Source organism: Rhizobium sp. A37_96, from assembly GCF_053521765.1.
The window spans coordinates 1-57,671 of sequence record NZ_JBNWDS010000017.1 but is presented as its reverse complement, the minus strand read 5'-3'; the positions used below and the strand labels follow the sequence as shown (position 1 = coordinate 57,671).

General features: G+C 60.8%; 46 protein-coding genes and 1 pseudogene (1 of these 47 running past the window's edge). 22 read left to right on the top strand and 25 right to left on the bottom strand.

What is annotated here, in order from left to right; genetic code table 11:
• On the top strand, positions 1 to 1,890 hold the 3' portion of the coding sequence (locus ACQZ6J_RS28930; protein ID WP_449086536.1) for a molybdopterin cofactor-binding domain-containing protein. It extends 396 nt beyond the left edge of the window; 1,890 of the gene's 2,286 nt are visible here — the last part of the coding sequence; the start codon falls outside the window, past its left edge; its stop codon occupies positions 1,888 to 1,890.
• A 42-nt stretch (positions 1,891 to 1,932) separates the two neighbouring features.
• Here the strand turns inward: ACQZ6J_RS28930 and ACQZ6J_RS28925 are convergent, their stop codons facing one another.
• The gene (locus ACQZ6J_RS28925; protein WP_449086535.1) at positions 1,933 to 3,144 is read right to left on the bottom strand and encodes an MFS transporter; all 1,212 of its coding nucleotides are present in this window, start codon (positions 3,142 to 3,144) and stop codon (positions 1,933 to 1,935) included.
• 730 nt (positions 3,145 to 3,874) lie between these two features.
• Here ACQZ6J_RS28925 and ACQZ6J_RS28920 point away from each other — a divergent pair.
• Positions 3,875 to 4,507, top strand: a complete 633-nt coding sequence (locus ACQZ6J_RS28920) for a glutathione S-transferase family protein (protein ID WP_449086534.1) — start codon at positions 3,875 to 3,877, stop codon at positions 4,505 to 4,507.
• 364 nt (positions 4,508 to 4,871) lie between these two features.
• On the opposite strand, the gene ACQZ6J_RS28915 is transcribed toward ACQZ6J_RS28920, so the two are convergent.
• Positions 4,872 to 5,300 carry a nuclear transport factor 2 family protein gene (locus ACQZ6J_RS28915; RefSeq protein WP_449086533.1) on the bottom strand — a complete coding sequence of 143 codons (429 nt, stop codon included), beginning with the start codon at positions 5,298 to 5,300 and terminating at the stop codon, positions 4,872 to 4,874.
• Between the two features lie 278 nt (positions 5,301 to 5,578).
• Positions 5,579 to 5,878: a putative quinol monooxygenase gene (locus ACQZ6J_RS28910; RefSeq protein ID WP_163993134.1), complete on the bottom strand. Its 300-nt coding sequence runs from the start codon at positions 5,876 to 5,878 to the stop codon at positions 5,579 to 5,581.
• Positions 5,879 to 6,880: 1,002 nt separating this feature from the next.
• Here ACQZ6J_RS28910 and ACQZ6J_RS28905 point away from each other — a divergent pair.
• Positions 6,881 to 7,624: an SDR family NAD(P)-dependent oxidoreductase gene (locus ACQZ6J_RS28905; protein ID WP_449086532.1), complete on the top strand. Its 744-nt coding sequence runs from the start codon at positions 6,881 to 6,883 to the stop codon at positions 7,622 to 7,624.
• 622 nt (positions 7,625 to 8,246) lie between these two features.
• On the opposite strand, the gene ACQZ6J_RS28900 is transcribed toward ACQZ6J_RS28905, so the two are convergent.
• From ACQZ6J_RS28900 to ACQZ6J_RS28880, 5 genes are all read right to left on the bottom strand, one after another.
• Positions 8,247 to 9,365, bottom strand: a complete 1,119-nt coding sequence (locus ACQZ6J_RS28900) for an alkene reductase (RefSeq protein ID WP_449086531.1) — start codon at positions 9,363 to 9,365, stop codon at positions 8,247 to 8,249.
• Positions 9,366 to 9,564: 199 nt separating this feature from the next.
• Positions 9,565 to 10,746, bottom strand: a complete 1,182-nt coding sequence (locus ACQZ6J_RS28895; RefSeq protein WP_449086530.1) for an MFS transporter — start codon at positions 10,744 to 10,746, stop codon at positions 9,565 to 9,567.
• A gap of 46 nt (positions 10,747 to 10,792) precedes the next feature.
• The gene (locus ACQZ6J_RS28890) at positions 10,793 to 11,539 is read right to left on the bottom strand and encodes an SDR family NAD(P)-dependent oxidoreductase (RefSeq protein WP_163993143.1); all 747 of its coding nucleotides are present in this window, start codon (positions 11,537 to 11,539) and stop codon (positions 10,793 to 10,795) included.
• Positions 11,540 to 11,632: 93 nt separating this feature from the next.
• A complete protein-coding gene (locus tag ACQZ6J_RS28885; protein WP_449086529.1) occupies positions 11,633 to 12,484 on the bottom strand; it encodes an alpha/beta fold hydrolase in 852 nt (283 codons plus the stop codon).
• Positions 12,485 to 12,518: 34 nt separating this feature from the next.
• Positions 12,519 to 13,265, bottom strand: a complete 747-nt coding sequence (locus tag ACQZ6J_RS28880; protein ID WP_163993148.1) for an SDR family NAD(P)-dependent oxidoreductase — start codon at positions 13,263 to 13,265, stop codon at positions 12,519 to 12,521.
• 160 nt (positions 13,266 to 13,425) lie between these two features.
• On the opposite strand from ACQZ6J_RS28880, the gene ACQZ6J_RS28875 reads away from it, so the two are divergent.
• Complete coding sequence (locus tag ACQZ6J_RS28875) at positions 13,426 to 14,316, top strand: LysR family transcriptional regulator (protein WP_449086528.1); 891 nt, start codon at positions 13,426 to 13,428, stop codon at positions 14,314 to 14,316.
• A gap of 355 nt (positions 14,317 to 14,671) precedes the next feature.
• Here the strand turns inward: ACQZ6J_RS28875 and ACQZ6J_RS28870 are convergent, their stop codons facing one another.
• The 5 genes from ACQZ6J_RS28870 to ACQZ6J_RS28850 all read right to left on the bottom strand — a co-directional run bounded on the left by ACQZ6J_RS28870 (position 14,672) and on the right by ACQZ6J_RS28850 (position 22,543).
• Positions 14,672 to 15,700, bottom strand: coding sequence for a helix-turn-helix domain-containing protein (locus ACQZ6J_RS28870; RefSeq protein WP_449086527.1), 1,029 nt, complete (start codon positions 15,698 to 15,700; stop codon positions 14,672 to 14,674).
• Between the two features lie 152 nt (positions 15,701 to 15,852).
• On the bottom strand, positions 15,853 to 17,280 hold the full coding sequence (locus tag ACQZ6J_RS28865; RefSeq protein ID WP_449086526.1) for an ATP-binding protein: 1,428 nt from the start codon (positions 17,278 to 17,280) through the stop codon (positions 15,853 to 15,855).
• Positions 17,281 to 17,328: 48 nt separating this feature from the next.
• The gene (locus tag ACQZ6J_RS28860) at positions 17,329 to 19,143 is read right to left on the bottom strand and encodes an ATP-binding protein (RefSeq protein WP_449086525.1); all 1,815 of its coding nucleotides are present in this window, start codon (positions 19,141 to 19,143) and stop codon (positions 17,329 to 17,331) included.
• 213 nt (positions 19,144 to 19,356) lie between these two features.
• Positions 19,357 to 19,656, bottom strand: coding sequence for a putative quinol monooxygenase (locus tag ACQZ6J_RS28855; RefSeq protein WP_163993157.1), 300 nt, complete (start codon positions 19,654 to 19,656; stop codon positions 19,357 to 19,359).
• Positions 19,657 to 19,762: 106 nt separating this feature from the next.
• Positions 19,763 to 22,543 carry an ATP-binding protein gene (locus tag ACQZ6J_RS28850; protein ID WP_449086524.1) on the bottom strand — a complete coding sequence of 927 codons (2,781 nt, stop codon included), beginning with the start codon at positions 22,541 to 22,543 and terminating at the stop codon, positions 19,763 to 19,765.
• 359 nt (positions 22,544 to 22,902) lie between these two features.
• Between ACQZ6J_RS28850 and ACQZ6J_RS28845 the strand changes: the two genes are divergently transcribed.
• The 3 genes from ACQZ6J_RS28845 (at position 22,903) to ACQZ6J_RS28835 (ending at position 30,440) form a co-directional block, all read left to right on the top strand.
• Positions 22,903 to 25,764, top strand: coding sequence for a winged helix-turn-helix domain-containing protein (locus tag ACQZ6J_RS28845; protein WP_449086523.1), 2,862 nt, complete (start codon positions 22,903 to 22,905; stop codon positions 25,762 to 25,764).
• Positions 25,765 to 26,073: 309 nt separating this feature from the next.
• Positions 26,074 to 27,261, top strand: a complete 1,188-nt coding sequence (locus ACQZ6J_RS28840) for an efflux RND transporter periplasmic adaptor subunit (protein ID WP_449086522.1) — start codon at positions 26,074 to 26,076, stop codon at positions 27,259 to 27,261.
• On the top strand, positions 27,258 to 30,440 hold the full coding sequence (locus ACQZ6J_RS28835) for an efflux RND transporter permease subunit (RefSeq protein ID WP_449086521.1): 3,183 nt from the start codon (positions 27,258 to 27,260) through the stop codon (positions 30,438 to 30,440). Before ACQZ6J_RS28840 ends, ACQZ6J_RS28835 begins: the two co-directional genes overlap by 4 nt.
• Before the next feature lie 232 nt (positions 30,441 to 30,672).
• On the opposite strand, the gene ACQZ6J_RS28830 is transcribed toward ACQZ6J_RS28835, so the two are convergent.
• The 5 genes from ACQZ6J_RS28830 to ACQZ6J_RS28810 all read right to left on the bottom strand — a co-directional run bounded on the left by ACQZ6J_RS28830 (position 30,673) and on the right by ACQZ6J_RS28810 (position 35,055).
• Positions 30,673 to 31,425, bottom strand: a complete 753-nt coding sequence (locus tag ACQZ6J_RS28830; protein WP_449086520.1) for an SDR family oxidoreductase — start codon at positions 31,423 to 31,425, stop codon at positions 30,673 to 30,675.
• Between the two features lie 34 nt (positions 31,426 to 31,459).
• Complete coding sequence (locus ACQZ6J_RS28825; protein WP_449086519.1) at positions 31,460 to 31,861, bottom strand: nuclear transport factor 2 family protein; 402 nt, start codon at positions 31,859 to 31,861, stop codon at positions 31,460 to 31,462.
• Positions 31,862 to 31,888: 27 nt separating this feature from the next.
• Positions 31,889 to 32,998, bottom strand: coding sequence for an alkene reductase (locus tag ACQZ6J_RS28820; protein WP_449086518.1), 1,110 nt, complete (start codon positions 32,996 to 32,998; stop codon positions 31,889 to 31,891).
• A 22-nt stretch (positions 32,999 to 33,020) separates the two neighbouring features.
• Positions 33,021 to 34,010, bottom strand: coding sequence for a zinc-dependent alcohol dehydrogenase family protein (locus tag ACQZ6J_RS28815; protein WP_449086517.1), 990 nt, complete (start codon positions 34,008 to 34,010; stop codon positions 33,021 to 33,023).
• A gap of 139 nt (positions 34,011 to 34,149) precedes the next feature.
• The gene (locus ACQZ6J_RS28810) at positions 34,150 to 35,055 is read right to left on the bottom strand and encodes a LysR family transcriptional regulator (protein ID WP_204326846.1); all 906 of its coding nucleotides are present in this window, start codon (positions 35,053 to 35,055) and stop codon (positions 34,150 to 34,152) included.
• Between the two features lie 217 nt (positions 35,056 to 35,272).
• On the opposite strand from ACQZ6J_RS28810, the gene ACQZ6J_RS28805 reads away from it, so the two are divergent.
• The 5 genes from ACQZ6J_RS28805 (at position 35,273) to ACQZ6J_RS28785 (ending at position 39,644) form a co-directional block, all read left to right on the top strand.
• A complete protein-coding gene (locus tag ACQZ6J_RS28805; RefSeq protein ID WP_449086516.1) occupies positions 35,273 to 36,511 on the top strand; it encodes an MFS transporter in 1,239 nt (412 codons plus the stop codon).
• A 222-nt stretch (positions 36,512 to 36,733) separates the two neighbouring features.
• Positions 36,734 to 37,327 carry a DUF3455 domain-containing protein gene (locus ACQZ6J_RS28800; RefSeq protein WP_449086515.1) on the top strand — a complete coding sequence of 198 codons (594 nt, stop codon included), beginning with the start codon at positions 36,734 to 36,736 and terminating at the stop codon, positions 37,325 to 37,327.
• A 150-nt stretch (positions 37,328 to 37,477) separates the two neighbouring features.
• Positions 37,478 to 38,221 (top strand): superoxide dismutase, encoded by a 744-nt coding sequence (locus tag ACQZ6J_RS28795; RefSeq protein ID WP_449086514.1) that lies wholly within the window; start codon positions 37,478 to 37,480, stop codon positions 38,219 to 38,221.
• Between the two features lie 89 nt (positions 38,222 to 38,310).
• Positions 38,311 to 38,856, top strand: a complete 546-nt coding sequence (locus tag ACQZ6J_RS28790; protein ID WP_449086513.1) for an RNA polymerase sigma factor — start codon at positions 38,311 to 38,313, stop codon at positions 38,854 to 38,856.
• Positions 38,856 to 39,644 (top strand): anti-sigma factor family protein, encoded by a 789-nt coding sequence (locus tag ACQZ6J_RS28785; protein ID WP_449086512.1) that lies wholly within the window; start codon positions 38,856 to 38,858, stop codon positions 39,642 to 39,644. Before ACQZ6J_RS28790 ends, ACQZ6J_RS28785 begins: the two co-directional genes overlap by 1 nt.
• 280 nt (positions 39,645 to 39,924) lie before the next feature.
• On the opposite strand, the gene ftsZ is transcribed toward ACQZ6J_RS28785, so the two are convergent.
• Together ftsZ and cynR are read right to left on the bottom strand one after the other, a co-directional pair.
• Entirely contained in the window at positions 39,925 to 40,887 is a 963-nt protein-coding gene (gene ftsZ / locus ACQZ6J_RS28780) for a cell division protein FtsZ (protein WP_163993182.1), read from the bottom strand.
• A gap of 166 nt (positions 40,888 to 41,053) precedes the next feature.
• Positions 41,054 to 41,938, bottom strand: a complete 885-nt coding sequence (gene cynR / locus ACQZ6J_RS28775; protein WP_449086511.1) for a transcriptional regulator CynR — start codon at positions 41,936 to 41,938, stop codon at positions 41,054 to 41,056.
• Positions 41,939 to 42,112: 174 nt separating this feature from the next.
• Between cynR and ACQZ6J_RS28770 the strand changes: the two genes are divergently transcribed.
• Positions 42,113 to 42,937, top strand: a complete 825-nt coding sequence (locus ACQZ6J_RS28770; RefSeq protein WP_449086510.1) for a fumarylacetoacetate hydrolase family protein — start codon at positions 42,113 to 42,115, stop codon at positions 42,935 to 42,937.
• Positions 42,938 to 43,178: 241 nt separating this feature from the next.
• On the opposite strand, the gene ACQZ6J_RS28765 is transcribed toward ACQZ6J_RS28770, so the two are convergent.
• Entirely contained in the window at positions 43,179 to 43,997 is an 819-nt protein-coding gene (locus tag ACQZ6J_RS28765; RefSeq protein WP_449086509.1) for an alpha/beta fold hydrolase, read from the bottom strand.
• Positions 43,994 to 44,935 (bottom strand): choline ABC transporter substrate-binding protein, encoded by a 942-nt coding sequence (gene choX, locus ACQZ6J_RS28760; RefSeq protein WP_449086508.1) that lies wholly within the window; start codon positions 44,933 to 44,935, stop codon positions 43,994 to 43,996. Before choX ends, ACQZ6J_RS28765 begins: the two co-directional genes overlap by 4 nt.
• A 104-nt stretch (positions 44,936 to 45,039) precedes the next feature.
• On the opposite strand from choX, the gene betI reads away from it, so the two are divergent.
• Positions 45,040 to 45,648, top strand: coding sequence for a choline-binding transcriptional repressor BetI (gene betI, locus ACQZ6J_RS28755; RefSeq protein WP_449086507.1), 609 nt, complete (start codon positions 45,040 to 45,042; stop codon positions 45,646 to 45,648).
• Between the two features lie 263 nt (positions 45,649 to 45,911).
• Complete coding sequence (locus tag ACQZ6J_RS28750) at positions 45,912 to 46,625, top strand: class I SAM-dependent methyltransferase (RefSeq protein ID WP_163993195.1); 714 nt, start codon at positions 45,912 to 45,914, stop codon at positions 46,623 to 46,625.
• A gap of 178 nt (positions 46,626 to 46,803) precedes the next feature.
• On the opposite strand, the gene ACQZ6J_RS28745 is transcribed toward ACQZ6J_RS28750, so the two are convergent.
• Genes ACQZ6J_RS28745 through ACQZ6J_RS28735 form a run of 3 tightly spaced genes read right to left on the bottom strand, consistent with a single transcriptional unit; the run spans position 46,804 to position 50,844 of the window.
• The gene (locus ACQZ6J_RS28745) at positions 46,804 to 48,225 is read right to left on the bottom strand and encodes an FGGY family carbohydrate kinase (RefSeq protein WP_449086506.1); all 1,422 of its coding nucleotides are present in this window, start codon (positions 48,223 to 48,225) and stop codon (positions 46,804 to 46,806) included.
• A 10-nt stretch (positions 48,226 to 48,235) separates the two neighbouring features.
• Positions 48,236 to 49,480: an NAD(P)/FAD-dependent oxidoreductase gene (locus ACQZ6J_RS28740; RefSeq protein WP_449086505.1), complete on the bottom strand. Its 1,245-nt coding sequence runs from the start codon at positions 49,478 to 49,480 to the stop codon at positions 48,236 to 48,238.
• Entirely contained in the window at positions 49,477 to 50,844 is a 1,368-nt protein-coding gene (locus ACQZ6J_RS28735) for an FAD-dependent oxidoreductase (protein WP_449086504.1), read from the bottom strand. The genes ACQZ6J_RS28740 and ACQZ6J_RS28735 overlap by 4 nt, the downstream gene beginning before the upstream one ends.
• A 120-nt stretch (positions 50,845 to 50,964) precedes the next feature.
• Between ACQZ6J_RS28735 and ACQZ6J_RS28730 the strand changes: the two are divergent.
• The 7 genes and pseudogenes from ACQZ6J_RS28730 to ACQZ6J_RS28700 all read left to right on the top strand — a co-directional run.
• Positions 50,965 to 51,132: pseudogene (locus ACQZ6J_RS28730) on the top strand (DeoR family transcriptional regulator); the annotation flags it as partial.
• 54 nt (positions 51,133 to 51,186) lie between these two features.
• A complete protein-coding gene (locus tag ACQZ6J_RS28725; protein ID WP_449086577.1) occupies positions 51,187 to 51,741 on the top strand; it encodes a DeoR/GlpR family DNA-binding transcription regulator in 555 nt (184 codons plus the stop codon).
• Positions 51,742 to 51,816: 75 nt separating this feature from the next.
• Positions 51,817 to 53,022, top strand: coding sequence for an ester cyclase (locus ACQZ6J_RS28720; protein ID WP_449086503.1), 1,206 nt, complete (start codon positions 51,817 to 51,819; stop codon positions 53,020 to 53,022).
• A gap of 158 nt (positions 53,023 to 53,180) precedes the next feature.
• Positions 53,181 to 54,428 (top strand): ABC transporter substrate-binding protein, encoded by a 1,248-nt coding sequence (locus ACQZ6J_RS28715; protein WP_163993207.1) that lies wholly within the window; start codon positions 53,181 to 53,183, stop codon positions 54,426 to 54,428.
• 93 nt (positions 54,429 to 54,521) lie between these two features.
• Positions 54,522 to 55,550, top strand: coding sequence for a carbohydrate ABC transporter permease (locus ACQZ6J_RS28710; RefSeq protein ID WP_449086502.1), 1,029 nt, complete (start codon positions 54,522 to 54,524; stop codon positions 55,548 to 55,550).
• Between the two features lie 9 nt (positions 55,551 to 55,559).
• On the top strand, positions 55,560 to 56,441 hold the full coding sequence (locus ACQZ6J_RS28705; RefSeq protein WP_204326847.1) for a carbohydrate ABC transporter permease: 882 nt from the start codon (positions 55,560 to 55,562) through the stop codon (positions 56,439 to 56,441).
• 5 nt (positions 56,442 to 56,446) lie between these two features.
• Positions 56,447 to 57,511 (top strand): ABC transporter ATP-binding protein, encoded by a 1,065-nt coding sequence (locus ACQZ6J_RS28700; protein WP_449086501.1) that lies wholly within the window; start codon positions 56,447 to 56,449, stop codon positions 57,509 to 57,511.
• Positions 57,512 to 57,671: the final 160 nt, after the last annotated feature.

Here is a 57,671-nt window from a genome sequence, read left to right as displayed (position 1 = left end):
GGCGCGGGTGGTTCGACCTCCATCCCCCGCGCCTGGGACCAATTGCGCCAGGCCGGCGCCGGCGCCAAGGCGATGCTGATTGCCGCCGCCGCCCAAGCCTGGGACGTGGATCCCACACAGATCGCCGCTCAGGATTCGGTCTTGAGCCATGCCGCCAGCGGCAGATCCGCAACCTATGGGTCGCTTGCGGCGGCAGCCGCCAGAATGCCGGTGCCTGATCCCCGGAGCCTGAAGCTGAAGACCCGCGCCGACTATCGCCTCATAGGCAAGCGCTATCGCGGCGTCGACGATCCCAAGGTCGTCAGCGGCCAGCCGCTGTTCGGCATTGATGTCCAACTCCCCGGCATGGTCTATGCCAGCTTCACCAAATGTCCGGCGGCGGGCGGCAAGGTCCGATCCTTCAACGTGGACGAGATCAAGGCTCAGCGCGGCGTGCTCGACGCCTTCGCCCTGGACGGGACTGGCCTGCTGGTCGAAGTCATGCCGGGCGTCGCCATCATCGCCAGGGATACCTGGAGCGCCTTCCAGGCGAAGAGCAAGCTGCAAGTGGATTGGGATCTGAGCGAAGCCTCGACGGATTCCACCTCGAAATTCTCGGCCGAGGCCAGGAAGCTCGCAACCCGTTTCCCGGAAAAGCCCGATGACAACGTCGGCGACGTGGACAAGTCATTCGCGGGTGCCACCAAGACCGTGGAGGCCTATTACGAATATCCCTTCGCCGCCCATGTGCCGCTGGAGCCGATGAACACCACGGCGCACTGGCATGACGGCGTGATGGAAATGTGGGTGCCCACCCAGCAGCCCGATCGCGGCCTGCCGCTGGTGGCGAAGGTGGCCGGCATACCGCAGGAAAAGATCGTGATGCACCAGACCCGCGTCGGCGGCGGTTTCGGGCGACGCCTGGTCAACGACTATGCCTGCGAGGCGGCGGCCATCGCAAAGAAGGTCAACGCCCCGGTCAAGCTGCAGTGGACGCGCGAAGACGATTTCGGCCACGATTTCTACCGCCCCGCCGGCTATCATCAGTTCAAGGGTGCTATCGACAAGGACGGCAGGCTCGACGCCTGGCAGGAGCATTTCATCACCTTCACCGCCGACGGCAAGAAAGAAGCCACGGGCGCCAATCTGACCGACAACCTGAAATACTCCATCAAGGCGCCCAACCTGCGGCGCGGCAAGACCATGTTGCCGCTGAAGATCCCCACCGGTGCCTGGCGCGCGCCGGGCGACAATGCACAGGTCTTCGCCGCCCAAAGCTTCATGCATGAACTGTCGCTCGCTTCGGGTCGCGACCATGTCGAATTCCTCCTCGACGCAGTGAACCGCGACGTCGCCGAACTGGCGCCCAAGGACCAGAGCGTCAACTTCAGCCCCAAGCGGGCGACCGACGTGATCCGGATGTGCGCCGAGAAGGCGGGCTGGGGCAAGGCAATGCCCAAAGGCAGCGGTCTGGGCCTGGCGTGGTGCTACTCCCATGCCGGCCACGTCGCGCAGGCGGTCGAGCTGAGCGTCGACGCGAACAAACAGATCAAGATCGATCGCATCTTGGTGGTGCTCGACGTCGGCCCCATCATCGACATGGCCGGCTCCGAAGCCCAGGCGCAGGGCGCGTCCACCGATGCGCTCTCCACCGCCATGGGCCTCAAGATCAATATCGAAAACGGCCGGATCCGGGAGCAGAACTACAACGCCTATCCGATCCTGCGCCTGCCCTTCGCGCCGATGACGATCGATGCCTATTTCATCCAGTCGGACAACCCGCCGACCGGCATGGGCGAACCCGCCTTCCCGGCGCTCGCGCCCGCGCTGGGCAACGCCATATTCGCGGCAACGGGAGAAAGGGTACGCCAATTGCCCTTGCGCGATCTGGGCTTCTCCCTGGCAATCTGACAGATCGCTTTTATTAAAGCCGAGTGAGCCATGACCGTCCGGTCATGGCGCTGTCCTACCCTCGGGACGCTGCAGCTTGAGCGTAAAGGCCGCAGCGATGGCGGCGGCGCTCGCACTCGCGATGATCGGGCCGAGATAAGTACCCGTGCGGTCGAACACGAAGCCGGCGGCAGTCGGACCAAGGAGCGCCGCGATACCGACGCCGGTGTAAAGATAACCGAGCATGGCGCCGATGTTGCGGGTGCCGAAAAGATCGGCTGCAACGGCGGGATAGAGACCGACACAGCCTCCATAGACCGCGCCGAAAACCACGGCGAAGATGGCGAGCATGGCAAAACCATCCGCGAAAGCCCACAGGACGAAAGAGGCGGCTACACCGGCGGTCAAGGCCGCGAGCATGCGCACCGCACCCAGCCGATCGCCAAGGCCCGCCAGCACGAAGCGGCCGAATACATTTCCAATGCCGATCAGAGCAATCAGGGTTGTCCCGGCGTCGAGCGGAAGGCCAAGATCGCGGGCGGCTGGAACGATATGGACATAAGGGATGAAAATGCAGAAGGAGCCCAGAACGATAACAAGATAGAAAAGCGGGAACCCGGGCGTACGCCAGGCGGCAAGCGGGCTGAGCATCGCCGGCGTCGGTGCCGCCGCGTTCAAATCGGCGGCGGCGCGGCGGCGGCGAATGAGCATGGCGGCTGGAGGACCGACGACAGCGATCACGGCGGCAAGCATGAGAAAGCAGCCGCGCCAGCCGAGATAGGGGATGAGACGACCGACGGTGAATGGCAAGACGAGCGTTCCGAGCCCCAGGCCCGCCGTCGCGATGCCGGATGCCCGGGCGCGTTGGCGGACGAACCAGGACTGGACGGCCCCGATTGCCGGCACATAGGACAGCCCGATGCCGATACCGACGCCGGCGCCATAAGCGACGTAAAGCATGGGAAGCGAGGTGGACCGGCTTGCCGCGACGTAACCGATGACCATCGCAATGACGCCGGCGGCGACGAGCCTGCTGGTCGACCACCGATCGGCAAGTGGCCCGGCGACCGCGCCCAGCGAATAGAAGATGAAGGCCCCGATCGAGAAGACCAGCGCGATCTCGCCGCGCGATGCATTGAACTCGGCCGACAAGCCCGGAAACAGCGCCGAAAAGGCGTAGGCGGAGCCAAAGGTGATGGCTGTCGTGGCATGCGCACCGGCAACGACACGCCAGCCATATCGCGTGTCGGGTTCTTCTTGGCTGAACTGAAGCATGGGATTCCGTGTGGGGCTTGCTGCAAAAATCGCAATAGAAGTAGGCTTTTGCGACAGATAAATACAGCGGCTTTTTGCGCCCTGGAGTCAGGCTGCAAGTCGTCCGAAACGGCCATGGAAATGGACGCGATCGTGGTCTTCGCAGTTCCTGCCGGACCGCTCCGAAGGCGGCGCGCAGCCCGACCGCACGGCCGCCGGCGAGACTTACCGTCTTAAAACGCGCACCTGCTTCAAAAGCCGCACTTCTATTCAATAGCGGGCGCATGCGCGAGTGCATAACCTTGCGGGATAGTTGTTCAATAGCGGCCACACAGGAAGGAGTGGAACAGCAGGCGGCTGTGGGAAAGCAAACTGGCTCAATCAGCATAAGCCGACTGAGCCTGCGCCGCCGCCCGCTCCGAATTCCGCCACAGATAATTCGAAGGTGCGCCTGTCCCATGCCTTCAAGGCATGGAGAAAGACCTACAAAGTCTTTTTCGGAAGAAGGCTAACGGCATAGATATGCAGCAACGGAATACGAGAGAAGTTGCTTACAGGCGATGTTCTCCATCCGGAAACATACGACGTTACAATAGTTTGCCGCCAGTGCATTGCAACATTTCCACGATACCCCATCGTCTGGCTGCCGCAGTCTTCTTAAGCATGGACGGGCATCGGAAGATCCTTGGCCCATGCCTCATGAAACATCTGAACCGCCTACCCGCTTAACTCGCAACAAGGAATACAGAAAATGAAACTCTACCAATCGAAGGGCTCGCCGAACTCCCGCCGCGTCCGCATCCTGATCGCAGAAAAGGGCCTGGACGTCGAACTCGTTCCGGTGGACCTCGGCGCAAAGGAGCAGTTCTCCGACGCCTATCGGGCGATCAATCCTCGCCAGGTCGTCCCGACCCTGGTGCTCGACAATGGCACGGCAGTCGGCGAAGTGCCCGTCATACAGCGTTATCTCGATGAGGTGCATCCCGAGGTGCCACTGTTGGGCTCGACCCCCGAAGAGCGCGCCATCGTCGGCATGTGGGACCGCCGCGTCGAGACGGAAGGCTTTGCTTCCGTCATGGAGGCTATCCGCAACACGGTTGCCGGCTTGAAGGATCGGGCGATCGCAGGCCCGCATAACTATGCCCAAATCCCGGATCTTATCGAGCGCAGCAAGCAGCGGGTCGCCAACTTCTATTCCGATCTGGAAAGCCGTCTGCAGACCTCACCCTTCGTTGCCGGAGATAAGTTCACGGTGGCCGACATCACGACGCTCGTGACCATCGATTTCGCGACCAATGCGATCTCCATGCCGATCCCGGACGGCGCTGCGGCCACGAAGGACTGGTATCAGAAGGTGTCCAGTCGCCCGAGCGCCCAGGCCTGAGGCGTTCACCATCCCCGAGGAGTCGTCACGCATTGGCGGCTCCTCGACCCTTTGGATCAGGGCGTTCAGCGGCCTGCCAAACGCTGGCTCGCCACCAACGCAACGGCATCCGTCCGTGGTAACCGAATGCGCCGGGGTTTCCCGATCGACCCAAGTCGTCCAATCCCCATCCTGTCAATGATCCCGCAGCGTCATTGCGGCGAATACAGGCCTCCACGGTCAGATTGGCCGGCGGAGGCTTTTTTCGACCGGAGACACCAGTATGGCCTGGTGACGTCCGCCTTCCAATTCGAAGGCATCGACCATGTTCGCAGGCGGGCCGGCCGTCCCTCATTTCCGTTTCGGCATTTTGGAAACCGGTCGCTTAAACAGCGAGGTTTTTGAGTCCGTGGTCGATTCTCAAGCTGTCCAGCAGCGCTTGGGGTTCGAAATATGCCACCCATATGTCGATCGCAAGTCCGTTGCGGACTGTCCAATGTTCGGAAATCTTGATCATGTCATCTCGGCCGGTAAGACCGAAGTTGCAGAGCGCGACGGCCTTCTCGCCATCCGCAAAGAAGACGTCGTAGCTGAAGCGGCCGAAGTCGAGGACGTCGGGCAAGTTCGGAAGGACCTGATCGCGGAAGAAGGCGCCACCATGATGCACACCGCCCCACGGAAGATAGTTCGGCGCAGTGGTGATGAAGTCGGGATGGAGATAGGGAGCAAAGTCGGTCAGCCTCTTCTGCACGCCGGCCTGGTAATAGGCATCGACGACGGTAAGCGTATCGCTGGTTTTCGAATGTGCGGCCATAGGGCAATCCTCGCTAGTGGTCGGCTATGGGAAGCGGACCAGGTCCATGTCTCGTTTTCGTGGCTGCAAAGTAGGCTGACGCACATCGAAATGATTGAAAGCTCATCGCAGCTTTAGAATTTTCCGGATGAAAACAGCGCGGATTTTCCGAACTGAGAATGCCTTGCCTGCGCTGGCAGGCTATTATCTGTTTTGGAGTTCCTGCAGTGAATCTGCCTGCCGTTGTGAAGAGCCTGCAATCGACTGTTCGCCAATCGATACCGCGCATAGGCTTCGAGCTATGAGGCCGCCTTTAGAATATGAACCGTAAGGTGGGCGAGATGCGGTTTCACCGTTTGAAGGAATAGACCGAGGTTTGCGCCCTTGTTGTGCGCATCAAGAGCTTCGGAAGACGTCCACTTTTCGACCACCATGAACGAGTCAGCGCCTATCCGGTCTCCACCATCCGCATCGACCAGCGGCTGGTATTCGATGCATCCTTCCTCCTCGAGGACGAGCGGTCGCATCTTGTTGAACGCTGCGAGGACAAACTCGCGTTGGCCAGGACTTGCGGTCAGCATTGCCACAACATGTATCATTCGATGATCCCTTATGACCTCTTTCAAACTGCGTACACGTCGGCGACGGCGCGCTATTGAAGGATCTTGATCGAAAATCGAGTTGCCTTGATACCGGCGCACCATGGCACGCGCGGATATAGCCCAAGAAGATGCAGCAAAAGCCACTCCGTCCGGCCGACAACACGGATGGTCATTTTGAGCGACCGGGACTTTTCGATCCGGCCGGAGGATCGTCTACCCGACTGCCATATTGAGATGTGATCCGGGTGTCGCCGCTGACGGCTTCCGGCCGGTTTCCTGATCCGCGGAAGCCGGTTCTCCGCCAAACTGATAAATCGTGAGGATCGCGACGTGGCTGGTGACAAGGGCGAAGATGTCTGCCACCTCGGCAGACTTTCGCAGCCTTTCGAAAGTCTCCGTGGACCGCCACCCAAGGGATATCGAAATCGGCCGCCCCCACTCGGGTTCGTGAGGTTCGCCATCCGCCCTCACATCGAACCAGATGCATTCCGGGTTCGCCCTGACGGCGTCTGCCACGCGGTCCAGAAAGCGCAGCAACGGCTGCGCTCTGCCGGGCCGTACGCGGGCATCTACCACAAGCTCTATCATGGCGAGTTCCTTTAACCTTCGGGGCATACTGACAGCAGGACGGTCGGCGCTATTGAAGACTCTTGAGGTAGAATCCATTCCGCCTCGTCGTGGTTCCTGGAAACCGGCGGAAAGCCTGACATCGTGTTTGAGACCAACCTCATCCGTGTCTCGAGCCACAAGCCCGAACCATGGCGGCGATGGATCGGAAGAGCAGCCGTGGCAATATATTCCGGACCATAGCCAGAACCCCATTTGCGCCGGTCTCAGCAGCAGTCAGGCCCTCGATCTTCATGACGAGCAGCAGTTGACATCATGGATAGCCATGCCTCGCCGGCATGACTGCCAACCAACAAAGTCTTTCACTAACAGACTGGAAAACAATAGCTTTTCCCTCAGGGAAATCATCCCTGGATAGAAGGAAACAGAACTATGGGAAAGCTCTCAGGTAAAACAGCGCTCGTGACGGGCGCCTCTCGCGGCATCGGCCGTTCGGCCGCCCTAGCGCTTGCGGATGCGGGCGCCACGGTGCTCGTTCATTACTCTCAAGCCGGGTCGGAAGCCGACGCCGTGGTCACTGAAATTCGCAGCAAGGGCGGCAAAGCCGAAAAGCTCAAGGCCGATCTCTCCACCGCGAATGGCCCGTTCGAACTCGCCGAACAGGTCAAGAAAGTCACCGGCCGGCTCGACGTTCTCGTAGCAAATGCGGGCGTCTCCAAGGCCGCCTCCATCGAGGAAACCCGCGTCGAAGACTTCGACCACCAGTTCGCGGTGAACGTTCGCGCACCGTTCTTCCTCGTGCAACAGCTCTTGCCGATCCTCGGAGAGTCCTCCAGCATCGTGCTGGTGTCTTCACTGGCCGCTCATGCGGCTGTCGGAAACCTTCCGGCATATGCCGCAACGAAGGGCGCGATCGACACTCTGGTCAAGCATTTCGCATCCGCCCTCGGTTCGCGCGGCATCCGCGTGAACGCGGTTGCTCCGGGCGTCGTCGCCACCGACATGTCGAACTTCGCCAAGACCGAAGCCGGCAAGGAATTCACCCTTGGGATCCAGGCGATCAAGCGGGTGGCGCAGCCGGTCGATATCAGCGGTGCGATTGCGTTTCTCGCATCCGACGATTCCCAATGGATCACGGGCGACACACTCCGCGTCGATGGCGGCTCGAAGCTCTAAAGACAAGCCTCCCACATCTGCGGCAGTCCAGAGTGGGAGGCGATTGCAAGAAAACTGGCTACCGGCGGCAGGGCACGGTGGAAGCGTTGTCCGAGATGCGCGGAAAAGCCGGACTGCCGAAAGTGGGGTTCATCCCTCGATGCCGTCGTTTCGCGGCCTTACTCCAAGGCAACTTATCAAAAGATGGCCAGCCCTACCTGGGCGGTCTTGGAGGATCAACTCCCTATTTGCCGATTTGATCCCTTGTCTCCCAGGTCGCAGGCTCGTCTTCCCCCACGCGTCAAAGACAATCGACACCCAAAGATAGCGACGTTGTCAGCCGATATCATCACCATCTATCAGCACAGTTCCCTCGCAAGAGACGGGTGCGTTGGGTTCGGCACGTCAACTGCGCCTGCGGCCGAAACGCGGAGGTCGATCCGTGGCGGAATGGAGCAGCTGGCGCAGGAGCATACGCCGCACCGGCTATCACCAGCGCATATGCCGGCATCCACTCAGCGAACGTTGAAGGATGCTATTTGCAAGAAAGCTCGGTGGCAGCCCGATGCCAAACCATCTGATGCTCGTGTCCACGAGACGCGCGCACACGAGCGCGCGTCTCGTCCGTCAAGGCATCCGGCGACTACTCGGCCGCGAGCGCCTTCAGGAAGGGATAGTCTGTGTATCCCTTCTCGGTTCCACCATAGAAGGTGTCGCGATCATAGCGGTTCAAGCTCGCCCCGGCGCGGAGGCGCTCCGGCAGATCGGGATTGGCGATGAAGTGACGTCCGAAGGCAACGAGATCGGCATCGCCCGAAGCGATCACGGCTTCGGCTTTCTGGCCGTCGTAGCCGCCCGCGGAAATGATCGGTGCCGAGAAAAGCTTCCGCAGCCGGGCGGTGGCGATCGGGTGCTCCATGCCCTCGACATCTTGCGAGCCTTTTACGCGTGGCTCGACGATATGGAGGTAGGACATGTCGAGCTGGTCGAGACGCTTGGCGACATGATCGAACAGGCTTTCCGGATCGCTATCGCCCATTCCATTGAAGGTGCCGCTCGGCGAAAGACGGACGCCGAACCGTTTCGCGCCCCAGACGGATTTGACGGACGTGGCGACATCGAGCAGGAATTGCGCGCGCTTCTCGACCCCGCCTCCGTAGCGGTCCGTCCGCTTGTTGGAGATGTCCTGAAGGAATTGGTCCGGCAGGTAACCATTGGCGGCATGGATTTCGACACCATCGAAATCGGCCGCCACGGCGCGGGCCGCAGCCACGCGGTAGAGCTCGACGACATCTTGAATCTCGTCTTCGGAGAGCGCCCGCGGGGGCGTCGCCGGGACCCAGCCGTTCCGCGTGTAGGCAAGGCCGTCATAAGGAACAGCGCTCGGCGCGACTGGAACGCGGCCTCCGTTCAGATCCTCATGGGAGGTACGTCCGACATGCCAAAGCTGAAGATGGATGCGGCCGCCCTGGGCGTGAACCGCCTGTGTGATCCGAGACCATCCGGCGACCTGTTCGTCGTTGTAGATGCCGGGGGCGCCCAGATAGCCCCGATTGTCGGGGGTTATCGTCGTAGCCTCGCTGATGATCAGGCCGCCGTCGCTGGCGCGTTGCTTGTAGTATTCGACCATCAGATCCCCTGGAACGTCGGTATCGAGGTTGGCGCGCAAGCGCGTCAGCGGCGCCATCACCACTCGATGCTTGAGGTCCATTTCGCCGATCCGGACCGGCGAGAACAGGCCGTGTTCTGATTGCAGACTCATCTTCTTTCTCCTTGGATTGCAGTGATTTGCGTTGAAATCTCGGGATGCCGGGGGTGTCACTGACGCGGCAGCGTCGAATTGCGGAGGCTGTGCCTCCGATCGGTGCTCAGCCGGAACCCGGTCACACCGAACGGATTGGCTTGAGGTTATGTCCCGATGGGCGGAACCGGCGGCCGTCATGACCGCCGGTGACGGGCAGCTAGGCGACCTCGGCGACGTCGATCTTGGCGGAGACGCGCCCGAGGGTCAGGACCGTGAGCAGCGACAGGGCCGATAGCGTTCCCCCGATATACATCGCATTGAGCAGGCCCAGCTGGTCGACGACCACTCCCCCGACGAACGAGCCGACGGCGATGGAGATCTGGAAATTCGCGACGAACAGAGCCATCCCGCCTTCGGCAACGTTGGGAGCCGCCTTGGCCATCCACATCTGCAAAGCGACAGGCATGGCGCCGTAGGACAGGCCCCAGATCGCCAGCAGCGCCAGCGTGCCCACCTGCGATGTTCCGACCACCGGCAACAAGAACATCGGCAGCATCAGGAAGACAATCGTCGCAATGAACGTCTTTCGGATGCTGCGTGAGGCACCCGCGCCGCCTGCGAAATTGCCGGCCAGACCGATCGCGGTATAGCCAAGGAGGATCGAGGAGATCGCGCCGCCACCGAAGCCTGAAATCTGCGCCAGAAAGGGCGTGACGTAGGTATATGTGGCGAACTGCGCAACGAGCACGAGAAACATCGCGGCCAGCCCTATGCGGCCTTGCTGCGTCTGGGCGATTCCCAGCAGATCGGATGGGCGGACGCGCTGCTGGACCTCAAGCTTCGGCAGCGAGCAGATCTGCGCGACGAACGCGAGAACGGAGATCGCAAGCGCGGCTCCGAAGGCCGCCCGCCAGCCGACGACATCGCCGATGAGTGCGCCCGCCGGTCCGCCGATCAGCATCCCGAGCGACACGCCCGCGAAGATGATCGAGGTGGCCCGCCCGACCTGGCTCTCCTCGACAAGACGCCCGCCCAGGCCGGCGCCAATGGCCCAGAAGCCGCCCAGACCGATGCCGAACAATATGCGGCCGAAAATGAGGACCATGAAGTTCGGGGCGATCATGGATACCAGATTGGAGATCGCCAAAAGAAACGACAGGCCCAGCAGCACCAGGCGCCGGTCGTGGTTCTTGATCGCCACGGTCACGAAGGGCGCGGCGACGGCTGCCAGGAGACCGGGTGCCGTCACCATCAGGCCGGCGGTACCTTCAGAGACGTCGAGCCCGTCGCCGATATAGCGCAACAGGCCGACCGGGAGGAATTCGGTCGTGCAGAAGACGGTTGCGCTCAGGGCGACGGCAAACACGCCCAACCAGTTCGAATTTTTATTCTGCGACATAGGTAGATATCCTTTGCATTTGAGCCCGACGCACGGCGGCGTGCGTCTAGAGCCGTGATCCGCCGTCAGCCTGGACGACTTCGCCAGTGATCCACCGGGCTTCATTGGAGGCGAGGAAGGTGACGACGCGTGCGACGTCCTCGGGGCGTCCGACGCGCTTCATCGATTGCATGGCGAGCGTCCGCTCCCTGCCCTCGTGCGTTCGCACGAAGGAAGACATCTCGGTCTCAACGATCCCCGGCGCGACCGCGTTCACGCGGATGTCATGCGGGCCAAAGGCGCTGGCGAGATATTTTACGATGGTTTCCAGCGCGCCCTTCGTCGCGGCATACGCTGCGTGCCCGCCGATCGGGGAGCGCGCCGCGAGCGACGAGATGAATATGACGTTGCTGTCGGTGCACATGATCGATCGAAGCTGCTGCACGAGGAACAGCGGCGCCCTGACGTTGACGGCGAAGAGCCTGTCGAATTCCTCGATCGTGAGATCCTCGATCGAGGCCGGGACGAAGATACCGGCGTTGGCGACGAGGATGTCGAGGCGGCCGCCGATGATTTCCTTCGCGCGCTTGGCAAGCCTGTGCGGCCCGTCCGGTGCGGAAAGGTCCGCGCTGATCTTTTCGGCGCGTGAGCCGAGGGAGCGGATTTCGGCCACGACCTGATCGGCCTCCCGTGCATGCCGACCGTAGTGAACGATGACCTGCGCGCCCTCCTGGGCGAGGCTCAGAGCGGTCGCACGGCCGATCCCGCGCGAAGCGCCGGTTACAACCACCGTCTTCCCTGAGAGCTCGGCCATTGCGTATTCCTTTCATAGGTTCGGGACGCAAGGGGCCTTCTGGCCATCCTCGCGGATGGCCAGCGCGTCCTGTTGGGTTGTCGGAGCTGTGGACTAGAAGTGGTTCTTATCCAGGAACGTCGAGACGTCCGATACGAACAGTTCCGGATACTGGTACTGGGAACCGTGGCTGCTGTCCGGGTAGAGGATCAGCTGTGCGTTCGGAAGATTCTGCTGCAGGATAAATGAGTTGACCGTATAGATGATCACGTCGTTGCCGCCGTTGACGACCAGCGTCGGCTGATTGATCGACTTCAGGTAGGCATGGGGATTCTCGCGCGGAGCGCCCCACTTGCCGAGAGCTTCGATCTGCGCCGGTGCGACCTTCTCGCTGACCTCATGATCGCGTCCCTCCGTGCGGAGGCGAAAGCGCTTCAGAAATTCGCGGCCTGCGGCCTGGCTCCTGTCCGTGGGGGTGAAGAAAACCCCCAGCCACAGGTCGTCGGGGTGCTCGTAGGTCCCGCCGAACACCGCCAGGGCTTCCGGGGTCAGCGTTTCCATGGCCTCACCGCTGCGCGGACCAGTGCCGACGAGGATCAGCTTGCGCACCAGATCGGGTGCGGCAAGAACCATTTCCTGGGCGACAAGGCCGCCCAGCGAGAAGCCGAGCACATCCACCTTGGAAAGGCCGAGCGCCTTGACGAAGGCGACGGCGTTCGCCGCCATGCCCTCGATCGTGGTCGGAACCTCGCCGGAGGTGGTCGAAATCCCCGCGTTGTTGAACAGGATCACTTCACGGCCCTTGGCAAGGCCGTCCGTGACAAGCGGATCCCAGTGATCCATTGTCCCGGTGAAGTGCATGTTCATGACGAGGGGAACGCCTTCCGGATTGCCGAAGCGGCGATAGGCGAAATTCACTCCGGCCGCCTCGACGAACTGCGTCGGCGCAGTGTGATGCGTAGTCATGATGATGCTCCTAAGATGCTGCAGTTGATCGGGATCAGCCGGCGGTCTTGCCGCCGTCCACCGTGACGACCTGGCCCGTGACGAAGGAAGCCTGCTCGGAGACGAGGAACGCAATCGCGTGAGCCACGTCCTCGGGCTTGCCGATACGGCCGAGCGGGACGCCCGACGCGAGCGCGGCCTTGTTCTCTTCGGTGCCGGTGAAGCGGTCGAGCATGCCCGTATCCGTCGGGCCGGGCGCAACTGCGTTGACCCGGACGCCCGAGCCGGCGACTTCAAGGGCGGCCGACTTGGTCAGGCCTTCCACGGCATGCTTGCTGGCGGAGTAGACCGAGGCATAGGCAGCACCTTCGTGACCGTAGGTCGAGGAGATGTTGACGATGCTACCCACGCCGCGCTCCTGCATTACGCGCAGCTCGTGCTTCATGCTGAGCAGCGTGCCGAGAACATTGGTGTCGAAGGTGGCGGCGTAGCTTTCCGCAGTCTGGGCGGTGACGAGGCCGGGCTGTCCTTCGGTGCCGGCATTGTTCACGGCCGCGTCGAGACGGCCATGCAGGCTGATCGTCTGGTCCACCAGATTGCGGACGTCATCGTCGTTGCGAACGTCTGCGCGTATGAACGAAGCAACCCCGCCGCCTGCGTTGATCTCCTCGGCAAGGGCATACCCCTTAGGTTCGTTGCGGCCGGAGACAACCACCTTGTTTCCCTGCTTGGCGATTTCGATAGCGGCTGCGCGGCCGATGCCGGTCAGCGCTCCTGTGATCAGTACTACACGTTCAGACATGGCTCAAATCCTTGATATTTCTGTTAAAAGACGGAGTCTTCGGGCACTGCGTCGCAGCTGTTTTCCGCTTCCGTTGAGTAACTGTGTAGGCTTGTTCAGCTGCATTGAAAAAGACTTTGTAAGTTGGTAGACATACCTCTGAAGCATGGAGTCTATCGTCATGGAACTTCGTCACCTGCGTTACTTCATCGCCGTAGCCGAAGAGGGCAGCCTTACTCTCGCGGCGGAAAAGCGCCTTCATACCGCGCAGCCGTCCCTGTCGAGGCAGATACGGGACCTGGAATACGAGGTGGGAGTACCGCTGCTCCTGCGCAGCGCCCGCGGCATCGAATTGACCGCCGCCGGAAAGGCGTTCCTCGATCACGCCCGGCAATCCGTTACGGAAGCGGAGGCCGCCGTCGAAGCCGCCCGCAGGGCGGCGGAGCCGGACAAGCCGGTTTTCTCGATGGGATTTCTGACGGGGATGGAGGTCGAGTGGCTTCCGATCGCATCGCGCATCCTGCGCGACGAACTTCCCAATATCGAAATCAGGGTCGTCAGCCAGTATTCCCCCCAGCTCGCCGAGGATCTGCAGAGAGGCAAGCTTGACGTCGCATTCCTTCGCAACGAGCAGAAGCAGAACGTCGAATACCGGGTCGTCGCCAGCGAGCCGCTGGTGGTCGTTCTGCCGAGCGATCATCGGCTCGCTGCGGAAGACGAGATTGACCCTCGTGATCTGGTGGGCGAGATCTTCATCGGCATGTCCGACATCCCCCATGTGCTGAGGGGTGTCATAGACGGCTATTTCGCCAAGCTCGGTCTCGACATCAAACCCACCCATGTGATCGACAATTTTGCGATGGCCATCTCGCTGGTGGCGTCCACACGCGGGGTCTGCCTTCTTCCTGCCTACGCGGAAAACTTCCTGTCGTGGTCGGTCGTCAGCCGCCCTCTGAAGGGAGAAAGCCCGACCATCGATCTGATGCTGGGCTACAACAATCTGAACACGTCGCCATTGCTGCGCCTGTTCCTCACGCGGATGGAAAACCAGGCTGTAACACCGGCGCGGTAGGGTCTTGGATGAAGCCATTGCCTGACGGTTCCTTCCGTTAGAACGCCCCTGGAGGCTGGAGACATGCACCTCGTAGCGTCTCGCCCGCCGCAGCCATCGCGGCGAGACCTGTCGTTGCTGCCTTGGTCTAACACCCGCCCCGTTCCGGCTATTGGATGATTCCCGCCACTTTTGAGCAATCGTGCAGCGAAGCATCCGAAGGCTGAGGTGTTGGGTATGCAGCTGCCTGGATGCGGCAGGCGAAGAAAGCAGGACCTCGGGCAAAACCCGAGTCGGCATGCCGGTCGAGCTGAACTTTCACAGCGCCGGCCTACACGACAAGGGACGGTCCGACCGCACGCATCGAACCGCCCGCTCAGCCTGAAAACTCATAGTCGTACGGCGCGTCAACGCCATGCGCCGCAAGGGCCTTGTCCCGGATCCAGGCCAGGGGAGTGGTTCCGACAATCTTGCTGAACGTCCGGGTAAAATGCGCCTGATCGCAGAAGCCCAGGGTCAGGGCCACATGGGCAAGCGACATCTCTTTGCGGAGAAGAAGGGATTTCGCGGTCTCTATCCGTGCTTCGATCAGCCATTGATGCGGCGCTTTTCCCGTCGAAATCTTGAATGCGCGGCAGAAGTGAGCGACGGACATCGTGACAATTTCCGCAAGTTCGGAGAGCGCTGCGGTCTTTGCGATATTGTCCAGCATATGGCGCTGAACCTTTTGCAGCTGAAAGGGCGCCATGCCTCCGCGTGCGAGGGATCGCGGCTTCTGACGATGCGACCTGGCAAGCGCAATCATCATCGCGGATGCGAGCGTATCCCCGAAAAGAGAGTCGTCGGATAGCGACGACTGACATTCATGCGCAATTAGCTTCGACAGATCCATGAGACGCTGGTCGAGAAACATCAGCTTCGGAATGAGCTTTCCGGACGATCCCGTCACCTCGTCATAGACATCCTGAAGACGGCTTTCATCCACTTGAACGAGCAGGTGTCGAAGAAAACGCACCCTTTCCGATGTTCCCCCCGCCCGGAAGCTTTTCGGCAGAATGCTGACAGGTCCCTCGTTAAAACGCTCCAGATCGCTTTCCGGTCCGGAGCTTCCGGCGGCATCGACTACAAACTTGCCGCCCACAACCTCAAGGACGACGGAAATCCTTGCCGATGACGAGTCGATTTCCACTTTCATGGAATGCTCGGCCTCCACATAGTCGAGGGTCGCCGAGACGTGGCTCCATGTTCGTCTGTAGCGCTGCGTGATGACGCCGCCATGGTACACGACCGGATCTGTGGCAGACCAGCTTGGCGAACCTTCGGCCGACCGGAGAGGCAAGCCCGATTTTATCGAGGCCGGGTGGCCATCGGACGGAAGTGCCGTAGCACGAGCATTTGCCAACATGATGATAGTCCCTCGTCGCAACCTGGGGAGACGATCGGAGGAGGAGGGACGAAAAACAAATTATACGTTGTGAGAAAATGTGGACGCCATCGGCTCTTCCGGGCGCACCTGGCAATCGAATGCCAATGCAATCCCTCGATGGCCTTGGCAATTTACGGGACATTCGATCTTGCGATCGAAAGACGTCGGACATCGTTACCGAGCCTGTAGATTTTCGCGTCGCCTTCGATGTCGACCAACACCATCGACTTGAGGATGAGCGAAAGAAAACGATCAGGGAATGCAGCACGTTCGCTCGCCGTGCGCGCGCAGGCAGCAAACGCCGCATCCATTTCGAATGGGCCGGTAAAGACGGAGAGCCGACAAAGCACGTCCTTCTCTTCGTCGGACAGCATCCTGTAGCTCCAATCGACGTTCGCGCGTAAAGTCCGATGCCGGTCAGGCCGCGCATGGAGCGCTTCCAGGTCGAAAATTCCGTCCTCCTGGATATTTCGCAGGGCTTCGACACCGCCTCGCCTGCAGTGACTGGCGGCTATCTCGATCGCAAGCGGCAGTCCGTCCAGCCGCCTTGAAGCGTCCGCCACCATAATCCGCTCGGACTCGGAAAGCGATCCAGCATCCAGATGCCCCCGTATCAGCAGCATCTCCACGGACGGATAGGACAGAATCCGTGGCCAACTGGATCCGGCGAACGGCACCGCAAGCATCCCAAGCCTTCGCTGCCGTTCGCCGACCGTCATCAGCGGCGCTCTGCTGGTGGCGATCACGAACAGATCTTTGAACGATGCAAGCAGTCTTCGAGCCGTCTCTGCCGCGAAAATCGTGTCCTGCTCGCAGCCGTCCAGGATCAAAAGCGCACCGCCGTCGCTGCGCTGAGCCTGCAAAGACGCCATAGCGGTCGATATCATCCCCCGGCCATGGATTGCCGCGACGTTCACCACCAGGATGCCACGGGAAAACCGCTCGCGCAGACGGTCGGCGATTGCCAGAGCCAACGACGTCTTTCCCACGCCACCAGCACCGACGATGGTCAGGAAGCGATCCGATAGGAGCGTTCTGCCAAATGCCGCGATCTCGTCCTTCCGGCCCGCCAATTCCGTTTCCCGCCAGAACGAAATTTCCCGTTCGCTGTCCGGGTCGAGTGCCTTGATCCGCGCCTGCGTCTCCGAGGGCGCATCGAATCCCTCGCTTCCGTCGGGATATTTCTGGTGAACTTCCGCAATGAAGGAATAGCCTTTGCCCGACAACGCGGCAATGAACCTGCATTCGCTTGATTGGCCCAGGGCTTTGCGTAGCGGGGCGATGTGAAACCTGAGCTGAGAGGGATCCATCCTTCTGTCCGGCCACACTTTTCCGACCATCTCTTCGCTCGAGAGAGTTTCGCCTCGACGCTCCACCAGGCATGCAAGCAGATCGAACCCGCGGCCAGCGAGACGCATGGGCCTGCCGTCGCGCGTCAGCTCGCGGCGCAGCGTATCGAGTTCAAACGATCCGAAGCAGTACCGCATTCGCTCCTTTCCCAGGCAATCCCGATCGGCTTCCATGTTCGGCCGGGTTGATGCGGCATATCCGCCGCGCATATCATATCAACCGCGGCAAACTCCTCTTTGAATTGCCCCGGCACACCTCTAGCGCACCCGACCCGACGATCGGCAGGACGTGTCGCGCAACAATTTCGCCAGGCCGCCCCGCATTTCCTCGGTCGGATCATCAGCATAGTGGCGAACCGCCGTCAGCATCTTCAAAAGAGATGCTTCCAGATATTCGTTCGAGGGAGCGCTTTCGAAAATCAGCCGCGCGCGCTCAAGATAGCTCAGATAGTCACGTAGCAAGTCGAACTCCAGAAAAAGCACGCTTGCTGAGAGGCACAGTTTGATCGCCAGCTCGGGGTCGCCCCGTTCGGACAGGCACCAGTCGAGCGCAGTGTGAATGTCTCCGATCAATTTGGCGTACGCTTGCCGCCTGACGGCGCGATCTGCGCTCGGGTACGAAGCATCCAGGCGCCTCAGCTCCTCTTCGAAGAGAACGGCATGCAGGCGACGAGCCTCATCCTCCTCCCCGCTTTCACGCAGGCGCCGCAGGACGTAGACCCTGGTCGTCGCCAACAGGGAGTAGTTGTTGGTCTTCTCGGCCGCGTCAAAGTCAACCAGCGATTTCAGCACCAGCTCCGCGAGATCTTCGAAGGCTTCCCGCGCGGAAGGCGCATGCTTCGCCCCGACACAGACCGCCAGGCTTTCGGAAAAGGCGCCGTCGAATACCGACAGGCGACAAAGCATCCTCTGCTGCCTGACCGGCAGAAGTCCGAAGCTCCAGCCTTGGCTGGCCGACATCGATCGATGACGAGGCGGTATCCGTTGATGATGGCTGCCGACACCGGCATCGATTGCGGAGGTCAGAAGGTCCGATAGGCCTGAAAGGCCGAGATCCTGATACCTGGCGGCTGCAAGCTCAATCGCCAGCGGAAGGCCGTCGAGCCGGCGACATATCGCGGCGATCAACGACAAACGGCGTCTGTCGGCCAGCAGGGATGCAGCGATCTCCGATCTCTCCACAAACAGCGCAATCGAAGGACAGGAAAGAACCTCATCGATATCGACGCTGTCGCCCATCGCCGGCAGCGGCAGCGGCGACAACCGCCTGAGCCTTTCGCCGACAGCGCGTATCGGTTCACGGCTCGCGGCGAGGATGACGGCGGACGGCCGTTCGCTCCGTATCCGCTCCACGAGTGCCGAGGCGGTTTCAATGGCTTGCTCGCAGCTATCGAAGATCATGAGCAGCCGCTCATTCCGAGACAGGGGAGCCATCTGGCGCAACCAGTCAGCGGTCGCGGGGTCCAAGCCTGGAGCGGAAGCAACGCCTAAGCTGGGGCCGGGCCTCTCCATACCCGAGAAGTCGATGAAGGCGATCTTGTCGAAGACGTTGGCAAGCCGCGCTGCTACCGCCAGGGCAAGCGCTGTCTTGCCGACGCCGCCGGCGCCGATGATGGTGAGGAAGGATTCGCTCAGAAGGGCCTCGGCGACAGCCGGAACATCCGTTTCTCGGCCGAAGAGATGGGTCTGCTCATCGTCGGATCCCAGCCAGCGGAGGATGGGCCAAGCGCCCCCTTCTCGCTTCGCTATTTTTGGAATGTCGCCATGCGGCTTCTCCAGGCTGCCGGCAGCGCAACCCGGGCGAACCCTTTCGGTCAACATGTATCCTCTGCCTGCGACAGTGGTCAGCAAGGCGTGTTCGGGGTCGCCCAGCAGCCTTCTCAGCACCTTCATCTGAAATCGAAGTGCGCTATCCCCCACAGCCCTCCTGCCCGGCCACGCGCGCGCCACCAGTTCGGCATGCGTGACGACTTCCCCCGCCTTTTCGACCAGGGCAAGCAGAAGATCGAATGCCCGGCCGCCTATGGCGAGATGGACACCCTCGCGAGTGAGCCGGCGCGACTGTGGATCCATCAAGAACTGACCGAACGTCAAGCAGGAGAGCTCATGGCCATCGCCTATTCGTCCGGGGCGCCTGAGGGGAAGAGGCATCGGCGAGGAATCCCGGCGCTCGCAGGAGCTACCCTCTCCTGCTCCAAGCTTGCAGCTCGACGAGACCCGCAAAGAGAGCAGGGAAAGCTCCTCTGGCCGTCGGTCATCCGCGTCCATCTTTCATCGCCTCATCTGTCAAAGCTCCCGGAGCACATGCAGCGACAGCGAGTTGAGAAGCGCCCTTGATCCGGTCATGAAGGAACGAAGCGGGGCTGCCGTCTTGTGCGTCTTGAACGCTGCGTGGTTCTCCCATTTTTCGATGACCACGAAGGTGTCGCTTCCGAAACCCGGGTCGGTTTCGTCGGCATCTCCCATCGCGATATATTCCAGGCAACCAGGTTCCTTCCTCACGGCGGGCACTATTTCTTTAAAAGCCTTCAACAGCGCCTCGCGCATTCCCGAATTTGCAATGATGATGCTGATGACGTGGATCATTTAATCTTCCTCCAAGACCTGACTACCTACGATAGTGCCGGCCCCGAATTCATATTGAACAGATTTGATGCAAATGGGCGTCGATCGATGTTCCCGTCTTCAGGTGTCAGTGGACAGCGGCAAGTTGCGCACGCGCCGCTCGAAAATCCACGCTTTCGAAACCTTCTGCGAAAAGGGGCATGACGTCGGAAAGAACGGCCGCGGCTTCGAACGTGGCGCCGGTTTCCGCAAGGACTCGTGCAAGGCTCGTTGCGCATCTGAGCCGCCATGTGTCGTACCCTTGGCTGGTCGCCAGATTGAGCCCCTGGCGGAAAAATTTCATCGCCTCCGCTCTATCTCCCGACCTGCGAAGTTCGAGCTCGCCGCAGATCCGCAGCAGTTCGGCATAACACCAGCCGGGTGTGGTGTTCATGGCTTGACGCACCACCCAGTCGATGGCCATCTCGCCGCCCAGCACTGCCGTATACTCGGCCAGCACGCCTCCAATGCCGATCTTTGAAAGCAGCCCGGTGCGGTCATTCCGATTTCGAACTATGGCATCGGGCGAGGTCACTTCTTCATAGGCCTCCGCCCAGCGAAGCCAACGATAGAGCGCATGACGGGAAGCAGTCTCCGTCAGGAGAGCAAGATACGGCGCTGCTGCCGACGGCCCATTTGTAAGGTAGACAAGCGGAAATGCGGCGGTCCCCAGCGCATGACACAATGAAAGCGGATGATTGGCCGCCAGAGCATCATCGACGCAGCGCGATGCGAGAAGGGTTGCCTGGTCCAATTTGCCGGTGAGCCAGAGATGATTGGCAAGGGTAGATCGAAGCGTTACCTGGCGTTGATCGAATTGAGAACCGGCATTCTTGATCTGGGGATTGCCGTCTAGGGGATGGAGCGCGGCGGCAATACGGCGTTCGGCCTCCACCCTGTTTCCCGCATAGTGATTGCTATGTCCAAGGGTCCGGTTTGCCACATGCCGGGCATCTGGGCCCTCCAGCCTGTCGAAGTCCCTTTGCAAGGTCAGAGCCTTTTCATGTTCTCCCCTGAACAGGTAGGCTGCGGAAAGACCCGATATCGCCCGAAGCTCGTCTGCTATGCTACCCGCATCGCGGGCTGCCTTCAGGCTGAGTTCGAACTGCCCCGTCGTCTCGTCGCCGAGCGGAAAATCGTGGGAATGATGATAGATCGTCGCCAGGGCCGCATGCATCTTCGCGTCCGCGAGCCTGTCGGGTGCAGGCGATCTCCGGTTCACCTCCAGCGCCCGTTCGATAAGCGTGCGGTATTCGCCAATCAGCCCTATCGTCATGAACAGCACCGATCCCAATGCCGTCAACGTTACGCCGATTTGTTCATCTCCGGGGCTCGAGAACGCCCATTCGATCGACTGCCTCACCTCGGGAAGCTTGGAGCCATACTGCTCGAGCCACGTTGACGTCACGCCGTCGCTCCAGGCCGCCGCCGCCTCTTCCAGCAGGGAAACGCAGAACTCCGCGTGGCGGCGGTACATGAGCACCGCTTCGCCGTTTTCATCGAGTTTTTCCCGGCCAAACTCGCGTATCATGTTAAGCATGCGGCATCGGATAAAGCGGCCCTTGCCCACGGCCGTTATCAGCGACTTGGCGATCAGGCTGGCCAGGATGGCGCCGATCTCGCGGCCCAGATCGCCTCCGAGCCCTGTCACGTCGCAAGCAGCTTCGACCGTGAAATCTCCTGAAAAAACAGAGAGTCTCCGGAAAACCACCCCCTCGAAACCCGTTAGCAGGCCATAGCTCCAGCTGATGGTATTCCGCAACGTGCGATGCCTCAGTTCGCCGGGCAGGCGAACTTCTCTCAGCATCGGATAGATGGCTTCAAAACCCTCACCGAACCTGCCTAGGTCCAGATCGCCGGCGCGCGCAGCCGCGAACTCGATCGCAAGAGGTATACCCTCAAGATTTCGGCAGAGTTCGGCAATCGCCTGCGCATTTTCTGCGGAAGGTCGAAACACTTCGCTCCGCGCCGATGCCCTTTCGACAAACAGTTCGACCGCCGGAAAGCTGAAAATCTCCTCGGCCGTAAGCGGCTCTCCCAAGGGCGGCGTCTTGAGCGGCGGCACGCTTCTGATCAATTCCCCTTCCGCATGAAGAGGCTCGCGGCTCGTGACGAGAATATCGACGGCCGCCGCACGTTTGCGGACGGCCTCGACAAAGACCCGTACCGCCGGCGCAAGATGCTCGCAATTGTCCAGAATAAGCAACGCCGCGCGGTCTTCGAGGCGGGAAAGAACACTGTCAATCGGATTGTCCGAGAACGAGCTGAGGCGGAGAACAGAACAAAGCTCTCCGGCTATCTGATCGGCCTTCTGCAGCAGGCCGAGATCGACGAAGTGAACGCCATCGGCATAGTTGTCCGAAATCTCGTCAGCGATTGCGAGAGCCATCGTTGTCTTGCCCACCCCGGCCGGCCCGGAAAGCGTCAGGAGATGAGTGGCGGCCAGCTGGATCGATGCCGCACGGGTAAAAGCCTCGCGTCCGATAACCCGGGTCCTGGGTGAAATTCGTGGCGGCGGCGCAGGCTGCGCCAACGACGCGCCGGGATCGCGCCGCAGCATGGCGTCGGATGCAAGAAGATAGCCTTTTCCGGGAACATTGACGATGAAGCCCCGCTCGCTTTGCTGCTCGCCCAGCGCCTTCCTCAGGGCCGCGATATGAACCCTCAGGGTGCCGACATCCAAGTGCATGCCGGGCCAGACCAGCCTTCCGATTTCGGAAAGCGTGACCACGCTTCCCCGCTTGACCGCGAGTGTCGTAAGAACATCGAAGGCGCGGCTACCGACCGGTACCAGCTGGCCGTTCTTCTCCAGAATCCGCCTTGAGGCGAACAATCTGAACGGTCCGAACGAAAGGTACTCCTCGGTCATCTAGGTCACCGTCATCTCCAATGCGTCCGCCGGCTTTGGTCGCGAGATCGAAATGCCAAAGCCAGCCACCCAAAAAGGCCTGCGGACGCGACGATCGCAGCCATCGGGCGCTCTCTCGAACGGTGTCGCCCACCATGCGCCTTCCCCGCCGCGACGACCTCGTTTTCAGGCCATCACATATTGATGCGAAGTCGGCTCAGGGCGAAATAAATAGCTGTAAATTTTCTCTTTTCACTGCAAAGATTGCCAGTAAATGCCGGGTAGACCGCTGGATTAGCGGGCGGAGACTATGGTCTGGAAAGGCTTTGCAAGTTAGGACGTGCACTTGTCCCAATGCGTTCGTCTTTTAGGAGAGTTTAGTGCCGGGAACTCAGAATATACCTCGCACGGCGATGCTAAAATTCGGTCCCTTCAAGCTTCTGCCGATGCAGAGATTGCTCATAAAAGACGACATGCCGGTCAGGATCAGCCCGCGTGCGTTCGATATACTGACAATGCTCACCGAGCGTAGCGGCCAGATCGTTGACAAGCAGGAACTCTTGAAAAATGCCTGGCCGAAGACACTGGTCGGCGAGGCGAACCTGCGTGTCTACGTGGCGGAGTTGCGCAAGCTCCTTGCGGCGGCCGGCATCGAGGACGCCATCGGAAACGTCGTCGGCCGGGGTTACCAATTCAAGGCTCCCGTCGAAGAAGCCGCGGAAGCAGCCACCTTCCTCGCCAACGGATCGGAAGGCATCGGCCTTCCGGTTGCCCTGTCAAGGATGTTCGGGCGCGCGGACGTTGTCGACACTCTCTCGGCCCGTGTGTCGCGGCATCGTCTTGTGACGATTTCCGGCGCCGGCGGCATTGGCAAGACCACCGTGGCGATCGCCGCAGCGACCTCCCTTGCAAGTTCCTATCGGGACGGCGCCCGGTTCATCGACTTGACGCCGGTTTCCAACGCCAGCCATGTCCCCGCTACCGTCGCCTCGGCGGTCGGGATCGTCGCTCTGTCGCACGATCCTGTCCATGACCTTCTTGCCCACCTCAAGAACAAGCATCTGTTGATCCTGTTGGACAATTGCGAGCATGTCGTCGAGATTGCCGCCAAGCTTGCGGAGGAAATACTGAAGGCGGCCCCGATGGTGAGGATCATCGCGACGAGCCGCGAGCCTCTCAATGCCGAAGGCGAAGTCATCCTGCGTCTGTCGCCTCTGCAGGCACCTCCAGTCGGGGACATGCTGACCGCGGCCGAAGCACTCGCCTTCCCATCGGTCCAGCTGTTTGCCGAACGGGCGGCCGCTTCGCTCGATAATTACCAGCTGACGGACGCGGAGGCACCGGTCGTCGCCGACATATGCAGGAGACTTGATGGACTCCCGCTCGCCATCCAGCTCGCGGCAAGCCGTGTCGATGCGTTCGGAGTGTTCGGTCTCTTCAAGCTGCTCGACGACAAATTCAAATTGATGATGCAGGGCGCCCGTACCGCCGTTCCACGGCATCGGACACTCGGCGCCACGCTCGACTGGAGCTATGGCGCGCTTGCCGAGACGGAAAAGGCGGTGCTGCGCAGGGTTAGCCTTTTCGCGGGTCACTTTACGTTGAGAGCCGCGATCGCCGTGGCATCAGGTCCGGATATCGGCCAGTCCATATTGGTGGATGATATCGCCCACCTCGTCAGGAAATCTCTGATCGTCGCTGAATTCGGGCATGCGAACGCAAGATATCGTCTGCTTAGCACCACGCGGGCATATGCTCAGGAGAGATTGGCCGAAAGTGAGGAGGTCGATCAGTTCTCCTTGCGCCATGCCGAGTATCTTCGACAGATAACGGACCAGGTCGTAGCGGAACAGGGACCCAGGTCCGGGCAGGAATGGCTCCTTGCCTATGCCGACCATATAGAGGACATCCGTCTGGCTCTGAATTGGGCTTTCTCTCCCGGCGGCGCTGCCGAAGCTGGCGTGGCTCTGACCATTTCTGCCATCCCTCTATGGATCGATCTCTCCCTGAACGAGGAGTGCCGCCTTTGGGCCGAAGCCGCGCTTTCCAGGCTCGACCCACACGGCGATCGGGATTCGAACGAAAAGCTGCGGCTTTTTTCGGCCGTTGGCGGCGCGTCGCTCTATACGCGCGGTTCGGCGCCGGAACTGACCGCCGCGTGGACGTCCGTGCTGAAGATCGCCGAAAGAATCGGAGAGGACGACTACCGATTGAGAGCGATGTGGGGACTGTGGTCAGACCGAATAAACCATGGGGAGAACCGGGCTGCGCTCGACTATGCCAACCGGTTCGCAAGAAGCGCGGCAAGCTGCGGAGACCCTGCCGCCTCGGCGCTGGCTGATAGGCTGCTGGGATATTCCTTTTATCTTCTGGGCGAACAGGACCTGGCCAGAAAGCATACCGAGCTCATGCTGGCGCACTATACCGCGCCCCCGGATCGCTCGCATATCGTACGCTTTCAATTCGATCAGCAGGTAATGGCGAACATCGCTCTGGCCAGCATAATGTGGCTGCAGGGATTTCCGGACAAGGCGGTCTCCATTGTCGAAGCGAACGTCGACAAGGCAAAGGACGTCGGACATGCGCTCTCTCTGACATATGTTCTGGTTCAATCGGCGGTCCCTGTTTCTCTCCTTGCGGGTGATCTCGAGGCGGCGGACCGCTATGTGGACATGCTTGCCCGTCAGCCGGTGCGGCACGCCGCCGAACCATGGGCGCGATGGACCCGATGTCTCAAAGGGGTGCTGCTTATGAGACAAGGCGCGTTGCAGGACGGGCTGGACGTTCTAGGGAGCGCACTCGAAACGTTTCCCGAGCACTCATTTCATATGCGCTACATCGGCTTTCTGGGAGAACTCGCGATGGGGCTTGCCCGCGCGGGAAAAGTCGAGGAAGGCATCGCGGTCGCAGACCGAGCGATTTCCGCAGCACTGCAAACCCAGGAACTTTGGATCCTTCCGGAATTGCTCAGGATCAAGGGAGAGATCCTCGCCATTCAGATCGAGAGACCGGCAATTGCCGCCATCGAGGAGCTGTTTTCCGAAGCCCTGAGGCTGGCCGGGCGGCAGAACGCCTTGTCGTGGCAGCTGAGGGCGGCAAGCAGCACCGCCCGGTTTTGGCAACGCCTCGGCCGGTTTCACGAGGCTCGCGACCTGCTGGAGCCAATCTACGCCAGATTTACCGAAGGCTTCCTCACCGGCGACCTGAGAGAGGCTCAGACGCTCCTCGCAAATCGAGGCTGAGACCGCCCAATTTCGACGGATTTACACAGTGGCGCTTGTAGATCGGCGATGTATGCGCCTCGCCTTCGTCACCACCCGGCGGCGGCAGGGCGTTCCGAACGCGTGGACTGGAAAACGGTGCACTTGTTCGGTCAGGATTCTTCTAAAAGGCTGATTTTCGACAATAGCCCGCCCGTCACCCGACTAGGGTTTCCCTATCAGGAAACCGCGAGCCTTCGACGGCCGCATCGTCAGGGGCTCGGCAATGCCATTGATACGCTTTGACAGCGTCGAGGTGCGCTTGCCCGACCAGATCCGGAGGCTACTCCAATGCGCATAACCGACCATCACGGCCGTCTTGTCGCTTTTCTTTTACTCCTCGCGGCCAGCACCGCGTCCGCGCAGCAGTCTCCACCCCCGCCGCAGGTCTCGGTGGCAAAGCCGCTCCTGCGCGATGTCACCGACACCGACGACTTCATTGGGCGCTTCCAGGCGTCGGAGCAGGTCAGCGTGCGTTCGCGTGTCGGGGGATATCTCCAGAATATCGACTTCAAGGACGGCCAGCTCGTCAAGGCCGGCGACCAATTGTTCCAGATCGACCAGCGGCCGTTCGACACTGCGCTCAACGAGGCGAACGCAACCCTTGCCGTCGCAAATTCCACGCTGACCTACGCCAAGTCGGAGTTCGAGCGCGTGGACTCGCTTGTAAAGTCCGGGAGCCAGTCCGTATCGACGCTCGACGACCGCCGTCGCGAGCTTCAGTCCGCCGAGGCCAACGTGGAAGGTGCGCAGGCGAGCGTCGAACGCGCGAAACTCGATCTCGTCTACAGCAACATTACGGCTCCGCTGAGCGGACGCATCGACAGGCATCTCATATCGGCTGGAAACCTCGTGCAGGCCGACCAGACCGTTCTGACCACCATCGTCGCCATGGACCCGATCGACTTCTACTTCGACGTCGACGAGCGGCGATTGCTGAACTACGCGGAGACCGCCAGGAAGCAGGGCAACGTCCTGCAGGACGGCGGCGGGAGCCTCCCTGTCACGGTGACGCTTGCGGATCGCGACCATACCAAGGTCAAGGGTGTCGTCGACTTCGCCGAAAACACGGTGGATCCCGAGTCCGGAACGCTGCGTGTCCGCGCCCGTTTCGCCAACCCGAATTTCCTTCTTCAGCCCGGCCTCTTCGGACGTGTGGCGATCGAGGGCTCGAACGCCTACCAGGCCGTGCTGATACCCGACGAGGCCATCGCGTCCGACCAGAACGAGCGGGTCGTCTATGTCGTGGGGGAAGACGGTACGGTATCGACGAAGTCGGTACGGCCGGGGCCGAAGCTCTATGGCTACCGCGTCATCAGAAGCGGTCTGACCGGCGGCGAGACGATCGTCGTGAAAGGCGTCGTCCGGGTCCGTCCAGGCGGCAAGGTAACGCCTGTCACCGTGCAGCTTCCGCCCGAGAACAATGATGCGCCGGCTTCGAGCCAGGAAGCGGCCGCCGCCGTGGAGCCATCGAAATGAGATTCGCGCACTTTTTCATCGACCGCCCGATCTTCGCATCGGTCATATCCGTGGTTCTGATGATCGTCGGCACCATCGCCTATCTCCAGCTGCCGATCTCGCAGTATCCGGACATTGCGCCGCCGACGATCGTGGTAAAAACGTCCTACCCGGGGGCCGATCCGCAGACCATCGCAGATACGGTCTCGACCCCCATCGAGCAGGAAGTGAACGGCGTCGAGGACATGCTCTACATGTCGTCCTACTCGAGCGCCGACGGCGCGATGTCGCTGACGATCACATTCAAGCTCGGCACCGACCTCGACAAGGCACAGGTCCTCGTCCAGAACCGCGTTGCGATCGCCCTGCCACGCCTGCCCGACGAAGTGCAACGGCTTGGCGTGACCACGCAGAAGAGCTCGCCCGACCTGATGATGGTGATCCATATCCTCTCGCCATCCGGCAGGTACGACCAGCTTTATACCTCGAACTACGCCCGCAACCGCATCCGCGACACGCTGGTCCGCCTGCAGGGCGTCGGCGATGTCCAGATATTCGGCGAACGCCAGTATGCCATGCGCATCTGGCTCGATCCGGAGAAACTCGCCTCGTACAACATGACGGCAAGCGATGTCGTCGGCGCGCTTCGCGACCAGAACGTCCAGGTTTCGGGCGGCTCCATCGGCGGTCCGCCGGCCGGCACCGATAGCTCGTTTCAATATGTCGTCAGGACCGACGGACGCTTCTCCGATCCCAGGCAGTTCCGCTACGTGATCGTCAAGTCCACGTCGGCCGGACGGCTGGTGAAGCTCGAGGACGTCGCCCGCGTCGAACTTGGCGCCCAGGACTACGTCACGAACAGCTACCTGAACAACCAGCCGGCCGTCGCCCTCGGCATCTTCGCGCGGCCGGGCACGAACGCGCTCGAGACCGCCGCCCAGATCCGCCAGATCATGACGGACGTTTCCAAGGACTTCCCGCCGGGGCTTGAATACCGGGTCGTGTACGACACGACCGCTTTCGTCTCGGAATCGATCACCGAAGTCTATCACACCATCGGCGAGGCCGCCGTTCTCGTTGCGATCGTCGTTCTGGTCTTTCTCCAGTCCTGGAGAACGGCGATCATTCCGATCGTCGCGATCCCCGTATCGCTGGTCGGCACCTTTGCGTTCCTGGCCGCGTTCGGAATGTCGCTGAACATGCTGACCCTTTTCGGTCTCGTGCTCGCGATTGGTATCGTGGTCGACGACGCGATCGTGGTCGTGGAGAACGTGGAGCGAAACCTTGCCAAGGGCATGGGTCCGCGACGGGCCGCGCACACGACCATGGACGAAGTCGGGACGGCCGTCGTCGCCATTTCCCTCGTGCTGGTGGCGGTCTTCGTACCGACTGCGTTCATTCCCGGCATCGCGGGACAGTTCTACAAACAATTCGCGGTGACGATCGCGATCGCGACCGTGATCTCCGCGGTAAACTCGCTCACTCTCTCTCCGGCGCTCGCAGCCCTGGTGCTGAAGCGGCATTCGAACGTCGAGCACCATCGCAGCCTCTTCTCGCGGATCGGCCATGCCATCTCGGGCGGTTTCAACCGCGGCTTCGACGCGATGAGCCGCGGCTATTCGGTGCTCGTACGCCTCATCGTCCAGTCCTGGATCGGGCGCGGCTGCGCGCTCGCCGTCTTTCTGCTTCTCCTGGGTGCGACCTGGTTCGTAAGCACGCAGGTTCCGAGCGGCTTCATTCCGGTGATGGACCAGGGCTACGCGATCATTGTCGTTCAGCTGCCCGATGGCGCATCGCTCGACCGTACCGACGCGGTCGTGAAGCAGGTCGCAGAGATAGCAAGGAAGACCCCCGGCGTCGGCAATGCCGTCGAATTCGCCGGCTTCAGTGGCGCCACCTTCACCAATGCATCGAACGCCGGCGTGGTCTTCACGCCGTTCCAGCCTTTCGAGGAACGGCTCAAGTCCGGCGAAACCGCCAATTCGATCATCGCGAACCTCTACAAGAACCTTCAGAGCGTCGATGAAGCCTTCATCATCGCCATACCGCCGCCGCCTGTACGGGGCATCGGCAATTCGGGCGGCTTCAAGATGCAGGTCATGGATCTCGAGAACGCCGACATGACCCGCGTCCTCGGCCTGACCCGGCAGCTGATGGCTGCCGCCAACCAGACGCCTGGCCTGAACGGCGTGTTCACGACCTTTTCGGAATCAGGCCCGGAATTCTACCTGGATATAGACCGCGACAAGGCGCAATTCCTGAACGTGCCGATCCCGAACATCTTCGACACGCTCTCGAGCAACCTGGGCATCTCCTACGTGAACGACTTCAACGCCTTCGGGCGCGTCTACCAGGTGCGCGCCCAAGCCGACAAGCAGTTCAGAATGGAGCGCGACGACATGCTCGATCTGAAGGTGCGATCGGCCACCGGCGCGCTTGTCCCGCTGGGAACGCTTGCCGATATCCGCGAGACCAGCGGGCCGCCGCTTGTCCAGCGCTACAACATGTACGTCTCCGTCCCGCTCCAGGGAAACGCCACTCCGGGGACTTCCACGGGCGACGCCATCAAGACGATGGAAGGATTGGCCACAAGGATCCTTCCGCCTGGCACCACGTTCGAGTGGACCGATCTGTCCTATCAGGAAACGCATGTCGGTGGCAGCGCGGCCTGGATCTTCGTGCTCTCCGTGGTGTTCGTATTCCTGGCACTCTCGGCCCAGTATGAGAGCTGGATACTGCCGCTCGCGATTATTCTGATCGTTCCTCTCGCAGTCCTGGGCGCGTTGCTCGGCGTCTACGTCCGTGGGATGGACAACAACGTCCTGACCCAGATCGGCTTCGTGGTCCTGATCGGTCTGGCGGCCAAGAACGCAATCCTCATCGTGGAGTTCGCCAGGCAGGCCCAGGAGGACGGAAAGACCGCGGTGGAGGCGGCGATCGAGGCGAGCCATCTGCGTCTGCGGCCGATCCTGATGACAGCATTCGCCTTCATCTTCGGCGTGCTGCCGCTGGCCGTCGCTCGAGGACCGGGCGCCGAGATGCGGCAGTCCCTCGGCACCGCGGTCTTCTCGGGAATGCTCGGCGTGACGGTGTTCGGCCTGTTCCTCACCCCCGTCTTCTATGTCGTGCTCCGCTCGGGCTACAAGCCGCGCCGGCACGAGGAGGAAGAGGATGAGATACTGCCGCAGGCCGCGGAATAATCCGGGCCATTGCATCGGCCATGCTCGCGTCCGATAGCCGCTGGAGCGAGCGCGGCCGCGAACCCCGTTTCAGATCGACCCCGCTCCCGGCGGCAGGAGATGCGTGGGGTATCGAATGCAGCCAAACGGATACTGCCCCGAGGGCGGGTGTAACGAACTGGAGGCGCGGATCTCGATGGAAGGATTCCGCGCCTCTCGGCATTTCAAAGCCACAACGGCCGGCCGGTCGCCGTTAGCCGAACATGGCGAGCGCCTGCTGGTTAAACGCGTCGATCAGCAGGTGCTCGTTGGGGCCAGCGTTGTTTCGGAACGCTTTTGCTCCGTCGACGACGATCTCGTCCGCATCGGTGCCGAGCAGGGCGATGGCCTCGTTGATAAACTGGTCGAGCGGCATCGCCTGCTCGGCCTCCCGGCTGTTCATGAGGTCTGTCCGGACCCACGGCGGCGCGATTTCGAGCACGCGAACCCCAGTGTCCTTGAGCATGAAGCGTTGCGACAGCGCGTAGGAATGGATCGCCGCCTTTGTCGCCGAATAGACTGCGGTGACGGCCATCGGGACAAATCCGAGCACGGAGCTCGTATAGGCGATGACGGCCCCTTCCTTGCCCTTGAGATGGTCGACCAGCGCCGAACTCATCCGGATGGAGCCGACGAAGTTCGTCATGACCGTATCCATCAGGAGCTTGTCGTCGATCTGGCCCGCAGCCCGGTCGGGCAGCATGATGCCCGCGTTGTTGATGAGAACGTTGAGATCCGGATGGTCGGCGACGAGCCGGCGGGCGGCGGCATCGATGCTGGCCAAATCCGTGACATCGAGTTCGACCGCCTCGATGCCCGGATTTGCGTCGACGACCTCCTGGAGGTTCGCGCGCCGCCGACCGGAGATGATAACCTTGTTGCCGAGCTTGTGAAGCTCCTCCGCAAGAGCGCGGCCAATGCCTGAGCCGCCGCCGGTGATGAAGATGGTGTTGCCCGAGAGTTTCATAGTCGTATTCCCTAGGTTTCGAAGGTTTGGAAGATCATTCTGGAAAGCGGTCGCCGAACATCGGCAGTCCGCTGACGGATTGGGTGTGGGTGGCTTCTTCCTGAAGCACGTCCCAGTGCTCGGCCAGCTTGCCGTCCTGGAAGCGGATGACGTCTACGGCAATCCACGCCGCAGGCCGGCCGTTGCCGGAAAAGCGTCCGTGCACCATCACGTAGTCTCCCTCGGCGACGATCAGCTGGCTCTCGTAGCGAAGCGTGCCGGGAAGCGAGCGGATCAGCTCGAACAATCCTTCGCGGCCAGGAGCGATGTGGGCGCTGTGCTGAATGTAGCTGTCCGACCAGTAGCGTTCAGCGGCGGCGTAGTTCCGCTTGTTGAAGAGCGTGTCGAACGCGTCAAGGACGAGTGCCTTGTTCTCTTCTGGGGTGGTGCGAGTCATTGGAGATTTCCTTTCTGTTTTGACCTGCTAGCGGGGCTGCAGCTCAAGGGTTGGATAGTCGGAATAGCCGCGCGGGCCGGAGGCATAGACGGTCGTCCAGTCCACCTCCGCGAGAGGGGCGCCCATGCGGAGCCGCTCGACGAGATCCGGGTTCGAAATGAAAGGCCTTCCGAAGGCCACCAGATCGGCAAGTCCGTCGGCTATCAGCCGGTTGGCGCGCTCGGCATCCATCTGAACGTTGGCAATCAGGGTCCCTTTGAAGATGGGCCTGAAGTGACGGAACATCGCATCGCCCGTCAGGGACTCGATCGGCGTGCCGGTGAAGTCGGTCGTGTTTCCCATCAGCAGCAGGTGCGACAGCCCGTAGCCGCTGAGTTCACGGATCGCATATTCCGCCATGGGCAGCGTTTCGTCGTTGGCGGCGAAAGGCCCGCGCTCGTGCATGGGGCTGATCTTTATGCCCACGCGGCTCGGCTCGACCTGGTCTAGGACGGCCTCGACAACTTCAAACAGGATTCGCGCCCGGTCTTCTATGCCGCCGCCGTAGGCGTCGTCCCGCCGATTGGTCGCCTTGTTGAGAAACTGCGCGAGCAGGTAGAGATAATTCGCGAGAATCTGAACCCCGTCGAATCCGGCATCCATCGCGTTGCGCGCGGCGCGGCCGTAGTCGAGCACCGTCTGGCGGATTTCATCCCTCGTCATCGGGCGCGGCGTTACCGTGGGGACACGTCCCGCCGCTGTGACGGACTGCTGCTCGGGATCGACGTCCGACGCCGAAAGCGGCAAGCGGCCGGCTCTCAGGTCCGGATGGGACATCGCCCCCGTATGCCATAGCTGAGCGACGATCCGGCCGCCGGCGGCGTGGACCGCCTGGGTGACCCGCGCCCAGCCGCGAATCTGCTCCTGGCTCCACAGGCCGGGCGTGTCGGCCCAGCCGAAGCCATCCGGGCTGATGGCCGTCGCCTCGGTCACGATGAGGCCCGCCCCGGCGCGTTGGGCATAGTATTCGGCCTGCAGTTCTGTCGGGACATGGTCGACAGAGCGCGCCCGCATGCGCGTGAGCGGCGCCATGACAATACGGTTCGAAAGCGGCAGGCCGCCCATTCGATAGGGCGTGAACAAGGGTTGTCGAGACATTGACGGTTTTTCCTTTTGGGGTTCAGAGGGTGACGACGATCTTGCCAACCTGCTCGCCCGCCTCCATGAAGCGGTGCGCGTCGGCGATCTGATCAAAGGGAAATGTTCGCGCGATCGTCGGGCGAAGCGATCCGTCGGCGAGACCGCCGGTGACGAACTGCTTCAGCGCGGCGAGCTGCGCGTCGTCGCGGGTAAGGGCGGTCAGCGCCAATCCGCGGATAGTCAGGTCACGCGCGAAGACCTCGAAGGGCGGAATGACTGTCGGCTTGGTGTCGAGCGCGCCATATAACACCAGCCTGCCCCCGGACGCGGTGGCTCGGGCGAGTTCGGAAAAACCCGGACCACCGACGGGGTCCGCCACCAGATCCGCGCCCCTGTTGTCCGTAAGGGCTTTTACCTCGGTGACGATGTCCTGTTCGGAGGTGGCGACCACGGCCGAGGCCCCTGCCCGCAGCAGCGGGTCGGCCTTTGCCGACGTGCGGGTCAGCGCGATGGCCCTGGCGCCGAGCCGATTGGCGATTTGGATGGCGGCGATGCCGACGCTGCTGGAGGCAGCGGAAATCAGCACAGTCTGGCCCGCCGTCAATCCTCCGACGGCAACCAGTGCCCCCCAGGCCGTGCCGTACGCTGCCCAAGTGGATGCGGCCACCGTGTAGTCGACCCCATCCGGAATTCGGACCAGCGAGCGGACCGGCACCTGGGCGCTCTCGCCATAGAGCGGATATTGAGCGGCACCGTAGGCGGGAACGAGCGCGACCCGATCGCCGACGGAAAAGCCGGTCACGCCGGAACCGAGAGCCTCGATGACGCCGGCCGCTTCGAAGCCAAGACCCGTCGGCAGCGCCGGCTTGATCGGCGAACGACCGGAGCGGAGGGTGATCTCGGTGCGATTGAGGCCAATGGCCTTGATACGAAGACGGACCTCCCCCTCGCCAGGTTCGCCAATATCGATATCTTCGATGCGAAGCACATCGGCATCGCCAAACGCGTGAATGCGGACTGAGCGGGTCATGATCGTCTCCCTGACCAGAAGTGTCGGTGAGGGAAACATCGTCGTTGGAAGGAGCAGCCGGTAGCCGTCCGTTGCCGCTAACTTCTATGCATGGAACGCATCAATAGTGGAGCCGAGACCGACTACCGCACGATACTGGTCACCCTTCCGCAATGGAAGGTTCCGATTGAAACGCCGCAACCAGATGGTCAATCGCGGCACGCGCGGCCGCACGCGTCGACTTGCCCATCGGAAAGTAGGCATGAACCGGGATGCCGGCCAAGGTCCATTCCGGCAGGACGCGGATCAGTTCTCCATTCTCCAGCTCGCGGCGGCACGCCCAGCCGCTCGTGGAGGTGATCCCGAAGCCCGCGGCCGCGGCGGCGATAGCGCCTTCATTCTCGTCCGTAGAGAAGTGCGGCTCGAGCTTGACCAGCCGCTCCTGCCCATCCAGATGGAAGCGCCAGGCCGTGGGGACCGCCGCGGCCGAGCCTCCGACGATGCGGTGCCCAACGAGGTCGTCGGGCGACTCCGGCGCGCCGCAACGGGCAATGTAGTCCGGCGAGGCGACGACAACCCGGGGGATCGTCGCAATGAGCTTCGCAGTCGCGCTGGAATCCGGCAGACGGCCGAGACGGATCGCGACATCCACCGCATCCTTGACCAGATCCTGGCGACGATCCGAGAGTTGAAGCTGAATGTTGAGATTGGGATGCCGCTCCGCGAATGCCTTGAGGCGCGGGATGGCATCTCGGATACCGAAACTTGTCGGCATGCTCATCCTCAGCAGCCCGCGGAGTTCGCCCCCCTCCCGCACGCTATGCTCGGCCTCGTCGAGGGCCATGAGCACGGGTTCGATGCGAGCCAGGAACTCGCTTCCAACCTCCGTCGGGACGACTGCCCGGGTCGTCCGGGATAGCAGCCGGACACCGAGCTCGGCCTCAAGTTCGGCGACGATGCGCGACGCCTGCGACTGCGACAGGCCGCACTCTCTGGCCGCCGCGGAGAAACTCCCCAGCCGCGCGACGCGGGTGTAGAGGCGGAGAGCGAAGTTATCCTTAATCAACTGCTTGGCTCCTCGGGAATAGCATCAAGCCGGAAGGCGCAGGGCTATTCATGTGTTCCATACATAAAAGTTAGCATGGATTGCCGGCTAGCGCCTCAGCTCGTTTCTCCCGATCTTGCAAGCCGATCAGCTATCGTCTTCCGCGCTCCTCGGTAAACCCGGTGGGAAATCGCGGCCACGACGGCGCTGCTCGGCCAATTGCCGATGGAGGGCAGAAATGAGTGCCGCAAATGAACGTGTTTCCAACATCGACGCCCCCTCGGCCGCGTCACCCGCCGGCGAAGCCGCCATCGACCGGGGAGCGCTCTATACCTTGGCGCTCGGCACTTTCGCCGTCGGCACCGAGGGCTTCATGATCGCGGCGATCCTGCCGTCGATCGCGCGCTCCCTGTCGACGACCGTCCAGGCCGCGGGGCAGCTCGTGACCATCTTCGCCCTCACCTATGCGGTCAGCTCTCCGATCCTGACGGCGCTCACCGCTGGCTGGCCACGACGTCGGCTACTGATGCTTTCCCTTGCGGGATTCGTCATCGCCAATCTTCTGGCGGCCATGGCGTCGGACTACTGGTGGCTGGCTGCGGCACGAGTCCTCCTCGCCCTGACTGCCGGGCTCTACGTGCCCAACGCGAATGCCGTCGCCAGCGCCCTTGCTCCTCCGGCCTATCGCGGTCGGGCCCTGGCGATCGTCAATGGCGGCATTACCGTCGCTGTCGCGCTCGGTGTCCCGGCGGGTGCATTCGTGGGCGCGCATTTCGGCTGGAGAGCAACCTTCGTCGGCGTGGCCGTGCTTTCAGCAGCAGCTCTTCTGGTCCTCGTGGTGAGGCTGCCTCGCGAGATCGCCGCCGGGGCGCCGGCCGGGTTCAAGGAAAGGCTTGCCGTGGTCGTCATGCCTGGCGTCTTCCCCGCCCTCGTCACGACTGCCCTTTGGGCCACAGGGGCATACGTCGTCTACACCTACGTTTCACCTTTCCTTACGGCCGCCACCGGTCTGGGCGCGGAAGGGACCGGCCTTATCCTGATGCTTCTTGGGATCTCCGCGATCGGCGGCATCACATTCGGCGGGCATGCGAACGACCGGTTTGGAAGCCGGCGCGTTCAGAACGTTGCCCTGCCGATCTCGGCTGCGACATTCGCCGGCCTGACCCTGATAGCTCTCGTCTTCGCACCCCATGCGCTTCCCCTCATTTTGCCGCTGGTCGTCCTTTGGGGATTTGGCGCATGGGGCTTCTATCCTCCGCAGCAGGCTCGGCTGGTCGGGGCTGCGGGCCTCAGCCACACGCCCGTCGTTCTCTCGCTCAACGCATCCTTCATGTATCTCGGCTTCTCGCTCGGCGCGGCCTTGGGTTCGGCGGTCATAACATTGATGTCCGTCGCCTGGATCGGCGCGGCAGGCGCGGTGTGCATGCTTTGCGCCATGGCGGTCTCCGCCTTCGCATGGCGGCGAAGCCCGCACTGACTGGCGTTGATCTATTTGCCCGGCTCATGGCGCAGCCGATCATCGTCTGGCTTGCATTGTCCCTGAGGTTGCTTCCCGGCAATCATACCTGCGAGGCTATGCCGGGTGGTTCTTCTTCCGCGCCGCGAATCTTTTTTCGATCGACGTGAATAAAAACGTCACTGCGCCGTTCACAGCCTGAAAGGAGCGAAATGCTCGCTCCGCAGAAGGGAAGATGTGACGATGACGCAATATCACCGACAGGATGGGTCCGCTATTGCCGCCGCGCAGGCGACGGTCATTCGACGCGCGGCCATGAAAAACCGGCTCATGCCGGTGGCTCTCTATATCATCATGGGTTCGATCGCACTCTTGACATTGGCCTCGGCGGTCGGCGCAACGGCGGCACCGCTTCCTGACGGCATCCGGGCCGACGGCGCCAGAATTGTCTGGCAGGCGCATGCGGTGGGCCTGCAGATCTACGAATGCAAGGCGGATGACGCGGGCAAAGCCGCATGGCAATTCCGTGAACCGCTGGCGACGCTGATATCGGAAGACAAGACCGTCGGTCGTCACTTTGCCGGACCGGGCTGGGAATTTGCCGATGGCTCGCGCATCAGGGGCAAGGTTATCGCACAGGCTCCGGGCGCCTCCGACAAGGATATCCCTGTCCTGCGGCTCGACGTCATCCAGCATGACGGCAATGGCGATCTGTCAAGCGTCGATACGGTGCAGCGGCTGAACACGAAGGGCGGCATTTTCACCGGCTCCTGCGACAAGGTCGGCGAAATGCACGCGGAGCCCTATAGCGCGGACTATGTCTTTCTGGCGCATTGACGCGCCGGCTTCGATGCCGAAGCGAGGCAGGCCACGGCCGAAGAGCCTCCCCGGTTCCTTCATCTGAAATTCCGAAAGATCCAGCCGCGACCCGAACTGCGGACGGAGACCTCTTACGCCACGACAAGCTCAGACCAAAAGGAAACAACGATGTTCAATCTCACCCGCAGACATATGATCACCGTAACAGCCGGCGCCTTGGCGGCGATCTCGACATCCCGTATCGCGGCCGCACAGCAAAATGGCGGCGCGGCCGATAGCGGTGACGGGCCGTTCAAATTGCCATCGCTGCCCTATGGTTATGATGCACTTCAGGCAGCGATCGACACGGATACGATGCACCTGCATCACGACAAGCACCATGCCGCCTATGTGGCAAATCTGAACGCGGCGGCGAAGCAGGCGCCGCAAATTGCCGATCATCCCATGGAACACCTGCTGGCCAATCTCGATCAGGTGCCCGACAGCGTCCGGACGACTGTCCGCAACAACCTTGGCGGCCATGTAAACCACAGCATGTTCTGGGAAATCATGGGTGGCGCCGGCGGCGCACCCGGCGGCGAAGTCACTGCCGCCATCCAGCGCGATTTCGGCGGGCTGGACCAGTTGAAGACGAGCTTCAACTCGGCTGGAGGCAAGATCTTCGGATCGGGATGGGTGTTCGTGACGGTCACGCAGGAAGGCAAGCTCGGCATCGAGGCCCGGCCCAACCAGGATACGCCGCTGATGGAAGGCAAGCGCGTTCTTTTCGGCAACGACGTCTGGGAGCATGCCTATTACCTGCGCTATCAGAATCGTCGCGCGGACTACCTGTCGGCATGGTGGACGGTTATCAACTGGACGAAGATCGGCGAGCGTTATGCCGCAGCGCGGCAGGGCAAATTGACGATATGATCGAATCCGCAAGGACGGCAGCTGATCGCGCGCGGTTGGCTGCCGTCCTTGACCGTCGGCCGAGTTTAACAGCACGAGGATAGCGTGTCTTGATAGGCGATCGCAAACTCCACGCAGCTCAGCAAGAGGTGCAGAGTGGCCTTGTCGACCATCTGAAAAGGTTGTGGCGTTACGGATATGTCCTGTCCCGGCAACGGGACGTGGCGGAGGATCTCGTGCAAGCCACCTGCCTGAGGGCGATCGAACGAGCCGCGCAGTATACGCCGGGCACCCGGCTGGACCGCTGGCTGTTTTCGATCCTGCATTCGATCTGGATCGACGAGGTGCGCGCCAGGCGCATTCGCCTGGGCGGAGGCATCGTCGACGCCGACTGCGCGCTCTTTGTCGATGGCGAGCACGAAAGCGAAACGCGCCTGATGGCAAATCAAGTCCTGAAGCTTGTCGACGGGCTTCCCGAAGCGCAGCGGAACGCGGTGTTCCTGGCCTATGTCGAAGGCCTTTCGTATAAGGAAATCGCCGAAGTCCTCGATATTCCGATCGGCACGGTCATGAGCCGTCTCGCGAATGCGCGTGCAAGACTTGCCGATATCGTCGCCGCAGCGAAAGAAACGCCGCTCCGGGAAAGGAGAGACTGATGCCGACCCATGTTGATCCGGCTTCGATGTCCGTCGACGAGTTGATTGTCGCCTATCTCGATGACGAGCTGGATGCCGCTGCAAAACTGGCCGTGGAAGATCGCTTGAACCGGGATAGCGCATTTTGCGACCGGTTCGAATTCCTGACTTCCAACTCTGTTCCGATGGATGCGGCCTTCGCGGCCCTTCTGGATGACGCGCCCGTCGAGCGGATGAAATCGGCCCTTCCCGCCTTGGACCGGATCGTCCCGGACCCGGCTTTGCCGAACCGGCGCCACTTTCTCGCCGCCGCCTGCCTCGCGGCGGGAGCGGTTGCAGGCGGAGGCGTCGTCCGGCTTCTGTCATCGGGCGAAACCGGTTCCTCCCAGAATTGGAGGGCCGTGGTTGCCGATTATATGCAGCTCTATTCCGCGGATACGCTGAGCAATCTGAGCGATGATCCCGCGGTGAAGGCGGACCAGATTTCGAGGGTGGCCAGCGTCATGCAGCTGCCGCTGACGACGCAAGGCCTGATGATTTCCGGCATACCCTTCAAGCGCGCTCAATTGCTGACATTCGACAGGAAGCCGCTGGCGCAGATCGCCTATCTCGACCCGAAATACGGCCCCCTCGCACTCTGCATCACGCATAGCAGCAAGGGGAAATCTGACTTTCAGAGGGAACAGCGGCTGGGGATGAATATCGTCTTCTGGTCGAGCGCCGATCATTCATTCATGGTGATCGGGCGAAACCCGCCGGAGCAGCTTGGAGCGATAGCAAACCAGCTGCAGTCCGGCCTCGAAAGCTAGCTTGATTGACCGGCTATAGGCCTGGGACATTTATGTGATTTCGGTGAGGGTGGAACGCGGCAGGCGGCACAAATCAGTCACATGTGCCGGTGACGACTTTCCATTGGTCCTGGCGTGGACTCTGTCGCGGCCGACGACCGCGCCGATGGGCGGGGCAAATGATTGCGCCGCCTATCGGAGAGTCACGCGACGGCAGACTTTGCGAACGCTTCCGCTCTTCGTTGTCTCGGGTACGTTAAGATGGTTCTGGCGCAGGATAGGCTACCTGCGCCAATTCCTGCTAGGCGCGATCCAGACCGGTCGCAACCACCGACACCCTGAAAACCCCATCGAGGTTTCGATCGAAGATCGCTCCGACCACGATATCGGCGTCATCGAGGACTTCATCCCGTATGCGGCTTGCCGCCTCGTCCACTTCGAACAGCGTCATGTCTGTTCCGCCGGAAATGGAGATCAGCACGCCTTTGGCGCCCTTCATGCTCATGTCATCCAGAAGCGGGTTGGCAACCGCGGCTTCTGCCGCTCTCAAGGCGCGGCCCGGTCCCGTCGCTTCGCCCGTTCCCATCATCGCGCGACCCATTCCGCGCATGACGGTTTTGACGTCGGCAAAATCGAGGTTGATAAGTCCTTCCTTGACGATCAGATCCGTGATGCAGCTGACGCCGGCGTACAAAACCCGGTCCGCGGTCATGAACGCATTTGCAAAGGTGGTCGTAGCATCCGCAATGCGAAACAAGTTCTGATTGGGAATGACGATGACGGTATCCGCGCTCTCGCGGAGCCGCTCGATACCCTCCTCGGCGGTGCGCATGCGACGGTTGCCCTCGAACGTAAAGGGCTTGGTGACGACGCCGACCGTAAGAATGCCCGCCTGCCGTGCGACCTTGGCTATGATCGGAGCGGCACCTGTTCCTGTGCCGCCGCCCATTCCGGCGGTGATGAAGCACATATGCGTTCCCTGGAGATGATCCATGATTTCATCGATGGTTTCCTCGGCGGCCGCGCGTCCGATGTCCGGCAGTGAACCGGCGCCGAGGCCTTCCGTTACTTCGGCTCCAAGTTGAATGCGCCTGCTTGCTTTCGATGTCGCCAGCGCCTGTGCGTCCGTATTGGCCGCAATGAATTCGACACCCTGCAGTTCTTCCGCAATCATGTTGTTGATCGCGTTGCCGCCGCCACCGCCGACGCCCACGATGGTAATCTTGGGTATCATCTCAGATATCGGTGTGCGGATGTCGGGCATTAGGAACTCCATTGAATCATGTCACTCTCAAACGGGATCGCTTGCGGCCCAGAAATAGACGCCCCGGCGATTCGCTGAAAGATGCAGATCCTAGCGGGGAACATGTGCGCATTGCGGCAGCGATCGGCTTACCCCCATATTTAACGGGCTTGATGCACGACATGGCTTATTTGCAATCCATTGCCGAAGTCACCTCCTTCGTGGCAACCACGAAAGCACGGGCGGCGGCAGAGTGATAGGCATTGCGGCGGCGTAGCAGCGCCGCGCGGCGCGGCGCGAATTCCGACGGCAACCCGATCGTCGCAAGACCCGCGCCGGCGACATTCGCGGGCAGGATGGTGGCGAGGTCTGTCTGGCGAACGATTTCCATCAGCGCCGTGATCGAATTTACTTCGACAGCGACGGACGACCGCAAGCCGCTGTTTTGGAAATATTGATCCACAAGCCGCCGCGTGGAAAAGGATCCGTCCAGCAGCGCGAGCGGGGTTGATGCGAGCTCGGCCGCAGTGAAGGCATTCCCCCGCGCGCCTTGCCAGGTGGCGCTGACGATCAAGGCCAGTCGCTCATCGTGAAGAGGGATCGTCTCTATGTCCTCTGCCGGCAGGTCGCCGAAGCCAATGCCCAGATCCAACTCATCGTTTCGCAGCGCCGGCTCGATCTCTTCCTGCGCCGAGACGCGAACGACCAGACCGATCCCCGGATAGCTGCTGCGGAAGTGCCGCAGCAATGGCGCGATCAGATAGGCGGCGATGCTGGGCGTGATGCCCAGCCGCAAGGAGCCGGTGGATAGATCCTCGACATCGCGTACGGCGCGCGTCGCCTCGTCCAGCTCCTTCAAGGCGCGATCGACGTGGCGAAGATAGGCAACGCCCAGGTCGGTAGGGCGAACCTGACGCCCGCTTCGGTCGAGCAGCCTTGCACCCAGGCCGAACTCCAATTCCCTTATCTGCTGCGACAGCGCCGGTTGCGACACATGCAGCGCCTGAGCGGCCCGCGTAAAGCTGCCGTGATCGACAACGGCCTTGAGATAGCGGATATGGCGCAGGAGCATAACTATAACCATTGCTTATAGAAATAGTAAGAAATCAGTCTTGGACGATTATAGCCGGAAAGACTATCTCCTTACCAGACGCATCGCTGAGCACGTCCAAAACCATTGAAAATTCCGATCGCCGTCCGTGCCCGAGGGCCGGGAACGGCACGTCTGCATCAAAGGAGAAAAGTCATGCAGCAGTTTGCACGCATCCTGACAAATAACAGCATTGTTCCCGTTCTTCTCAAGGATGGGGAACATTTGGATCTTCGTCCGATCGTGGCCGACATTACACCGGCCGCCATTGCCAGCGGGATCCTCAACGCGGTGGATACGACCGGCCTCCGCGCCGTCACCCACGATTTCGTCTATCTGACGCCGATCGAAGGCGTGCGGCAGATCGCTGCCACCGGCTTCAACTACAAGAAACACATCGAGGAATTCAAAATGTCGCCGCCCACCGAACCCGAAGTGTTCCTGAAAGCCGTCACCTCGCTTTCCGGACCGACCGACCCGATCTCGCGTGGGCCCAACGCCGGCATCAAATTGGACTGGGAAGTGGAGCTCGCGATCGTGGTCGGACGCGAGACCAGCGACATCAGTGCGGCCCGCGCCCCGGACCATATCTTCGGCTATGTCTGCCTGAACGATATCTCCGACCGCAATACCCAGGTCGACGGCAGCGGCGCACAGCACCTCGTGCGCGCCAAGTCGCGGCCCGGATACACACCGATCGGCCCCTATCTCGTCACCGGCGTCGATGGGATGAATCTCGACCTGTGGACCAAGTTGAACGGACGGATCGAGCAGCAGGGCAATACAAGCGACATGCTGTTCTCGATCAACGAGATGCTGGCCTATTTCTCAAGGTACATGACGCTGCTGCCGGGCGACATTCTCGCCACCGGTACGCCGCCGGGCGTCGGGTTCGGCAAGGGTCGCTTCATGTCGGCCGACGACGTTCTGGAATGCGGCATAGCGCATCTTGGCGCCCAGCGGCACGAGATCCGCGATTGATGAGAACAGCAAAGCCGGGCCCGTTGCGGCCCGGCTCCGTCGATTGAGGACAATTGCGGCCTCGCCGCGACCCTACGCGGGCTAGGCGCGGCGCTGGACGGACCGTGTTGCGTCTCCGCAAAAAAAGCAAAGCGCAAATAAGGCCGTCGAATGCACCAATGCTGGCAAGGCCCAAAGCGCCACCCGTCGTCGCGGTCGAACCGGGATCGCATTCATGTGCCGCTCGCCCGGTTTTCCGGATTTAAACCCGTTCGGTTTCCGCGAGAAACGACAATATCAACGCGGAAACGCTCTGCGGATCTTCCCAATGCGGATTATGTCCATACCCTTCGAGCGTGATCGACCGAACTGTGTGAAACGCGTGCGCAAGCGTCTCCCGATGCGAACTGCCAAAGAGCGGGTCGGCTGAACCGGCAATGCAAAGTACCGGCGCCGTGACCCGCGCCGCGCTGCATCGCAGATCGGTTTCGCCAAAGCCCTCCAGGATGCCATGCCAGGTCGCCGCCGGCATCGCCGCCGCATCCAGCTTCATCCTCGACAAGAAGTCGGAATCGACAGGGCGGCTGCAGGCGTACCAATCACGGAGAAACGGCCCCAAAGGGTCGATGGGATCCCGAAGCGAGCGTATATCGCGGGCAAGCGGGCTCTCGGCACCGAAATCCGGCCGCAGGCTGGCAGACAGAAGGATGAGTGCATTCACGCCATCCCGGCGGCGGGCCGCAAGCTCTATCGCCGTCATCGCGCCCATCGAATGGCCAACAAGCGCAATGTTCTCAAGTCCGAGAACCGTCAGAAGCCGGTCGATGCTCGCGGCAAAATCATCGACATGCATTCCTCCATCCAGAGCGGACGCCCCATGCCCGGGAAGATCCGGAACGATCAGGCGAGAATCAGGAAAGAAGCGTTCGAGCGCGGCAAAGCTGCGGCTCGTGTCGGAAAAGCCGTGCAGCAGCAGAAGCGGCGGTCCGTCTCCGCCGCCGTCGATGAAGGCGACGGACTTCCCTTCCGACGTTTCAACGTATCGCTTGCGGCTATGCCAATCGTCCGCGTGAATACTCATTGAAGCCCAAGAACGCTTTTGACCGCGGCAAGCCCCGGTCGGCCGTCATAGGTGGATACTCCCGCCAGCCAGGTATCGAGCCGCGCGGGCTCGGCCTTGATTGCCTTCAGAGCGGCGTCGGCGGGTTCGAGACCGTCATCCATGATGTAGGCCATGCCGCGGTTCTCGTAATCGACATCGAATGTCAGGTTGTTCAGGAGCTTCGCGACGTTGGCGCACTCTTGCAGATAACCCTTGCGCACCTGCGTGGACACCGTCGCCGCGCCAAAATTCGGTCCGTAGAATTTGTCGCCGCCGGTGAGATACTTGATGTCGAACACCGTGTTCATCGGATGCGGCGCCCAGCCTTGAAATACGATGAATGATTTGTCGCGCGTCCGGCGACTGACCTCCGAAAGCATGCCCTGCTCGCTCGACTCGATCACTTCCCACCCGTCGAGACCGAGAGCCGGATCTTTGATCGCGTCGAGCATCAGCTGGTTCGATCCCGGCTCTATGCCGTAGAGCTTGTGATCGAATTTGTCGGCAAACTTATGCAGATCGGAAAAATCCTTGACGCCGGCTTCCCAGACATAGGTGGGGACGGCAAATGTGTACTTCGCACCCTCAAGGTTGGTGCGAACCGCTTCCACCGAACCGTCTTCCTTGTACGGCTTGTAGTAGGCGACCATGGCCGGGTCCCAATAGCCGAGAAACACATCCAGGTTCTTGTTCTTCAGGCTCGTGTAAATGACGTCGATGCCGAGCAGCTGGCTTTTGGCCTCATAACCCAGCGCGTTCAACAAAGTGATGCCGATCCCGGTCGTGAAGGCGAGGTCATTCCAGCCCGGTTCCGCCATTCTCACAGCCTTGCAGCTTTCCGGCTCGCCCGCGAAAGCCCGAGCGGTTGCGGCAAGGAGGAGGATCGCGGTGGCTCCGGCTCTCACTGATCGTTTCATGGCAGTCCCCTTTTTTGTCCAAATGGATACTTTATTGTCCCATGGGTCAATAATTGATCTTTTCGGAAAATTTGTCAATGTAGAGCCCAACCTCGGGGGTAGACATGAGACTGGCCAAGATTAGCGACATCCGGAAGCGCGAACTCAGGCGCGCCGCATTTGAGGTTTTGCAGCGCGAAGGCATGGCGGGAGCAACGCTGGAGAAAGTCGCCGCGCAGGCCGGCGCTTCGAAGGGTATCGTCCTGCACTATTTCGCAAACAAGCAGGAGTTGTTCGAGCATGCGATGCGCGAGGCGAACGCCGCCTTGAGGGACGCCGTCGTGGCGCGACTGAACCTCGCAAGGAGCCCCCTTGAAAGACTGGAGGCGATCATCGAAGGCAATTTCGAGGAACGCTTTTTCCAGCCGTCCGTTTGCCACGCGTGGTTGGCGCTTTGCGCAGAGGTTCCGCGCGAACCGCAATTGGCACGTATCCAGAAGGTCATTCACATGCGGATGCGGTCCAATCTCATGTCGGCCCTGGTTCATATGCTGCCGGAGGACGAATGCGAGGCAGTCGCACTCGGCATCACCGCCCTGATCGACGGACTCTGGCTGCGATTGGGCCTGCAGACGGAGCGCCTGACGTCCAAGGATGCTCTTCGCCAGATGCGCGATTATCTATCTCACCGGCTGCCATCCGCCTTCGCGCAATCGTCAGTCGCGGATTTATGAGGCCTTCCTCGATGAACCGGCAGCATGCCTGGTCACACTGGACCGGCCGATAGGCCTCCTCTCCTCGGGGAGAGGGCGCGCAGCTGCCGCGTGCCTGGATAAAGACTGCCCGACGCACACCGCGCTTTGCTGCGGGTAACCCCGGCATCGCCAGGGACACAAGGCTGGGACCAGCGCTATCCGATAGGAAACCGCCCTGTCATTTCTTTCGATGTTGCCACCCAACGCCGGGAGCCCGACCAACCATTTCGAAGGATCGATTGATGTCAAAGGATATAGCAGATGCGCTTACGGCAAGGCTTCTGTTTGAGCCGGATCTAGCCCATATCCAGGGCACCACCGCTTTGAAGCCGTTGAGCGTCAAGAGATTTGCGCAGATCGCGGCGGCCTTCGAAGCGGGCCAGTTCTATAACCGGCATCTCTATAATTGCCCGCAATTCGACAGCTGGCTCGATCATCTCGTTTTTGCCTCGAAGAAGGCCGAAACTCTGGGCGAGGGCCTCTTTCTGGAATTCGGGGTCGCAAGCGGCGTGACGATCACCACGATCGCCAATGCCGTTCGCCGCCCGGTCGCGGGTTTCGACAGCTTCAAGGGGCTCCCGGAGAATTGGCGCGAAGGCGTCCAGATCGGTGCGTTCGCTACGCCCGTGCCGCAGGTGCCGGCAAACGTCAGGCTCTGGATCGGCATGATCGAAGAGCAGCTGCCGCTCTTTCTTCAGCAGAATCCCGGCGAAATCCGCTTCATCCATATCGATACGGATCTCTACAGCGTTGCCAAATATATTCTGAAGGCCTGCCGTGAGCGCATGAACGATACGGTGGTCGTCTTCGATGAGTTTTTCAACTATGCGGGCTATATCGATCACGAATTCAAAGCCTGGGCAGAGTTCCAAAGCGAAAACAATCAGATATTCGACTTCAAATACCTTGGACTGGGCGGCGAGGTCGCGGTTTCGGCTCAGGTAACCAGAAAATAGCCACGCCTCGGTCACGGCATGAGCTGATGCGGCAGGCGCTTCGAACCATGCAATCGACATCATCGTCATGTGGCGCCGACCGGCGCCACATGACTGAAGCACCCAGCTATTCTTCCGTCCACCTCACCGATGACGGCCTGGCCGGTTCTGGATTGGCACTCCCATTGGAGCCTCGCGATTACAAGGGAGCCGGCCTCCAGCCGCGCGCGCGGCATATGGCATCATTAAAGATGCCGGACCAGACGGCCCCGTCGAGGCTCGGTCCGACTAGGAATTGCTGCAGTCGCGGAGGGTCGATTTCCTCGCCAAGGGCAAGAGCGGCCAGGGACGCCACTCCGGCCGCCGTTTGCTCCGCGAAGCTGCCGACGCGGAAGCTGCGCCCACTGCAGTTTGCAAGGAACTGCACGAAATAGCTGTTGGCGGCAATTCCGCCATCGATAGGAATATGCTCTTGCAAGGCACAGTGATTGCCGATCGCGGCCAGCACCTGCGAGGTTAGAAAGGCTACGCCCTCCAGCAAGGCCTGGCACATATCTCTTCGGTCCATGCTCGGCTGCAAGCCGATGATCAGCGGGCTGGCACTGCGATCCCATGTGGGGCAACCCAGACCGGAAAACGCCGGGATGAACACAAGACCTCTTTCAACGGCTGGCGCTGGTTCCAATATTTCGAAATCCAGGAGACTTCGGGCCAATCCCGCTCGCAACGCCCATTCGATGGCCGATCCCGCATCCTGAACTCCGCCGTCGATCGCATATGTCGTCTCGTCGCCGAGATCCCAGGCGACTGTTGGCAGCAATCCGGATTCGAGAGCGTCCCGCTTCAGAGACGTGCCCGTTACGGTCAGCGCGAAGGCGCCAGTACCGAACGTCACCTTGGCGTCCCCCGCAATCCTGCAACCATGTCCGTAGAGAGCGGCTTGCTGGTCGACTATCGATGCCCCCACCCGCGCGCCGGCAATGCTTCCGAAGCCGGCGATATTGGACCGGATGGGAGGAAGACACTCAAGGGGCACACCGAACAGCCGGCATAGCTCCTCGTCCCATTCTCCCGTCTCCATGTTCATCAGGCTGGTTCGGGATGCGGTTGCCCGATCCGTGGCAAAGCAACCCGCCAAACGATCCAGGAAGAACGCATCGGTGGTTCCGAGCCTCAAGCGGCCCGCCTTCAACGCGGCCGCCGCCTTGGGCAGGTTGGCGACGATCCAGCCAAGCTTCGCTGCCGAAAAATAGGGATCCAACGGAAGTGCTGCCCTGCGCCGAACCGTCTTTTCAAACCCCTCCGCAGCCATTCGTTCCAGTATCTGGACGGTACGCGTATCTTGCCAAACAATGATCGGAGACAAGGGTTCCTTGGTCACGCTATCCCATGCCAGACAGCTTTCCCCCTGATTTGCCAATCCAATCGCATCCACCGGACCGGCCGCCTCTATGAGGGACAGTATGTTGACAGCCAGCTCGTTCGCGTCCTGCTCAACCCAGCCATGACGGGGATATTCGTTTCTATGCGATCTGCTGCCGATATGGCGGGCATCCCCTGTCTGGCTGAACAGGATTGCTCTCGTGGAAGTCGTTCCTTGGTCGATGGCTAGGATTCGCATGGGCACGCTTTCATTGGGCGGAGATTACCAGGGGATCCGCGCCGGTTCTGGGCAGCTCGTCGATCGGAATGCGGATTCGGCGCTCCGGTCCGCTGTCCAATCGTCGTTGCCACACGGTGCGGCCGGCTTGCTCAACCGTCAAGTTGCCGCGGATCCAATCGCTCAAGCGAACTTCGATATGAGAAAAGGCGGCGTTGTCGCCGGCAAAGGCGATCGACTGCGGTACGGCATATTTGACGCCTCGTCCCGCTTCTATCCTCGTCAACGAAAGAGGTGGCAATCTCTTCAGATCTCGGGCGATGACATTTGCGACGCGCCGCCCTTCGGACCAGCAATGACCCGCCGTTTCCACTCCCCTAAGCAGGTTTCCGGCGGCATAGACACCCGGCAATTGCGTCCGGCCGCGATTGTCGATTTCGGGACCCTGGCTACCGTCATCGATTGCGATGCCGCCGATGCGGGCGACCGCCGCTTCGGGCGTAAACCGTCCGGTAAAGAGAACCCCGTCGCATTCCAGCCTGTGTGTGTCCTGGGTAAGTCGGTTGCGCAAATGCACGGCGATGACTTTGTCGGTACCATCGATGCCGGCTATTTCCGTATCGCGATAGAAGGGAATACGGGTGATGGCGGGTAACCAGCCGAAGGGCCTGCGCGCCAATGCCCGCGGACCGGCCTCGACGATCGCGACCGGCTTCGCACCGGCCTTGAAACATGTGAGGATCGCCGACATCGCCACGAGTTCGGAGCCTATGATGACGGGTCTGCGAAACGGCCGCATTCCTCTGATGTAGATCATATCCTGAAGTGCGGCCGTGTTCATGATGCCCGGTGGCCGGGAACCCGAGACGAGCATGGCGGAGCGCGCGGCTTCCCGCACCCCTGTCGCCAGCAATATCGCTCTCGGCCTGACCTCCAGAAGGCCGTCGGGACTGGCAATCAGGGCACTTGGGCCCGCCTCGATGGAGACGACCGTATGTTTGAGCAGTAATCGGGCTCCCGCCTGCTCGGCGGCGGCGACCAGCCGCCGGACATATTGCGCTCCTGTCAGAATCCGGTGAAACTCTCGCATGCCGAACGGTGAATGGCCGCAATGGCGCGGCATTCCACCCGCCTCCGGTTGACGTTCAACGATCACGACATTCTGCACACCGGCCTGCCGCAGCGCCACCGCTGCGGCCAAGCCCGCCGGGCCTGCGCCGACGATGAGAACGTCCACGGATGGGCTGACGCCAGGCAAGTTCGAAATTTGGCTCATAGCGGCGTCCCGGGAGGATATGGAAGGCGTTCTTTCGTCAATTCGGCCAGGCGGCCGAGGCAGTTGAAGCCCTGGCACCGGCCCATGGTGCAACGTGTTCTTCGCTTCAAGCCGGACAGATCTCGCGGCGGCAACGCCCCCGACAAGGCATTGTCGATCTCGCGACGCGTCACCAACTCGCAGTGACAAACGATCTCGCCATAGCCGGGCGTCTGCCAGTCACGCGCGACATGTTCGGCAAGATTGGCCATTTTCGGCACCGGCTCGCGCGGTGTGGGGCTGTCGTGTTCGCCGAGCAGCAACGCAGCCGCGTGATTTGCCAATCCGAGCGAAGCCGTCAGCCCAGTCGACCGGATCCCGCCAACGGTAAGCCAGCTGCGTTGCTTGTCATGACGAATCCGATAATATTTTTGCTCCGTCGCAGGGCGAAGCCCGGCATAAATCGCCGTAACGGGCATGCCACGAAGTGCCGGTAGCATTGCCTCGGCACGGGAAATGAGCTTCACCATTTCCCCTTCGTCAACGGTGGCAATCGCACGATCCGGTTGCTCTTCGGCAGTTGGACCGACAAGGACATTGCCGAATATGGTACGGCAAAGAACAATTCCTTTTGTTCTGTCGTTGGGAACAGGCAGTATGATTGCGGAAAGCAAGGCGCTTGCAGCCTTGTCGAAGACGACAAATTGACCTTTTCTCGGCTGGATCCGAAAGCTCACGCTCCCCAGAAACCGCTCTTCGACAAGGTCACCGTAAAGCCCAGCGCAATTCACGATGCCCTTTGCGAAAAAGGTGCCGGCATTCGTCTCGATCGCCCACGTCTGCCCATCGAAGACACCATCCCTCGCCTCGGTCTCGAACAGGAAACGTCCGCCCATCGCCTGCACCTGCAATGCATAGGCCAGGAACGGCGACCAGGGATCGATGACATATTCGCGAGGCACCCACAGCGCGCCGCGCACGTCGTTCGATAAATGGGGCTCGCGTTTGCGGACCTCTTTCGCTTCGATCAGCACGGCGTCCATGACATCATTTTCATGCGCCTGGGATTCCAGGGCGGGCAAGCGTTTCGCTTCATCATCCGTCCACGCGACCACCATCGCGCCCGTTTTCAGGACGGGAAGGTGCATGCTCTCGCGCAGGGCCAAATATTCGGCATGCCCCTCCTGCACGCAGGCAAGCTCGAGACTTCCCGGCGGCGCGTCGAATCCGGTATGCAGGATCGCGCTGTTCGCCTTGCTCGCTCCGGACAGGATATCGCGCCCTTTTTCAAGCACGATCACCTTTGCGCCGGCGAGCGCGAGACGACGCGCTGTCGCGCATCCAACGACACCCGCGCCGATGATTGCAAAGTCGTAGACTTCCATTCCGGCTATCGCTTCCTCTGGTGATCCGAACATATTGTGGTTATGTTGTGGAAGCGATAACCCATTGTGACCATATGGTCAATATTAATGACTGAATAGTCAAAATCGGGATATGAGATAATGACCCCTGAAGAACGACGAAACAACATACTCGATCTCGTACGGACCGAAGGCCGCGCCTCCGTCGAGCAATTGGCAGACAGTCTGGACATCTCACGCGAAACCATTCGCAGAGACCTGACCGAGCTGGATCGACGTGGCTTTCTGCGGAAGGTCCATGGCGGCGCGGTCGTCGCCGAGCCCTATGCGGGCGACACGGGAGAAGGACCGTTCGCCGCCCGAATGACCGAGAATCTGGCTGCGAAACGAGCCATAGCAAAGGCGGCCGCGGCTCTGCTAAAGCCCGGCGACAGCCTTTTCATCGATACCGGATCGACGACCTTGATGTTTGCCGAAGAATTGCCGGCCTTACAAGGGCTTACGGTGATTACGAACTCGGCTGCCATTGCCGCTTTGGCTGCAAAGGGCGAAGAGAGTCGTGTATTCCTCATCGGGGGCGAGTTTCGACGCGGCGGCCAGGAATGTGTGGGAGATATGGCCGTCCAGCATATCGGGCAGTTTCGAGCCATGCATGCATTCCTGACGGTCGCGGCCGTTGCAGCAACGGGCTATATGGATCACGACCTTCAGGAGGCGCAGATCGCACGAGCAATGTCGCGCCAAGCTGGAAAAGTCACGATCCTGGCGGATTCTTCGAAAATGGATCGGGTCGGGGTTTTCGAAATTGTGCCCGCTTCCGCCTCATCCAGATTGATCGCCGATTCCATACCCTCCAATCTTGCGCGGCAACTCACCGCCGCCGGGGTCGAGATAATAATCGCAACCGCAACGAAATGACCGTTCGGGCATAACTATTGACCGTTCGGGCATATTATGTTTATTCTCTCCCATGATCTGGAAACGGGAGCCGAGATGAACGATCAAACCACCAAGAATTCCGCGAAAAGCGCGCCGACAAGTGAGACACCGGTCGCCGCCCGTGGCCACGCGGATTCCAAACAAGCCCGCTCGAAGTTCCGCGGGCTTGAGCCACGGCATATGCCGAAGGATTTTTCCATCTCGCTCGACGCCTATCGTCGGGGTGGCACCGACGCGTTCCTCGGCAAGACACCGGCCCATGCCGTGCGCCATTCGATGCGCGGCTTCGAGGCGCAATATGCCAATATCATCGATTACATCATCCGGATCACGCATCAGATCTGGGAAGAGAAAGATATCGGCTACATTTACGATACCTACAGTCATGACTGCATGGTGTGGGGCGAGTTGGGATTGGCCGCGGGGCGCGATCTCGTCGTTCAGCATGTGATCGAGCAGAGCAATGCCTTTCCCGACATGCGGATCCTCGCCGACGAGGTGATCTGGGCCGGCGACGAGGAGATAGGCTTTCACACCTCGCATCGCTCGCAGATCATCGGCACGAATACCGGTTGGAGTGCCCACGGCGCACCGACCGGAAAGCGGATACAGTTTCTTTGCATGGCAAACTGTGTTTCACGCGACAATGAGATTTTCTACGAACATGTAGCCTACGATACGTGTTATCTCGTCAAGCAGCTCGGCCTCGACCCTGTAGAGACCGCCCGACGCGCCGCATCGCTGCTGGGGCCGGATGTGTTGCCAGCGGATTTCCTGAGCAGCGAACCGACGCGTACCACCGGCCAATCAAAACCCGAGAATGTCTCCATACCGGACAGGATCGGCGATAACCCCGAGGAATTCGTCAGAGCCGCCGCTCAAACGATATGGAACAGACGCAATCTCTCCGCTGTCGAGAAGGTCTACGGTGCTGGCATCGTGTCGGAGGCGACGGGTGGGCGCGTGTTTCAGGGAACCGGACAATTGCGCTCGTTCATGCTGTCGTTGCTCGCAATGTTTCCCGATGCGCTTTATTCGGTCGATGACCTCTACTGGATGGGAAATGCCGAGGACGGTTTCCTCGTGGCCCAGCGCTGGTCGATGATCGGCACGCATCGGGGCCATGGACGCTATGGTGCTCCGACCGGACGCGAGGTCAATCTCTGGGGCATAACCCATTGGGTCATCGAAGGCGGACGTGTGACACGCGAGTGGACGACGTTCAACGAATTCGGCGTTCTCGTCCAACTTCTCCGCTAGCGCTGCCTAAACTGGCGCAGGTCTGAATGACCTGCGCCGAGGGGCACGAGCAGCTTCGAATTGCATACGTATTCCAAACTCGACGTCTTACGCCAGAATTGCCCTTGAAGAGGCAAACAAGCGGACACAGGCAACCAAAACCAATGAAAGAGGGAACTATGAAAAAGATCAGATTACTCGCATCGACGGTCGCGGTCTCGGCCGGCCTGCTTGCCGGAACGATGTCCGCAAAGGCCGACTGTGGCATTGAAAAAGGATCGGTGAGGATCCTGTCCAATGATTTCGAGGCTCTTCGGGTCGTCGTCTCGGAGGCTGAGAAATGCGCATCCGCCAGCGTCAAGGTAACCAAGAACCAGACGACCGAGCACAAGAACCTGCAGGTCCCGGCCCTGCGGGTCAATCCCGCCGAATACACGGTCGCGATGATCGCCAACAATTCGATCGTGCCGCTGCTCAATGAGGGACTGATCCGCCCGATGGACGACCTCGTGGCCAAATACGGACAGGACCTGCAGCCGAACCAGCTCATCAAGCTGGATGGAAAGATCATGGCGATCGCCTTCATGGGCAATTCGCAGCATCTTTATTTCCGCAAGGATATCCTCGACAAGGCAGGTCTCTCTGCGCCCAAGACATATGAAGATATCCTTGCCGCGGCAAAGGTCATCCGGGAAAAGGGGCTAATGCAATATCCGCTCGCCGCCTCCGACAAGGCCGGGTGGGATTTGGCAGCTGAATTCGTGAACATGTATCTCGGTTATGGCGGCGAGCTCTTTCAGCCCGGTTCGGCAGCACCGGCCATCAACAACGAAAAGGGTCTAGCCACCCTGAAAATGATGAAGGATCTGACGGCCTACATGAGCCCGGACTACATGACCTTCAACGCCGACGAATTGGCAAAGGTCTATGTGTCCGGCAAGACCGCCATCATGAATGAATGGGGCTCCCTGGCGGGAGGCATTGTCGATCCGAAGGTTGCGCCCGCAGACATAGTGAAAGACACGGTGCTTGCCGCCGCGCCCACAGTGGGCGGCGGGTCTACGCCTGCCGCTGCCCTGTGGTGGGATGGCTTTGCAATCGCGAAAAACATTTCGGACGAGGATGCAGAGGCTTCCTTCCGGGCGATGATCTACGGAACAAGGCCGGAGGTCGGCAAGGCCCATGCCGATATCGCTACCTGGCTGACGAAGGACTATGTTCCGGGCGCCGGCGCGGTCGGCGTACTGGCGACCGCGAACGGCGGCGCCATACCCTACCCCATGCTGCCCTACATGGGACTGCTCCATACTGCGCTCGGCTCCGAGCTTGCGGATTTCATGCAGGGCCGGGAAAGCGCGGAGAATGCGCTTGGCGATGTCGAAGCTTCCTACAGTGCCGCAGCCAAGGAAGGCGGCTTCCTAAAGTAGCTCGACAATCGGGTGGCCATATAGACCGCCCGAACGTCCACTTGCTCCCGGCGCCGATTTCGCCGGAAAGAGCTGTATCTCTGAGGAGGGCTTATGCCTCATCGGGCTTTTTTTGCCTTCATATTGCCGTCGCTGATCCTGATGATCCTGTTTATCGCGTTACCGATCGTGTCGGTTGCGGTGCAGTCGCTGTACGTGCAGCATGAAAAGGTCGTCGTGGAAACCGAGACCTGCGCACCCTTCGGTGGCTGCAAAAAGGAAACACGGGTGGATGCCGACGCGACGGCCAAACTGCGCCACGACGAACCTCTCGGCCATTTCAACGGTCTTGGAACCTATATCGACCGAAACCATCTGGCCTTTGCGGAAATCGGTTCGATCATGGGTAACAACAAGGGTTTTGGCGATGCTGTAGCCCGCATCTACAGCCTGCCATTCTACAAGGCGCTTGCCTTCACGCTGGCCTATACCTTCGTTGTAACGCCACTCGCGATGGCGCTCGGCTTCTGCATCGCGCTTGGTGTCAACAATCTGTCTCCAGCCCTGAAGGGCCCGGTCATTTTCTTTTCTCTATTGCCGATGATCATCACGCCGCTTGTCGGCGCGCTCATCGTCTACTGGATGGTTTCCTCTCAAGGGATTCTGGGCGCGGCGCTTCAATCACTGGTTGGCGATCCAACGCTCTCGGTCGGATCGTCCGCCGTGCTGACATGGATAACGCTGCTCCTGTACGGCATCTGGAACAATGCGCCCTTTTCGTTCGTGGTATTCTATGCCGGCTTGCAGACCGTGCCTGCCGACACGCTCGAATCGGCAATGATCGACGGCGCAAGCCGCTGGGAGCGGATACGTTTCATCGTTATTCCGCATCTCGGCCCGCTTGCGACCTTCGTCGCCCTGGTTCAGCTGATGGATAATTTTCGCGTGTTCGAGCCGGTCGTCGGCTTCAGCGCGGAGGCCAATGCAACATCGCTATCCTGGTCGATATTCAACGACCTTCGAGGCCAGGTCGATCAGCTCTACGGTTCGGCGGCGGCAACGTCGATGATGACGATCTTCGGTGTCATCATTCTTCTTTCCCCGGTTCTGGTGCGCACATGGCGCGAGTTCAACAGGCACTAGGAGCGCATCATGATTCCCGCTGTACGCCGACAACCAAAGTCCTTGAAGACCGTATCTCTTTTGCTTGTCCTGATATGGGTTTTCCTTGCTGCATTTCCGTTTGCCTGGACTGTCTGGGGTTCATTCAAGGTCGAGCAGGACTTTTTCTCGCGAGACTCCTGGTGGAATGCCGTCACCGGTGTTCGCACGATTGCCCAGACGGGAAGCGCTTTTACAAGCGGAGGCTACTATGGTGCATGGGTCGTTCGCGATTTTGCATCATCGGTTTTCAATACCACCATCGTTACGATAGCTGTGGTCGTCATCTCGCTGACCTTCGGAACACTGGGTGGTTATGCTCTATCCCGCTCGAGCCATCGCTACACCTTCTGGATTTTGATGGTGGCGCTGGTATTTCGGGCAATGCCGCACATTACGCTTGTATCCGGTTATCTCTTGCCGTTCTTCCAGCTGAATATCTGGGGATACCTGCCGACCGCAATCATGGTGCTGGTGGCGATCAATCAACCGTTCACGCTCTGGATGCTTCACTCCTTCTTTCTGTCCATACCCAAGGATCTCGACGAGAGCGCGATGGTCGACGGCTGCTCGCGCTTCCAGGCTTTTCGTCTCGTCGTCATTCCGGTGATGTGGCCGGGTGTGATCACGACAGGCCTCTTCTCCTTCCTTCTCGCCTATAATGATTTCGCAGTCACGGCGATGCTGCTGTCGCAGCCGAACCAGACGATGGTTCCGAAAATCGCGAGTTTCCTGGGTACGGTTCAACAGGACGGCAACGTCATGTTTGCCGTTGCGGCGGTGGTCTCCGCGACCGCGCCTCTTTTCCTCCTAGTTATGTTCTTCCAGCGCCAGATCGTCAGCGGCCTTACGGCGGGCGCAGTAAAGGGATAATTCAGATGGCAGAAATCCGCCTCAAGAACGTTTCGAAGCGCTGGCACAATTTCGTTGGCGTCGACAACTTCAACCTTACGATCCATGACCGTGAATTTCTCGTTCTGCTTGGTCCGTCGGGCTGTGGAAAAACGACGACCATGCGCATGATCGCGGGACTGGAGGATATCAGCGACGGCGAAATCTGGCTTGGCGACAGACTGGTCAACAAGCTGGAGCCGAAGGATCGCGACATCTCGATGGTGTTCCAGAGTTACGGCCTCTACCCCAACATGAGCGTATACGAGAATATTCGCTTTCCATTGCGCGTGCGGCGCGTTCCCAAGGAACAGCATCATGAAAAGGTCATGCAGGCTGCAAAGATGGTCGAGCTGCTGGACTTTCTTGATCGGCGGCCGGCGGCCCTGTCGGGCGGGCAACGCCAGCGCGTAGCACTCGGTCGCGCGATCGTGCGGCAGCCCAACGTGTTTCTGATGGACGAGCCCCTGTCCAATCTCGACGCAAAGCTGCGCGTCTCCACGCGCGCCCAGATCAAGCATCTTCAGCATACGCTGCAGGTTACCACGATCTATGTCACGCACGACCAGATCGAGGCCATGACACTGGCGGACCGCGTCGTCGTCATGAACAAGGGCATCGTTCAGCAGGTTGGAACACCGACCGAAATCTATGACAATCCGGCTAACACATTCGTCGCCTCGTTCATCGGCTCTCCGGCAATGAACCTTGTGCCGGGCGAGCTGAGAGACGGAACCTTTCTTGCCGACGGAATCAGCATCCCCTCCTTGCCGAGGGACATAAGCGGGCCGGTTACGCTGGGTTTCAGGGCCGAGGACGCATCCCTCGTATCGGAGGGCGGGCAGTTTCGCGCGGACGTCTATTCCATGGAATTGCTTGGCGAAGCCACAATGGCGAGTTTCCGGATTGGCGAGCAGCTCGTCTCGATAAAATCAGACAAGTCCTATCGAGCCGAGATCGGGCAGCGCGTGCATGCCGTGATCCCCTCGTCGGCCTGTCACCTGTTCGATGCGAGGACCGGCACCCGCGTCTCGCAGCCACATAAATCCTGAACATGTAGCGAAGCGGCCGTTGGTCTGGCCGCAAGGAGAACCATCATGACGGTTACTTATGTGAAGGTTGGGAAGACTGCGACGGAGCGTGCGGAGGAGGATGCGAAGGTTCGCTCGATTGTCGAGGCGACGCTGAAGGAGATCGAGACGCGCGGGGACG

Excerpts from the sequence above, each read along its gene's own strand:
- ACQZ6J_RS28925 (WP_449086535.1), bottom strand. The coding sequence starts at position 3,144 with ATGCTTCAGTTCAGCCAAGAAGAACCCGACACGCGATATGGCTGGCGT.
- ACQZ6J_RS28920 (WP_449086534.1), top strand. The coding sequence starts at position 3,875 with ATGAAACTCTACCAATCGAAGGGCTCGCCGAACTCCCGCCGCGTCCGC.
- ACQZ6J_RS28915 (WP_449086533.1), bottom strand. The coding sequence starts at position 5,300 with ATGGCCGCACATTCGAAAACCAGCGATACGCTTACCGTCGTCGATGCC.
- ACQZ6J_RS28910 (WP_163993134.1), bottom strand. The coding sequence starts at position 5,878 with ATGATACATGTTGTGGCAATGCTGACCGCAAGTCCTGGCCAACGCGAG.
- ACQZ6J_RS28905 (WP_449086532.1), top strand. The coding sequence starts at position 6,881 with ATGGGAAAGCTCTCAGGTAAAACAGCGCTCGTGACGGGCGCCTCTCGC.
- ACQZ6J_RS28900 (WP_449086531.1), bottom strand. The coding sequence starts at position 9,365 with ATGAGTCTGCAATCAGAACACGGCCTGTTCTCGCCGGTCCGGATCGGC.
- ACQZ6J_RS28895 (WP_449086530.1), bottom strand. The coding sequence starts at position 10,746 with ATGTCGCAGAATAAAAATTCGAACTGGTTGGGCGTGTTTGCCGTCGCC.
- ACQZ6J_RS28890 (WP_163993143.1), bottom strand. The coding sequence starts at position 11,539 with ATGGCCGAGCTCTCAGGGAAGACGGTGGTTGTAACCGGCGCTTCGCGC.
- ACQZ6J_RS28885 (WP_449086529.1), bottom strand. The coding sequence starts at position 12,484 with ATGACTACGCATCACACTGCGCCGACGCAGTTCGTCGAGGCGGCCGGA.
- ACQZ6J_RS28880 (WP_163993148.1), bottom strand. The coding sequence starts at position 13,265 with ATGTCTGAACGTGTAGTACTGATCACAGGAGCGCTGACCGGCATCGGC.
- ACQZ6J_RS28875 (WP_449086528.1), top strand. The coding sequence starts at position 13,426 with ATGGAACTTCGTCACCTGCGTTACTTCATCGCCGTAGCCGAAGAGGGC.
- ACQZ6J_RS28870 (WP_449086527.1), bottom strand. The coding sequence starts at position 15,700 with ATGTTGGCAAATGCTCGTGCTACGGCACTTCCGTCCGATGGCCACCCG.
- ACQZ6J_RS28865 (WP_449086526.1), bottom strand. The coding sequence starts at position 17,280 with ATGCGCGGCGGATATGCCGCATCAACCCGGCCGAACATGGAAGCCGAT.
- ACQZ6J_RS28860 (WP_449086525.1), bottom strand. The coding sequence starts at position 19,143 with ATGGATCCACAGTCGCGCCGGCTCACTCGCGAGGGTGTCCATCTCGCC.
- ACQZ6J_RS28855 (WP_163993157.1), bottom strand. The coding sequence starts at position 19,656 with ATGATCCACGTCATCAGCATCATCATTGCAAATTCGGGAATGCGCGAG.
- ACQZ6J_RS28850 (WP_449086524.1), bottom strand. The coding sequence starts at position 22,543 with ATGACCGAGGAGTACCTTTCGTTCGGACCGTTCAGATTGTTCGCCTCA.
- ACQZ6J_RS28840 (WP_449086522.1), top strand. The coding sequence starts at position 26,074 with ATGCGCATAACCGACCATCACGGCCGTCTTGTCGCTTTTCTTTTACTC.
- ACQZ6J_RS28835 (WP_449086521.1), top strand. The coding sequence starts at position 27,258 with ATGAGATTCGCGCACTTTTTCATCGACCGCCCGATCTTCGCATCGGTC.
- ACQZ6J_RS28830 (WP_449086520.1), bottom strand. The coding sequence starts at position 31,425 with ATGAAACTCTCGGGCAACACCATCTTCATCACCGGCGGCGGCTCAGGC.
- ACQZ6J_RS28825 (WP_449086519.1), bottom strand. The coding sequence starts at position 31,861 with ATGACTCGCACCACCCCAGAAGAGAACAAGGCACTCGTCCTTGACGCG.
- ACQZ6J_RS28820 (WP_449086518.1), bottom strand. The coding sequence starts at position 32,998 with ATGTCTCGACAACCCTTGTTCACGCCCTATCGAATGGGCGGCCTGCCG.
- ACQZ6J_RS28815 (WP_449086517.1), bottom strand. The coding sequence starts at position 34,010 with ATGACCCGCTCAGTCCGCATTCACGCGTTTGGCGATGCCGATGTGCTT.
- ACQZ6J_RS28805 (WP_449086516.1), top strand. The coding sequence starts at position 35,273 with ATGAGTGCCGCAAATGAACGTGTTTCCAACATCGACGCCCCCTCGGCC.
- ACQZ6J_RS28800 (WP_449086515.1), top strand. The coding sequence starts at position 36,734 with ATGACGCAATATCACCGACAGGATGGGTCCGCTATTGCCGCCGCGCAG.
- ACQZ6J_RS28795 (WP_449086514.1), top strand. The coding sequence starts at position 37,478 with ATGTTCAATCTCACCCGCAGACATATGATCACCGTAACAGCCGGCGCC.
- ACQZ6J_RS28785 (WP_449086512.1), top strand. The coding sequence starts at position 38,856 with ATGCCGACCCATGTTGATCCGGCTTCGATGTCCGTCGACGAGTTGATT.
- ftsZ (WP_163993182.1), bottom strand. The coding sequence starts at position 40,887 with ATGCCCGACATCCGCACACCGATATCTGAGATGATACCCAAGATTACC.
- cynR (WP_449086511.1), bottom strand. The coding sequence starts at position 41,938 with ATGCTCCTGCGCCATATCCGCTATCTCAAGGCCGTTGTCGATCACGGC.
- ACQZ6J_RS28770 (WP_449086510.1), top strand. The coding sequence starts at position 42,113 with ATGCAGCAGTTTGCACGCATCCTGACAAATAACAGCATTGTTCCCGTT.
- ACQZ6J_RS28765 (WP_449086509.1), bottom strand. The coding sequence starts at position 43,997 with ATGAGTATTCACGCGGACGATTGGCATAGCCGCAAGCGATACGTTGAA.
- choX (WP_449086508.1), bottom strand. The coding sequence starts at position 44,935 with ATGAAACGATCAGTGAGAGCCGGAGCCACCGCGATCCTCCTCCTTGCC.
- betI (WP_449086507.1), top strand. The coding sequence starts at position 45,040 with ATGAGACTGGCCAAGATTAGCGACATCCGGAAGCGCGAACTCAGGCGC.
- ACQZ6J_RS28750 (WP_163993195.1), top strand. The coding sequence starts at position 45,912 with ATGTCAAAGGATATAGCAGATGCGCTTACGGCAAGGCTTCTGTTTGAG.
- ACQZ6J_RS28745 (WP_449086506.1), bottom strand. The coding sequence starts at position 48,225 with ATGCGAATCCTAGCCATCGACCAAGGAACGACTTCCACGAGAGCAATC.
- ACQZ6J_RS28740 (WP_449086505.1), bottom strand. The coding sequence starts at position 49,480 with ATGAGCCAAATTTCGAACTTGCCTGGCGTCAGCCCATCCGTGGACGTT.
- ACQZ6J_RS28735 (WP_449086504.1), bottom strand. The coding sequence starts at position 50,844 with ATGGAAGTCTACGACTTTGCAATCATCGGCGCGGGTGTCGTTGGATGC.
- ACQZ6J_RS28725 (WP_449086577.1), top strand. The coding sequence starts at position 51,187 with ATGACCGAGAATCTGGCTGCGAAACGAGCCATAGCAAAGGCGGCCGCG.
- ACQZ6J_RS28720 (WP_449086503.1), top strand. The coding sequence starts at position 51,817 with ATGAACGATCAAACCACCAAGAATTCCGCGAAAAGCGCGCCGACAAGT.
- ACQZ6J_RS28715 (WP_163993207.1), top strand. The coding sequence starts at position 53,181 with ATGAAAAAGATCAGATTACTCGCATCGACGGTCGCGGTCTCGGCCGGC.
- ACQZ6J_RS28710 (WP_449086502.1), top strand. The coding sequence starts at position 54,522 with ATGCCTCATCGGGCTTTTTTTGCCTTCATATTGCCGTCGCTGATCCTG.
- ACQZ6J_RS28705 (WP_204326847.1), top strand. The coding sequence starts at position 55,560 with ATGATTCCCGCTGTACGCCGACAACCAAAGTCCTTGAAGACCGTATCT.
- ACQZ6J_RS28700 (WP_449086501.1), top strand. The coding sequence starts at position 56,447 with ATGGCAGAAATCCGCCTCAAGAACGTTTCGAAGCGCTGGCACAATTTC.